This window comes from Vibrio sp. Isolate24 (genome assembly GCF_022398215.1).
Lineage (GTDB): Bacteria > Pseudomonadota > Gammaproteobacteria > Enterobacterales > Vibrionaceae > Vibrio > Vibrio coralliilyticus_A.
This window is the reverse complement of sequence record NZ_JAKEUU010000009.1, coordinates 1-57,671: the sequence shown is the minus strand read 5'-3', so window position 1 is coordinate 57,671 and position 57,671 is coordinate 1. Positions and strand designations below refer to the sequence as shown.

47 protein-coding genes and 7 tRNA genes (1 of these 54 running past the window's edge) are annotated in these 57,671 nt (G+C 46.0%); 36 read left to right on the top strand and 18 right to left on the bottom strand.

What is annotated here, in order from left to right:
* Positions 1 to 605: the 3' portion of an alanine--glyoxylate aminotransferase family protein gene (locus tag L1D23_RS20180; RefSeq protein ID WP_239871046.1), read on the top strand. It extends 517 nt beyond the left edge of the window; 605 of the gene's 1,122 nt are visible here — the last part of the coding sequence; the start codon falls outside the window, past its left edge; the stop codon is at positions 603 to 605.
* A 60-nt stretch (positions 606 to 665) separates the two neighbouring features.
* Here the strand turns inward: L1D23_RS20180 and arcA are convergent, their stop codons facing one another.
* Positions 666 to 1,886, bottom strand: a complete 1,221-nt coding sequence (gene arcA / locus L1D23_RS20175) for an arginine deiminase (protein ID WP_239838873.1) — start codon at positions 1,884 to 1,886, stop codon at positions 666 to 668.
* Positions 1,887 to 2,451: 565 nt separating this feature from the next.
* On the opposite strand from arcA, the gene rraB reads away from it, so the two are divergent.
* Positions 2,452 to 2,865 (top strand): ribonuclease E inhibitor RraB, encoded by a 414-nt coding sequence (rraB, locus tag L1D23_RS20170; RefSeq protein WP_239838874.1) that lies wholly within the window; start codon positions 2,452 to 2,454, stop codon positions 2,863 to 2,865.
* A gap of 133 nt (positions 2,866 to 2,998) precedes the next feature.
* Positions 2,999 to 3,799 carry a hypothetical protein gene (locus L1D23_RS20165; protein ID WP_239871043.1) on the top strand — a complete coding sequence of 267 codons (801 nt, stop codon included), beginning with the start codon at positions 2,999 to 3,001 and terminating at the stop codon, positions 3,797 to 3,799.
* 4 nt (positions 3,800 to 3,803) lie between these two features.
* Here L1D23_RS20165 and L1D23_RS20160 read toward each other — a convergent pair whose 3' ends face one another.
* The 5 genes from L1D23_RS20160 to argR form a co-directional block, all read right to left on the bottom strand.
* The gene (locus L1D23_RS20160) at positions 3,804 to 4,196 is read right to left on the bottom strand and encodes a DUF2061 domain-containing protein (RefSeq protein ID WP_239871040.1); all 393 of its coding nucleotides are present in this window, start codon (positions 4,194 to 4,196) and stop codon (positions 3,804 to 3,806) included.
* A gap of 144 nt (positions 4,197 to 4,340) precedes the next feature.
* A complete protein-coding gene (locus tag L1D23_RS20155; protein WP_239871037.1) occupies positions 4,341 to 4,778 on the bottom strand; it encodes a universal stress protein in 438 nt (145 codons plus the stop codon).
* Positions 4,779 to 4,907: 129 nt separating this feature from the next.
* On the bottom strand, positions 4,908 to 7,487 hold the full coding sequence (locus tag L1D23_RS20150) for a TRAP transporter permease (RefSeq protein WP_239871034.1): 2,580 nt from the start codon (positions 7,485 to 7,487) through the stop codon (positions 4,908 to 4,910).
* A gap of 229 nt (positions 7,488 to 7,716) precedes the next feature.
* Positions 7,717 to 8,685: a TAXI family TRAP transporter solute-binding subunit gene (locus tag L1D23_RS20145; RefSeq protein ID WP_239838879.1), complete on the bottom strand. Its 969-nt coding sequence runs from the start codon at positions 8,683 to 8,685 to the stop codon at positions 7,717 to 7,719.
* 334 nt (positions 8,686 to 9,019) lie between these two features.
* Positions 9,020 to 9,490 (bottom strand): transcriptional regulator ArgR, encoded by a 471-nt coding sequence (argR, locus tag L1D23_RS20140; RefSeq protein ID WP_239838880.1) that lies wholly within the window; start codon positions 9,488 to 9,490, stop codon positions 9,020 to 9,022.
* Positions 9,491 to 9,820: 330 nt separating this feature from the next.
* On the opposite strand from argR, the gene mdh reads away from it, so the two are divergent.
* Together mdh and L1D23_RS20130 are read left to right on the top strand one after the other, a co-directional pair.
* Positions 9,821 to 10,753, top strand: a complete 933-nt coding sequence (gene mdh, locus L1D23_RS20135) for a malate dehydrogenase (RefSeq protein WP_239871031.1) — start codon at positions 9,821 to 9,823, stop codon at positions 10,751 to 10,753.
* 101 nt (positions 10,754 to 10,854) lie between these two features.
* A complete protein-coding gene (locus L1D23_RS20130; protein WP_239838882.1) occupies positions 10,855 to 11,019 on the top strand; it encodes a hypothetical protein in 165 nt (54 codons plus the stop codon).
* An 82-nt stretch (positions 11,020 to 11,101) separates the two neighbouring features.
* Here L1D23_RS20130 and L1D23_RS20125 read toward each other — a convergent pair whose 3' ends face one another.
* The 5 genes from L1D23_RS20125 to L1D23_RS20105 all read right to left on the bottom strand — a co-directional run bounded on the left by L1D23_RS20125 (position 11,102) and on the right by L1D23_RS20105 (position 15,770).
* Positions 11,102 to 11,491: a RidA family protein gene (locus L1D23_RS20125; RefSeq protein WP_004747250.1), complete on the bottom strand. Its 390-nt coding sequence runs from the start codon at positions 11,489 to 11,491 to the stop codon at positions 11,102 to 11,104.
* 127 nt (positions 11,492 to 11,618) lie between these two features.
* Positions 11,619 to 12,080 carry an aspartate carbamoyltransferase regulatory subunit gene (gene pyrI / locus L1D23_RS20120; protein WP_239838883.1) on the bottom strand — a complete coding sequence of 154 codons (462 nt, stop codon included), beginning with the start codon at positions 12,078 to 12,080 and terminating at the stop codon, positions 11,619 to 11,621.
* Positions 12,081 to 12,094: 14 nt separating this feature from the next.
* Positions 12,095 to 13,024, bottom strand: a complete 930-nt coding sequence (gene pyrB, locus L1D23_RS20115) for an aspartate carbamoyltransferase (RefSeq protein ID WP_239871028.1) — start codon at positions 13,022 to 13,024, stop codon at positions 12,095 to 12,097.
* Between the two features lie 246 nt (positions 13,025 to 13,270).
* On the bottom strand, positions 13,271 to 14,275 hold the full coding sequence (locus L1D23_RS20110; protein ID WP_239871025.1) for an ornithine carbamoyltransferase: 1,005 nt from the start codon (positions 14,273 to 14,275) through the stop codon (positions 13,271 to 13,273).
* Between the two features lie 118 nt (positions 14,276 to 14,393).
* Positions 14,394 to 15,770 (bottom strand): PhoH family protein, encoded by a 1,377-nt coding sequence (locus L1D23_RS20105; protein WP_239838886.1) that lies wholly within the window; start codon positions 15,768 to 15,770, stop codon positions 14,394 to 14,396.
* Between the two features lie 472 nt (positions 15,771 to 16,242).
* Here L1D23_RS20105 and rapA point away from each other — a divergent pair, with 472 nt between their 5' ends.
* Positions 16,243 to 19,152, top strand: coding sequence for an RNA polymerase-associated protein RapA (gene rapA / locus L1D23_RS20100; RefSeq protein WP_239871021.1), 2,910 nt, complete (start codon positions 16,243 to 16,245; stop codon positions 19,150 to 19,152).
* A 57-nt stretch (positions 19,153 to 19,209) separates the two neighbouring features.
* Here rapA and L1D23_RS20095 read toward each other — a convergent pair whose 3' ends face one another.
* Entirely contained in the window at positions 19,210 to 20,481 is a 1,272-nt protein-coding gene (locus L1D23_RS20095) for a divalent metal cation transporter (RefSeq protein WP_239871019.1), read from the bottom strand.
* Between the two features lie 182 nt (positions 20,482 to 20,663).
* On the opposite strand from L1D23_RS20095, the gene L1D23_RS20090 reads away from it, so the two are divergent.
* Positions 20,664 to 21,401, top strand: coding sequence for a pseudouridine synthase (locus tag L1D23_RS20090; protein ID WP_239871016.1), 738 nt, complete (start codon positions 20,664 to 20,666; stop codon positions 21,399 to 21,401).
* A 29-nt stretch (positions 21,402 to 21,430) separates the two neighbouring features.
* Entirely contained in the window at positions 21,431 to 22,393 is a 963-nt protein-coding gene (locus L1D23_RS20085; RefSeq protein WP_239871013.1) for a D-2-hydroxyacid dehydrogenase, read from the top strand.
* Here the strand turns inward: L1D23_RS20085 and L1D23_RS20080 are convergent.
* A complete protein-coding gene (locus tag L1D23_RS20080) occupies positions 22,390 to 23,142 on the bottom strand; it encodes a transporter substrate-binding domain-containing protein (RefSeq protein WP_239871010.1) in 753 nt (250 codons plus the stop codon). The genes L1D23_RS20085 and L1D23_RS20080 overlap by 4 nt on opposite strands.
* 278 nt (positions 23,143 to 23,420) lie before the next feature.
* Between L1D23_RS20080 and L1D23_RS20075 the strand changes: the two genes are divergently transcribed.
* Both L1D23_RS20075 and L1D23_RS20070 read left to right on the top strand, forming a co-directional pair.
* The gene (locus L1D23_RS20075) at positions 23,421 to 24,596 is read left to right on the top strand and encodes a YjgN family protein (RefSeq protein WP_239871007.1); all 1,176 of its coding nucleotides are present in this window, start codon (positions 23,421 to 23,423) and stop codon (positions 24,594 to 24,596) included.
* A complete protein-coding gene (locus L1D23_RS20070) occupies positions 24,596 to 25,588 on the top strand; it encodes a M48 family metallopeptidase (RefSeq protein WP_239871004.1) in 993 nt (330 codons plus the stop codon). Before L1D23_RS20075 ends, L1D23_RS20070 begins: the two co-directional genes overlap by 1 nt.
* A gap of 53 nt (positions 25,589 to 25,641) precedes the next feature.
* Here L1D23_RS20070 and L1D23_RS20065 read toward each other — a convergent pair whose 3' ends face one another.
* The 3 genes from L1D23_RS20065 to pepA all read right to left on the bottom strand — a co-directional run bounded on the left by L1D23_RS20065 (position 25,642) and on the right by pepA (position 30,607).
* Positions 25,642 to 28,500 (bottom strand): valine--tRNA ligase, encoded by a 2,859-nt coding sequence (locus L1D23_RS20065; RefSeq protein ID WP_239871001.1) that lies wholly within the window; start codon positions 28,498 to 28,500, stop codon positions 25,642 to 25,644.
* A gap of 96 nt (positions 28,501 to 28,596) precedes the next feature.
* On the bottom strand, positions 28,597 to 29,046 hold the full coding sequence (locus L1D23_RS20060; RefSeq protein WP_239870998.1) for a DNA polymerase III subunit chi: 450 nt from the start codon (positions 29,044 to 29,046) through the stop codon (positions 28,597 to 28,599).
* Positions 29,047 to 29,098: 52 nt separating this feature from the next.
* Positions 29,099 to 30,607 carry a leucyl aminopeptidase gene (pepA, locus tag L1D23_RS20055; protein WP_239870995.1) on the bottom strand — a complete coding sequence of 503 codons (1,509 nt, stop codon included), beginning with the start codon at positions 30,605 to 30,607 and terminating at the stop codon, positions 29,099 to 29,101.
* Positions 30,608 to 30,798: 191 nt separating this feature from the next.
* On the opposite strand from pepA, the gene lptF reads away from it, so the two are divergent.
* Together lptF and lptG are read left to right on the top strand one after the other, a co-directional pair.
* Positions 30,799 to 31,905 carry an LPS export ABC transporter permease LptF gene (lptF, locus tag L1D23_RS20050; RefSeq protein WP_239838897.1) on the top strand — a complete coding sequence of 369 codons (1,107 nt, stop codon included), beginning with the start codon at positions 30,799 to 30,801 and terminating at the stop codon, positions 31,903 to 31,905.
* 3 nt (positions 31,906 to 31,908) lie between these two features.
* Positions 31,909 to 32,979, top strand: a complete 1,071-nt coding sequence (gene lptG / locus L1D23_RS20045; protein ID WP_239870992.1) for an LPS export ABC transporter permease LptG — start codon at positions 31,909 to 31,911, stop codon at positions 32,977 to 32,979.
* Between the two features lie 70 nt (positions 32,980 to 33,049).
* Here the strand turns inward: lptG and mutS are convergent, their stop codons facing one another.
* Entirely contained in the window at positions 33,050 to 35,614 is a 2,565-nt protein-coding gene (gene mutS / locus L1D23_RS20040) for a DNA mismatch repair protein MutS (RefSeq protein WP_239870989.1), read from the bottom strand.
* Between the two features lie 84 nt (positions 35,615 to 35,698).
* On the opposite strand from mutS, the gene pncC reads away from it, so the two are divergent.
* The 21 genes from pncC (at position 35,699) to luxS (ending at position 54,148) form a co-directional block, all read left to right on the top strand.
* The gene (gene pncC, locus L1D23_RS20035; protein ID WP_239870986.1) at positions 35,699 to 36,190 is read left to right on the top strand and encodes a nicotinamide-nucleotide amidase; all 492 of its coding nucleotides are present in this window, start codon (positions 35,699 to 35,701) and stop codon (positions 36,188 to 36,190) included.
* A gap of 192 nt (positions 36,191 to 36,382) precedes the next feature.
* Positions 36,383 to 37,429, top strand: coding sequence for a recombinase RecA (gene recA, locus L1D23_RS20030; RefSeq protein WP_031343405.1), 1,047 nt, complete (start codon positions 36,383 to 36,385; stop codon positions 37,427 to 37,429).
* A gap of 82 nt (positions 37,430 to 37,511) precedes the next feature.
* Positions 37,512 to 37,976: a recombination regulator RecX gene (recX, locus tag L1D23_RS20025; protein ID WP_239870983.1), complete on the top strand. Its 465-nt coding sequence runs from the start codon at positions 37,512 to 37,514 to the stop codon at positions 37,974 to 37,976.
* 141 nt (positions 37,977 to 38,117) lie between these two features.
* A complete protein-coding gene (alaS, locus tag L1D23_RS20020) occupies positions 38,118 to 40,700 on the top strand; it encodes an alanine--tRNA ligase (protein ID WP_239870980.1) in 2,583 nt (860 codons plus the stop codon).
* Positions 40,701 to 40,892: 192 nt separating this feature from the next.
* Complete coding sequence (locus tag L1D23_RS20015; protein ID WP_239870977.1) at positions 40,893 to 42,080, top strand: aspartate kinase; 1,188 nt, start codon at positions 40,893 to 40,895, stop codon at positions 42,078 to 42,080.
* Positions 42,081 to 42,172: 92 nt separating this feature from the next.
* Positions 42,173 to 42,370 carry a carbon storage regulator CsrA gene (gene csrA, locus L1D23_RS20010; protein WP_229631383.1) on the top strand — a complete coding sequence of 66 codons (198 nt, stop codon included), beginning with the start codon at positions 42,173 to 42,175 and terminating at the stop codon, positions 42,368 to 42,370.
* Positions 42,371 to 42,553: 183 nt separating this feature from the next.
* Positions 42,554 to 42,646, top strand: a tRNA-Ser gene (locus tag L1D23_RS20005).
* 43 nt (positions 42,647 to 42,689) lie between these two features.
* Positions 42,690 to 42,766, top strand: a tRNA-Arg gene (locus tag L1D23_RS20000).
* Between the two features lie 23 nt (positions 42,767 to 42,789).
* A tRNA-Ser gene (locus L1D23_RS19995) sits at positions 42,790 to 42,882 on the top strand.
* An 83-nt stretch (positions 42,883 to 42,965) separates the two neighbouring features.
* A tRNA-Arg gene (locus tag L1D23_RS19990) sits at positions 42,966 to 43,042 on the top strand.
* A 41-nt stretch (positions 43,043 to 43,083) separates the two neighbouring features.
* A tRNA-Arg gene (locus tag L1D23_RS19985) sits at positions 43,084 to 43,160 on the top strand.
* A gap of 51 nt (positions 43,161 to 43,211) precedes the next feature.
* Positions 43,212 to 43,288: transfer RNA gene (locus L1D23_RS19980), tRNA-Arg, on the top strand.
* A gap of 442 nt (positions 43,289 to 43,730) precedes the next feature.
* On the top strand, positions 43,731 to 43,988 hold the full coding sequence (locus tag L1D23_RS19975; RefSeq protein ID WP_239838903.1) for an oxaloacetate decarboxylase subunit gamma: 258 nt from the start codon (positions 43,731 to 43,733) through the stop codon (positions 43,986 to 43,988).
* A gap of 31 nt (positions 43,989 to 44,019) precedes the next feature.
* On the top strand, positions 44,020 to 45,804 hold the full coding sequence (gene oadA / locus L1D23_RS19970; RefSeq protein ID WP_239870974.1) for a sodium-extruding oxaloacetate decarboxylase subunit alpha: 1,785 nt from the start codon (positions 44,020 to 44,022) through the stop codon (positions 45,802 to 45,804).
* A 9-nt stretch (positions 45,805 to 45,813) separates the two neighbouring features.
* On the top strand, positions 45,814 to 46,944 hold the full coding sequence (locus L1D23_RS19965) for a sodium ion-translocating decarboxylase subunit beta (protein ID WP_239870971.1): 1,131 nt from the start codon (positions 45,814 to 45,816) through the stop codon (positions 46,942 to 46,944).
* A 112-nt stretch (positions 46,945 to 47,056) separates the two neighbouring features.
* Positions 47,057 to 48,007 (top strand): NADP-dependent oxidoreductase, encoded by a 951-nt coding sequence (locus L1D23_RS19960; RefSeq protein ID WP_239870968.1) that lies wholly within the window; start codon positions 47,057 to 47,059, stop codon positions 48,005 to 48,007.
* Positions 48,001 to 48,462, top strand: coding sequence for a YqaA family protein (locus L1D23_RS19955; RefSeq protein WP_239870965.1), 462 nt, complete (start codon positions 48,001 to 48,003; stop codon positions 48,460 to 48,462). The genes L1D23_RS19960 and L1D23_RS19955 overlap by 7 nt, the downstream gene beginning before the upstream one ends.
* Before the next feature lie 9 nt (positions 48,463 to 48,471).
* The gene (locus L1D23_RS19950) at positions 48,472 to 51,330 is read left to right on the top strand and encodes a pitrilysin family protein (protein WP_239870962.1); all 2,859 of its coding nucleotides are present in this window, start codon (positions 48,472 to 48,474) and stop codon (positions 51,328 to 51,330) included.
* Positions 51,331 to 51,434: 104 nt separating this feature from the next.
* Positions 51,435 to 53,003, top strand: coding sequence for a glutamate--cysteine ligase (gshA, locus tag L1D23_RS19945; RefSeq protein ID WP_239870959.1), 1,569 nt, complete (start codon positions 51,435 to 51,437; stop codon positions 53,001 to 53,003).
* A 7-nt stretch (positions 53,004 to 53,010) separates the two neighbouring features.
* Positions 53,011 to 53,607, top strand: a complete 597-nt coding sequence (locus tag L1D23_RS19940) for a hypothetical protein (RefSeq protein ID WP_275667386.1) — start codon at positions 53,011 to 53,013, stop codon at positions 53,605 to 53,607.
* 22 nt (positions 53,608 to 53,629) lie between these two features.
* Positions 53,630 to 54,148, top strand: a complete 519-nt coding sequence (gene luxS, locus L1D23_RS19935) for an S-ribosylhomocysteine lyase (RefSeq protein ID WP_239838910.1) — start codon at positions 53,630 to 53,632, stop codon at positions 54,146 to 54,148.
* Positions 54,149 to 54,193: 45 nt separating this feature from the next.
* Here luxS and L1D23_RS19930 read toward each other — a convergent pair whose 3' ends face one another.
* Positions 54,194 to 54,670 carry an RDD family protein gene (locus tag L1D23_RS19930; RefSeq protein ID WP_239870956.1) on the bottom strand — a complete coding sequence of 159 codons (477 nt, stop codon included), beginning with the start codon at positions 54,668 to 54,670 and terminating at the stop codon, positions 54,194 to 54,196.
* Between the two features lie 189 nt (positions 54,671 to 54,859).
* Between L1D23_RS19930 and L1D23_RS19925 the strand changes: the two genes are divergently transcribed.
* The 3 genes from L1D23_RS19925 to L1D23_RS19915 all read left to right on the top strand — a co-directional run bounded on the left by L1D23_RS19925 (position 54,860) and on the right by L1D23_RS19915 (position 57,030).
* Positions 54,860 to 54,944: transfer RNA gene (locus L1D23_RS19925), tRNA-Leu, on the top strand.
* Between the two features lie 308 nt (positions 54,945 to 55,252).
* Entirely contained in the window at positions 55,253 to 55,660 is a 408-nt protein-coding gene (locus L1D23_RS19920; RefSeq protein ID WP_239838912.1) for a VOC family protein, read from the top strand.
* Between the two features lie 113 nt (positions 55,661 to 55,773).
* Positions 55,774 to 57,030 (top strand): HD-GYP domain-containing protein, encoded by a 1,257-nt coding sequence (locus tag L1D23_RS19915; protein WP_239870954.1) that lies wholly within the window; start codon positions 55,774 to 55,776, stop codon positions 57,028 to 57,030.
* Positions 57,031 to 57,671: the final 641 nt, after the last annotated feature.

The window sequence follows — 57,671 nt, the reverse complement described above, 5'->3', positions numbered from 1 at the left end:
CCGTGACTTCTTTAGGTGGTGTACCGCTTAAAGTCGATGAATGGCAGCTAGATGCGGTGTATTCAGGCAGCCAGAAATGTCTATCTTGTGTCCCTGGCTTATCACCAGTGACCTTTTCTCCTCTTGCCATTGAAAAGATTCAGGCACGTAAAACGCCTGTCCAGAGTTGGTTCTTAGATCAGAGTTTAGTGCTGGGCTATTGGAGTGGGGAAGGCAAGCGTAGTTACCATCATACAGCGCCAGTAAATAGTCTGTATGCGCTGCATGAGTCTCTATTAATCCTTAAGAATGAAGGATTAGAGAATGCTTGGCAGCGTCATAGTGATATGCATGAAAAGCTGAAGTTGGGTCTCGAAAAGTTAGGTTTTGAGTTCGTTGTAGAAGCAGAATCACGTTTGCCTCAGCTCAATGCGGTCTACATTCCTCAAGGCGTCGATGATGCAGGGGTTCGCAACCATTTACTGGAAAACTACAATCTCGAAATTGGTGCAGGTTTGGGGGCATTAGCGGGTAAGGCATGGCGTATCGGTATTATGGGCTACGCTGCCCGAGCTGAAAATGTTGCACTCTGTTTGAGAGCGCTGGAAGAGTCATTAACGCAGTAACTGCTTAAACAATAAAAGGGTTGATTTTTTGACATCAACCCTTTTTAGTTTCTCTCGGCTCTAAATATCGTCACGCTCAATCGGGCAGCTCATACAACGAGCACCACCGCGACCGCGGCCAAGTTCATTACCCGGAATGGTCAGAACTTCGATACCTGCTTTGTCGTACTTCTCGTTGGTGTAAACGTTACGCTCATAACCGATAACCACGCCAGGCTTAACCGTCAAGACGTTATTCGCATCGTTCCACTGCTCTCGCTCAGCTTCGTAGTTGTCACCGCCAGTTGTGATGATCTTTAGGTAATCAACCCCCAGCGCTTCTTCGATAGCATGCGTATAGCTAGGTACCTGCTCTACCTTCATCTCATTGTCACCTTTCGGCGTCAGACGCCAAGTATCCAAATCTTTACGCATGATCTCTGGATAAACCGAGAAAGTGTCCACATCCATGTGCGTCATGACGGTATCTAAGTGCATGCATGAACGGTGCTTGGGCAGGTCAATGGCAATAACTTCTTTCGCCTGACCGTTTTTGAACAGGTTGGCTGCGAGGTTTTCTACACCTTGCGCTGTAGTACGCTCAGACATTCCCACTAGGACTGCACCTTTACCGATCACCAGTACGTCTCCACCTTCGATATTGGCATTGTCATAGTGTAGATCTTCATCACCAAAGTATTTGATGAAGTCTTGTCCTGCAAAGACTGGGTGCCAGCGATAAATAGCACGTAAGTGGTTGGTTTCACGCTGACGAGCGGGTTTCATCATAGGATTGAGTGACACACCTCCGTAGACCCAACATGAAGTGTCTCGGGTGAAAAGATGATTGGGCAGAGGTTCAATCACAAAGTCTAGCGGTCGATGCATTCTTGGTAGCATCGAAGAGGATTGGATTGGTAATTCCGAATATGCTAAACCGCCGAGTAACACAGTTGCTAGGTGCTCATTATCCATATCAGACAGATAATGGCGAAGATCACGAGCGAATGTCGGACCATAACGGAAATCAGAAATTTGCGTATCAAGCAGCCACTCTTTAGCTTCTTTTACAGCTAAAGTTTCGACTAATAGATCGTGAAGAAGCAGAACTTCGACACCTTGATTTGTCAGTGTTTGTGCAAACTGATCATGTTCTTCACCTGCAGCTTCGACAGCAAGAACATCGTCAAACAGTAGCTCATGGCAGTTTGAAGGGGTAAGGTGGGTTAGTGCTCGTTCTGGTCGAGCTAACAATACACGTCTTAACTGACCTACTTCTGAGCCTACGTACAACTTACTCATTTTGCATCCTTACAATAATATCCAGTGCGTATTTATGACAAGGTTGTTATCAAGATGCAAGTGATAATGTTGGTTTCAATAACTGCTTTTTATTATTTTTGTGGTTTTTAATTTTATTAACTCGTTTATTTTTGTGGTTTTTATCTAAAGGGATGGGGTGGATTAGATAAGCGTACCAATGCGTTACTATGCGCCTTATGACATTGATGAACTTGAGAGAAAAAAACACAATTCAGCATAGCTATTCACAACTACGATATAACTTGGTTTGAAGATATATTTCTATGCAGTTACTGCCATTCTGAAGATATGCAGAGATGAAAAATAAAAACTCAATCTTTCAGGTTGTCGCTAGGCAGTCAGCGCGGCAGATAATTCTGAATCTCTCCGATGATAAAAAAATGTTAACTTTTCCATCTTGTGAACTTGATCATTTGCGATCTTTAATCTGTTTACCACTTAAGGTGAGGATCTTCATGGATTGCGGCTAGTAATTTCACTGGATCCATGCGATATTCCGTTGCGGTAAATTACGATCAATGTTGTCACTATCTGGAGCTGACTTATGTCTCATGAAGACGAATATCTATCTGTTGAAGAATTAATTGAGATTCAAAAGGAAGAGACTCGCGATATCATTCAAGCCTTGCGTGAAGATGGTAGTGATCCAGATGCATTGTATGAAATTGAGCACCACCTGTTTGCTGAAGACTTCGATACACTGGAAAAAGCCGTGGTAGAGGCATTCAAGATGGGCTTTGAAGTATTAGAAGCTGAAGAAACAGAAGATGAAGACGGTAATAAATTGTTGTGCTGCGACGCAACGATGGAATCGGCACTTGATGCTGAGGCGATTGATGCTCAAGTAGAGAAGCTGATTCACCTTGCTGAGAAATACGACATCATCTATGACGGCTGGGGCACTTACTATGAAGGTGAAGATGCCTTATACCCTGAAGAAGACGGAGATGACGAGTAATTTCTCGTCATAAGAAAAAACCAGCGTGAGGCTGGTTTTTTTGTACCTAAATTCGAGAGTACTTAGGTATCTTTCACTATATTGATTCTTTATAATCACCCAAACTTGATCTAGCGCAATTTATAAGGGAAACATGCAGCTATCACTCGCAGGTTTATGGCAAATTTCGCCGTTAACGAATTTCTCGATTCCTCAGGATGACATCACTTTTCCCGCTCCATTAAGCGCTAAACTCCCAGACCTTCTTTCGGAAGCTGCCATTGCAGAGCAGGAGTGGCACTTGATGCATGATATTGAGGTTGATGAAGCCATGATGGCTTTCCCCGCTGTGGATTTGGTGTTGGGAGGAGTGGATTATCATGCGGAAGTTCGACTCAATGGCGTCGCGCTGTTTGATTGTGATGGCTCGCAAGCCGAATATAAGAAAGATATTCGACCTTATATGCAGCTTGGTCGGAATCGGTTTGAGATATTATTTCTCGAAGAGGAAGAGGGACTGTTATTTGAGGAAGACAGTTTAGAACTTTGCCCTTTAGGGGCACAAACCTACCAGAAGTTTGATGCTCGAATGGGGATTTGGAAAGAGCCTTATTTACAGTTTATTCGCCACGTACGGCTCGAGCATGTTGTGACTGAGCAGATATGGCACCATGGGGGAGGCTGTGAATTTATGGTAGATCTGCACTACAAAACTTATGCGTCTGGGTTGGTTTCTGCATCCGTGAAATTTAATGGTATGACGTATCATATCCCCATTGATGTGAGAAATGATCATGTCAGCGCCTTATTTCAGGTAGAAGCTCCGATTTATTTCAACGCAAGCCAACCTGATCCCGAAGAGCTTTATCAATTGGAAGTTATGCTCGATGGCCAATGCCAAAAATTTAATATTGGCCTGAGTGAAGACCTCTGCGTGACGCATTTTCCAATTTAGTCTTTCAAGCGCGGGTTATGTGCTGTGAAAACAGAGAAGTTTGTCTGTGCTGCCAGACTCGCTCATGGAAGTAATAGGCAAGCGTGTTAATACTTGGTTCTATCGTTGCCATGACTCCTCCGACTAACCAGCTCCCTGTTAAAAGATAAGCCACACTGAAGGCAACGCTGAAGTGTACAACAGCAAAGCTGGTGGTCTTCAGTGTGGTAGCACTCTGATGTTTTTTTAAGCGAGGTGAGGTGTGCCAGACTTGTTCATGAAAATAAAACGCAACAGTATTCACCAAAGGCTCGATCATGGCAATTAAACTGCCGATCAAGATATTCCCCGTCAATAGATACGCGACAGTGAACGCGATAGTGAAATGAAGAGTGGCAAAAGTGAGTGTCTTTTTCATGATGTGATCCAGTCTTTGGTGTTGATAGGATCATTATTAATAATTATTTTCATTAAATGAACTCGATTGAAACTATAATATCAATCGTTAATAACTATTAAAAAAGGCGCTCAATTGAGCGCCTTTTGTCTTTATTCAGTTAACTTAGCCGTGCGGTTTGACCACTAAAACATTGATGGGGGAGTTCTGAACCACTTTACTGGCGACGGAACCTAATACTACCTTATCCAGTTTAGAACGCTTATGGCTTGGCATCACAATCAGGTCTGCACCGAGCTTTTCCGCGTAGTCGAGAATCGTGGCGTACGCTTTGCCTTCAGCTACATGTGTTTTATAAACGACTTCTTCTGGAATATGCTGGACTGCGAACTGTTTCAGCTGGTTTTCAACGTCATTTTTCATTTTTGTTGCGGCATCCTTTGGAAAATAGGTCGCAACCATAGACATGTGAATACCTGGTAATACGTTCAGAAGATGAACTTGAGCCTTGGAGTACTTGGCATGCCAGACAGCCAGTTCAAGTGCTTTATCAGAAAAACCTTTGTCGTTCAGATCGACAGGAACAAGAATTTGCTTATACATCGATAGCTCTCTTTTTAAGCTTAGCCTCCAACGAGGCCAAGTCATTGCATCCTTAGTAGATACCAAATCCACTAATGTGTTTGGTATAAGTGTAGCCCCACTTCCCTCAGTGGAGTGAGGCTGACTAAGTTACGCGCTCAATTGTTCCTTTCGAGCTCGTCTCTGCTGGTTCATGCCCAGGCCAATAAGGAGTAGCAGTGCTGGTACGAAAACCCACTCTTTCATTGGTCGATCGGCGTCAACGACAACAGAGCGAATTTCCCAGTCGAAATCAACACCAGCAGCTTCTGCAGGGCTGCCAAATTCGACCATGTCGACTAACATACGGCCGTTGGCGTTATTGAGCATTAGCCCCATCGACGCAATACGATCCTCCGCTGATTTCGCACTGTCATCGAATGGCAGACGAACTGTTTTCGAGATGAAATCACCTTCAAGATTTTCACCGGCAACGAGAAGCTCAATGTCCTGACCAACAGGCAGCTGTTCAGTGATTTGCGCGATCTCTGTACCTGGGTGAAGTACTTTGGCTGGATAAATTTGATCCCACCAGAAGCCTGGGCGGAAGAAAGTAAAGGTCAGAGCTAAGAGTAGGACGGTTTCCCACCACTTGTTCTTAGTAAACCACCAGCCTTGCGTCGCAGCAGAGAATATCAGCATTGCGATGACGGAAGATATGATCGTGAGCAACAAATGCCACCAACTATCAATACCCATCAAAAGAAGTTGAGTGTTGAAGATGAACATAAATGGCAAGATTGCAGTACGAATATCGTAGGTGAAGCCTTGAATACCCGTGCGAATGGGATCTGATTTCGCGATGGCCGCCGCTGCGAAGGCAGCCAAACCAACTGGAGGTGTATCATCCGCAAGGATGCCGAAATAGAACACAAACAAGTGAACGGCAATCAGTGGGATGATCAAACCGCTTTGTGCACCAAGGGTAACGATAACTGGTGCCATCAAGGTCGATACCACGATGTAGTTTGCGGTCGTCGGCAGGCCCATACCGAGGATCAGACTGATCACTGCGGTAAACAGAAGCATCAGGATAATGTTACCGCCGGAAATGAACTCAACGAAATCCGTCATCACGAGACCGATACCTGTGAGTGTGACAACACCAACAACTGTGCCCGCTGCAGCGGTAGCAACACCGATACCAATCATGTTACGAGCACCAGACACTAAACTCTCAAGCAAGTCGATAAAGCCTTCTTTGGTCTGTTCGGCAATAGCACCTTGCTTAGACAGTACGGCCATGAGAGGACGTTGAGTAATCAGGATAAAGATCATGAATACCGTTGCCCAAAAGGCTGATAGACCTGGAGAGAAACGTTCAACTGTCAGACACCACACCAGTACCACGATTGGAAGTAGGTAGTGCAAGCCAGATTTTATCGTTGGACCCGGATCTGGTACTTCAGTGAGCTCAGCATCAATCTCAATGGCGCCTTCTTTGGCGTATCTAGCCGAGACGCTGACCAGACCGATGTAAGAGAGCAGCAATGCCACGGTGACGATAGGGGTGGCGGCATCACCGAACACGTCTTTCGTCCAGCCAACACCGTAATAAACGGCAGCGCTAATTACACATAGGCCAAGAATCGTGCCTGTGAAAGATAGCAAGCTAGCCAGCAATGTTGGGTTGTGGCGGCGAGGAAGACCAGTCATGCCTGCTTTACATGCTTCTAGGTGAACGATGTAAATCAGTGCGATGTAAGAAATCAGAGCAGGAAGGATCGCCGCTTTGATGACTTCGACGTAAGAGATTCCAACGTACTCGACCATAAGGAATGCCGCAGCACCCATGATTGGTGGTGTTAGCTGACCATTGGTTGAAGCGGCGACTTCTACCGCACCGGCTTTCGTTCCTGGGAAGCCAACACGCTTCATCAATGGGATAGTAAAAGTCCCCGTCGTTACGACGTTGGCAATAGAAGAGCCAGAAACTAAGCCTGAAAGGCCTGAAGCGACAACCGCTGCTTTTGCTGGGCCGCCTTTCATGTGACCGAGTAAAGAGAAAGCGACTTTAATGAAATAAGCGCCAGCGCCTGCACGTTCTAGCATTGCGCCGAAGAGTACAAACAGGAAAACGAATGAGGTTGAAACTCCCAGAGCAACACCAAACACACCTTCGGTCGTTAACCACAGGTGAGACATCGCTTTGTTCAGGCTGGCCCCTTTGTGAGCAATCACGTCTGGCATGTATGGGCCGCCAAACGTATACAGTAAGAATACGGCTGCTACGACCATCAATGGTGGACCTAGTGCACGACGAGTTGCTTCGAGGAGTAATACCATACCAGTCACAGCAACAACAATATCTAATGTTGTGGGAGCGCCGGAACGACCAGCCAGCTCAGTGTAGAAGATATAGATATACGCAGCGGAGAAGCTACCTGCTAAGGCTAATAACCAGTCCAAAGCGGGAATTTTATCACGAGGAGAGCTCTTGAGAGCGGGGTAGGCTGTAAACGCCAAGAACACGGCAAACATCAAATGTATTGAGCGTGCTTCCGTATCGTTGAGTACGCCAAAGTCAAAAATGAACGGCAGAGGGGATGCGTACCAAAGTTGGAACAGTGACCAACATAGTGGCACAAACCATAAGATACGTCCTGGGATCCCCAGTGGAGCACGGGCACCGGTATCGGCTTGAGCTACCATTTCTTGCACATCTTGAGACGGAGATGTTGTCTTCGACATGTACTTAATCCTTATTATAAATGGCCTTGTCTTTTATGATTGTCAGAACCTGACTTTGCATCTTTCAGTTTAGTGAAAAGATGAAATATTGCTCAGTTGTAAGTTTTTGATATATAGAAACAAAGAGGAGTTTCAAAAATGTGAAACTCCAAAATAATTATGATTTGGCTCAATACCTTAGAGCTTAATGTACCAAGGAGGGAGAGCCTCCTTGGTGAATAAAGAGAGGTTACTTAAGTAGACCTATTTCTTTGTAGTATTTCTCTGCACCTGGATGTAGAGGGATAGAAAGACCGGCTTTCACCATGTCTTCTTTCTTAAGGTTTGCAAAAGCAGGATGCAGACGCTTGAAGGTATCGAAGTTTTCAAATACAGATTTCGCCACATTGTAAGCAACTTCATCAGAAACGTTTGTTGTGGTTACCATAGTAGCAGCAACACCGAAGCTATTTACGTCTTTATCTGTACCGCGGTACATACCAGCAGGTACTGTGCTGAATGCGTAGTAAGGGTTGTCACCAACAATCTTGTCAATCTTAGGACCTGTCGCTGAAACTAACTTCGCATCACAAGATGTTGTGGCTTCTTTGATTGAACCGTTTGGATGGCCTACCACATAGACGAACGCATCGATTTTGTTGTCACATAGAGCTTGAGAACGCTCAGAACCTTTCAGTTCAGAAGCCAGTTTAAAGCTGTCGTTAGTCCAGCCCATTGCTTCCATGACAACACCCATAGTTGCACGGTCACCTGAACCCGGGTTACCGATGTTAACGCGCTTACCTTTTAGGTCAGAGACATTTTCGATACCAGAGTCAGCTCGAGCGATGATGTTGAATGGTTCAGTGTGTAGAGAGAACATTGCTCGCAGTTCTTTGTACGGGCCTTGTTCAGCAAACTTACTTGTACCATTGTAGCCGTGGTACTGCCAGTCAGACTGAACGATGCCGAAATCCAGTTCGCCAGCACGGATAGTGTTGACGTTGTAGATTGAACCACCAGTCGACTCTACTGAACAACGAATGTTGTGGTCTTTACGGCCTTTGTTAACTAGCTTACAAATTGCACCACCAGTTGGGTAGTAAACACCTGTTACAGACCCGGTACCAATCGTGATGAACTCTTGAGCGTTAACCGCACCAGCACCCATTACAGCAGCTGCAATAGCACCAACTTTAATCAGTTTGTTCAATGCCATGAATTTCCCTTCCTTTATTCATTATTAACCCCATAGCAAGTGTAGTCGCTATGGGAGTTTCCTCTTATGGAAACGGCATCTTTTTCAATCCATATGTTGAAAAAGTGGCTGAATAATACCAAAAAATTGGCACATAATTACACGATTGTTAAAGAATGTAGCGGATTTGGCTGGTTTTTGAGCGAAAATTTAACCTAAGTTAGCAGGTTAAACCATTTGCTAATCAAGGATTTAGCTTAGTGTGTGTTTAGGTAAGGAGATTTATTCAAGATGTGATTTGAGTCACAGGAAAAATACTCTCGAGTGACTCATAAAATAGGCTTATATCTGAAACTTATCCAGTATATTCAAACAGTTCGCAAACCGAATTGAACAGCTGTTCTGTGGTCATACTGAGAGTTGGAGTGATAAAGATAGTGTCATCTCCTGCTACGACACCTAATATGCCTTCTGATTTTCCTAGGGAGTCCAGTAAGCGCGCGATCAATTGTGCAGCCCCCGGCCCAGTATGAATAACCACTAAGGCATTATTATGATCGATATCCAGCACCAGTTCTCGCAGTGAGCTTGATACAGTGGGCACCCCTAACTCTGCCGGTAAACAGTAAACCATTTCCATTTTGGCGTTACGGGTACGTACTGCGCCAAACTTGGTCAGCATGCGGGAAACTTTGGACTGGTTGATGTTTTCGAAGCCTTCATTTTTCAGAGCCTCAACAATATCCCCTTGGGAGCCAAAACGTTCCTCTTTGAGTAGCGCTTTAAAAGCACGGACGAGGTTATCTTGTTTTTCTGAATGACGCATGGTTCTCTTTCAACCGTTGTTTTTATAAAAATCAAGTGAATATTCTCGCATAGCTATGCACATAGTGCCAATGCTATGCCAAATTCTGTCTATCGTGTCACTGTAAATGGATGTGTAAGGTGGCATTTTAAAGTTACTTAACTCTTTGTCATTAAAGGTAAATGTAAGGATAATAAACACTTGTGTGTAGCACGTTGTTACTGAGTTGCGCAAGGTCGCAAAGCTGACGTTAATTGATTGTAATCAGTATGTGATTGCTATAGCTTTGGACAGCGTTGATTTCAAATCACCCCAAGACTTATAAAGAGATTCATCTCAAGGAGAACTACGATGAAAGTAGCCGTTATTGGTGCCGCTGGAGGCATCGGTCAAGCCCTAGCCCTTTTACTAAAAAACCGTCTTCCTGCTGGTTCAGATTTAGCACTTTACGACATCGCTCCGGTTACTCCGGGTGTTGCTGCTGATCTAAGCCACATCCCAACGCCTGTATCAATCAAAGGTTATGCGGGCGAAGATCCAACGCCAGCACTTGAAGGTGCGGATGTTGTTCTTATTTCTGCGGGTGTTGCACGTAAGCCTGGTATGGATCGTGCGGACCTATTTAACGTCAACGCTGGTATCGTTAAGTCTCTTGCTGAGAAAATCGCTCACGTTTGCCCTAAAGCGATGATTGGTATTATCACTAACCCAGTCAACACAACCGTGCCAATTGCGGCAGAAGTTCTTAAGAAAGCGGGTGTTTACGATAAGCGTCGTCTATTTGGTGTTACCACTTTGGATGTGATTCGTTCTGAAACGTTCGTTGCAGATCTAAAAGACAAAGATCCAGGCGAAGTGCGTGTACCGGTTATCGGTGGTCACTCTGGTGTGACGATTCTTCCTCTTCTTTCTCAAGTGGAAGGTGTTGAGTTTACGTCTGAAGAAGTCGAAGCTCTGACCAAGCGTATCCAGAATGCGGGTACCGAAGTGGTAGAAGCAAAAGCGGGTGGTGGTAGTGCGACTCTATCTATGGGCCAAGCTGCATGTCGATTTGGCCTTGCTCTAGTGAAAGCACTTCAAGGTGAAGATGTGGTGGAATACGCTTATGTCGAAGGTGATGGCGAGCATGCACCGTTCTTCGCGCAGCCAGTGAAACTAGGCAAAGATGGCGTTGAAGAAATCTTAAGCTACGGTGAGCTAAGCGCATTCGAAAAGTCAGCGCTTGATGGCATGTTAGAAACACTGAACGGTGACATTCAAACGGGTGTTGATTTCGTTAAGTAAATCCTAGATGAGTAGTGTACATAAAGCCGACGTTGAGTCGGCTTTTTTGATCCTTTTTCCCTTAGATAGGGTAAACCTATGATGAGGTTAAGGAGACGATTATGGACATTACTGAAATCGAAAAAGGTATGTTGGTGGAGTGTAAGCAAGGTGTTGGGGTAATCTTGGTTATTGATGCCAAGACCAATGCCGTGCTTATCGAAGAGCGTGAATCCCATCAACAGTTTGCGGCTGATATTAGTGAACTAACGGGTAATCCACAATGATACATCGGTTGTCATAAAGGCCACTTATTTACCATGTTCAAAAAAGCGAGCTATGTGCTCGCTTCCTTTTGTCACTGGTCGATTATTTACGGACAGCAATCGCTTCAATCTCGATACCCACATCTTTAGGTAGACGAGCCACTTCCACACATGAACGTGCTGGGTAGTTTGCTACGTTATGCTCATCAAAGAATTTACCGTAAACCTCGTTGACTGTGCCGAAGTCATTGAGGTCTTTTACGAAAACCGTCATTTTAACGATGTCAGTCACAGACAGACCTGATGCTTCAACCACCGCTTTGACGTTATCTAGAGATTGACGAGCTTGCTCTGCGATATCTGCCGACACTTCACCTGTTGCAGGGTTTACTGGGATCTGACCTGAAGTCAGTACCATGTTACCTAGGTCTACACCTTGTACATATGGGCCAATAGCAGCAGGAGCGGATTCTGTATGAAGTACTTTAGTCATTATTATGTTCCATCTGTTGAGGGTTAACGTAATTAAGGGAAGTCAGTGTGCCGTGAAAGCAGAGCGGCGTAAAGAAAAATCCCTGCTATCAGAGAGCAGGGATTGATAATTTATGATTAAGCGACGATTAACGTTCAGTAACGATTTCTCGTGAGAAGACCTTCTCACAATACTTACATTTTAATCGCACGTTATCTTTTTTCTCGAACACTTTAAAGCTGGTTTCTACAGGTTCATCGTGGGTAATGCAGTTACTGTTTGGGCATTCAAACACGTTGTTGATCTGTTCTGGTAAATCCAGTGCCAGTTTCTTCACAACCTCGTAGTTTTCAATTTGGTTAACCGTGGCATGCGGTGCGTATAAGGCCAGCTTGCTTGCCTGCTCCTCACTAATAAAAATATTTTCAATCTTAAGCAGGTCTTTGTGGCCGAGTGCTGAAGACGGCAAATTGAGGCCAACAGTCACGCGCTGCTCTGACTTATCCATTGAAAAGAGCTTGAGAACTTTAATACCAATCTGAGCTGGGATGTGGTCAATAACGGTGCCGTTTTTGATTGCTTCAACCTGCAATTGAGTTTCTTTAGCCATGATGATTCTCCCGATTACAGTGATTGGTTTAAAACAAGGGCAAGTAAGGCTTCACGCGCATAGACGCCATTTTCAGCCTGTTCAAAGTAATAGGCGTGTGGCGTTTTATCGACATCAACAGTGATTTCATCCACGCGAGGCAGCGGGTGTAGCACTTTTAGGTTGTCGCGTGCACCTTCCAGCAGCGCTGCAGTAAGGATGTAGGCGGATTTGATGTGCGCGTATTCCGACTCATCAAAGCGCTCTTTCTGAACTCGAGTCATATACAGCACGTCCAGCTCAGGGATGACGGTTTCCATATCTGTGTGCATGCTGTATTCAATGCCAGCTTCATCCAGTTCTTCGCAAATGTAATCTGGCATCGCGAGTGCCTCTGGAGCGATGAAGTAGAAGCGAACATTGTGAAACTTCGCCAGAGCCTGCGTTAGAGAGTGAACGGTACGGCCGTATTTCAGATCACCAACAAAGGCAACGTTGAGGTTATCAAGACGGCCTTGTGTTTCAGCAATTGAGAACAGGTCGAGCAGAGTTTGGGTTGGGTGTTGGTTGGCTCCGTCACCCGCGTTGATGACAGGTACACCATTGGAGAATTCAGAAGCTAATCGTGCAGCGCCTTCCTGTGGATGACGCATAACAAATGCATCGACATAAGAAGAGATAACCTGAACCGAGTCCGATAAGGTTTCTCCTTTCTTGGCTAGCGAAGTGTTACCGCCATTATCAAAACCAATCACGCTGCCACCGACACGCTGGATAGCGGTTTCAAAAGACAGACGAGTACGGGTAGAAGGCTCAAAGAAGCAGCTGGCGATCACCTTGTTCTTGATCAGCTCAGGATTAGGCTCTGCTTTGAGTTGACCTGCGGTTTTGACAATCAGTTCCAGCTCTTCACGAGAAAGCTCAGGAATTGAGATAATGTGCTTGTTATAAAGCGTGTTCGTCATAATCATCGTCCCATCTGCGATTTAGGCAATAAAAAAGCCTCCCAATAGGGAGGCTTTAAAAATCGGTGGAAATAGTAAAAAGACCAGCCAGTAAGCGTTTTGGCTTACCTAATGTAAATCGTTTTGTAGAACACGTTTTACGTGGCATTTGGTCACTACCTCCAGACAAATTGCGAGCATTATACGCTGAAGATTTGTTAACGCAAGCGATTACATCGAAGCTTTATGGTGCAATTTTTGTTGGTGTTATGAACCGAGTGTTGCGACCATCACAGCTTTAATCGTGTGCATGCGGTTCTCTGCTTCGTCAAACACAATTGAGTGGTCAGACTCGAACACTTCTTCAGTAACTTCCAGCCCATTCATTCCGTATTTGTCGGCTACTTCTTTGCCTATGGTGGTTTCATCATTATGAAATGCCGGTAAGCAATGCATGAACTTGACTTGCGGGTTACCGGTTTTATCTAGGGTGTCCATATTGACTTGATAAGGCTTCATTTGAGCAACTCGCTCATCCCAAGCCTCTGGAGCTTCACCCATCGAAACCCACACGTCAGTATAAAGGAAGTCGCAATCTTTAACGCCTTCATCAACGCTTTCAGTCAGCGTGATTTTTGCCCCTGTTTGTAGAGCAATCAGTTGGCAGTTTGCCACCAGTTCCTCTTCTGGCCAGAAAGCTTTAGGGGCGACGAGGCGAATATCCATGCCCATTTTGGCGGCTCCCACCAATAGAGAGTTACCCATGTTGTTGCGTGCATCGCCTAAGTAAGCAAACTTGATTTCATGGAGCAGCTTACCGCGACCGTGTTCAAGCATGGTGAGAAAATCGGCTAGTATTTGAGTGGGGTGAAATTCGTCGGTCAAACCGTTCCAAACAGGTACACCAGCGTATTGCCCCAGTTCTTCTACGATTTCTTGGCCGAACCCTCGATATTCAATGCCGTCATACATTCTGCCTAATACACGCGCGGTGTCCTTCATCGACTCTTTATGACCAATCTGTGAACCAGATGGGCCGATGTAAGAAACCTGTGCGCCTTGATCGAAAGCGGCTACTTCAAATGCGCACCGGGTGCGAGTAGAGGCTTTTTCAAAGATCAGGGCGATGTTTTTACCAACGAGCTTTTTCTGTTCTGTGCCCGCGTATTTTGCCTTCTTAAGATCCGCAGATAGATTGAGTAAAAACTGGATCTCTTTTGGGGTGAAATCGAGAAGCTTGAGGAAATTTCGGTTACGTAGATTGAAAGCCATGCTTCAGTCCTTCATTGCTCATTATTTTAATAGGACTAGTTAAACATAGTTATGTGATGTTTGTGAATAATTATTTTTTAAATATGGCGGGATATAAATAATATCCCGCTTTTTGTGATTATAAATTCTCTTCTGCAAACTCGGCCAGACGGCTGCGCACGACGCCATTTAGGTGGACATTAGCGCTGCCTTCGAAGTTCTTGAAGCGTTCAACCATGTAGGTTAACCCTGAGGTAACAGGGGTGAGGTAGTGGGAGTCAATCTGCGCCAGGTTACCCGAGCAGACTATCTTAGTACCTTCACCACAGCGAGTAATGATGGTTTTGATTTGCGAAGCAGTCAGGTTCTGACACTCATCCAGCAACACAAACGCGTTTTGGATTGATCGGCCACGCATAAAGTTTATCGACTTAAACTGTATATTGGCTTTGTCGCAGATGTACTTCAATGAGCCTTCGGTACAGTGGTCGTGCTTATGTAGCGCTTCCAGTGTGTCCGTTACCGCCGCTAACCAAGGCAGCATTTTTTCCTCCTCACTGCCAGGCAAGAAGCCAATCGATTCGCCGATATCTGGTGTATTACGAGTGACGATGATCTTGTCGAACATGCCGTGTTCAATGGTTTGCTCCAAAGCGGACGCCATAGCAAGTAGCGTTTTACCACTGCCCGCAGCCCCGGTGAGAATCACCAAATCAATATCAGGATCGAGTAAGGCATCTAACGCCATGCCCTGATAAATGTTCTTTGGTGTGATGTCCCACGCTCGGCGATGCATCATACGCTCGCGGCTGAGATCTTTGAGTGTCACTTTTTCCGGGGTTATTTCTTCCACTCGCCCTGCAAAGTCACTTTCTTCATCAATGACATACTGATTGATGTAGGTCGGCTCAAAAGGTTCTCGGTCTAGAGTGTGGAAGGTGTGACCGCCAAGGTTCTTACTCTCGACTTCTTCGATATTACTCCAGAAGTCGCCTTCGATTTGTTGGAAGCCTTTAGTTAGGTACTGAACATCATCAATCAATTGGTCTGTTCGGTAGTCTTCAACGAAGCGAACGCCAGCGCCCTTGGCACGCAAGCGCATATTAATATCTTTGGTGATCAGAACCACTTCACGTGGTGCGCGTTTGTTTTGCAGATAAAGCACCGCATTAAGAATGCGATTATCGCCAGCCTTGTCTGCAAAAGCCTTAATGGTTTCTTGCAGCTCAAAATCGGCGAGAATAGAGATATGTCCGGTGTTTTCTTTATCGCGGTTAATCGGAATGCCTTCAGAGATTTCATCTGGTGTGGCGTCTTTGAACATGGCTTCCATTGCGCGGATGGCCACTCGGGCATCGCGGGCAACGTCGCGCTTACTGTCTTTGATTCGGTCGAGCTCTTCGAGGACGGTCATTGGAATGACCACGTCGTGTTCTTGAAAGGAATAGATGGCTAAAGGTTCATGAAGAAGGATGTTGGTGTCTAGGACAAAAAGTTTCCGATCCGTGTCACCCATAAGCGTCTCCTTGCCGTGATGCGGCTTGTTTGCCATTCACAATCGCTTGTGATTATGGCCTACCTGCGGTTGCTTGTAGCCTATCGCTAAGTCGCTCAGAGATCGCTGTCGGTTAGCTGATACGCTACAAACCCGTGTTGATCGTCATCCGAATAATGCATCTCTCGTGCCAGTCGAAAAATTGACGCGATAGCCTGCATTCTCATCTGTGAGTATAAGTCAGATTCCCAACTCTCTTTTTTAGATGTGCCACTCTTTTCTTACACTTTGATGTCATGCAAAAGATGAAGAAAAATTTGTTGTTTTTTGAGGCGTTTGTGCGTGACCAATATCACAGCTTCGAGTAATATGAGCGACCTTTTTGACGTGACGGCTGGCCATTCGTTTCCCCGTCAGCTGCCTTTCAAGTCACGTAAGAACAACTAAGATAAATAGACCCATTTTTGAATTAAACAGGTGAGGTAGTCGATTCATGACATTTGCTTTGGGCCAGCGTTGGATCAGCGATACGGAAAGCGATTTAGGTTTAGGGACGGTTGTAGCATTGGATGCTCGCACTGTGACGCTGATGTTTGCAGCGTCGGAAGAGAACCGAGTGTACGCTTGCAATGATGCACCGGTTACCCGAGTCACCTTTAATGCTGGCGATGTTGTTGACAGTCAGCAAGGCTGGTCACTTAAAATTGAGCAAGTGGTCGAGGACCAAGGTCTGTTTGCCTACATAGGCACTCGCGAAGACAGCGGAGAGCAAGAGGTGATGCTGCGCGAAATCATGCTCAGTAACCAAATTCGCTTTAACAAGCCGCAAGATAAACTGTTCGCCGGTCAGATTGATCGCATGGACAACTTTGTGCTCCGTTACCGTGCACTAATCAACCAATACGAGCAGCACAAAAGCCCGATGCGTGGCTTGTGTGGTATGCGTGCTGGTTTGATTCCTCACCAGCTATACATTGCTCATGAAGTTGGTCGTCGCCATGCGCCTCGCGTTTTGTTAGCCGATGAAGTTGGTCTAGGCAAAACCATTGAAGCTGGGATGATCATTCATCAGCAGGTGTTGGCGGGCCGAGCGGAACGTATCTTGATTGTGGTACCGGAAACGTTGCAGCATCAATGGTTGGTCGAGATGATGCGACGCTTCAATCTGCATTTCTCTATTTTTGATGAAGAGCGCTGTATTGAGGCGTTTGCTGATTCAGATAACCCGTTTGATACCCAGCAATATGTACTGTGTTCACTGGACTTCCTACGCAAGAGCCGTAAGCGTTTTGAGCAAGCACTTGAAGGCGAGTGGGATTTGCTGGTTGTCGATGAGGCGCACCACCTAGAATGGAGCCCAGAGCAGCCAAGTCGTGAATATCAGGTGATTGAAGGGTTAGCTGAGCGCACACCTGGGGTACTTCTTCTGACCGCAACCCCAGAGCAATTAGGACGTGAGAGTCACTTTGCCCGCTTACGTTTGCTCGATTCAGACCGCTTCTATGACTACCAAGCATTTGTTGAAGAAGAAGAGCAATACGCGCCAGTAGCGGATTCAGTGAGCGCGTTGTTCTCTGGTCAACAGCTTGAGAATGACGCCAAAAATCAGATTACCGAATTGTTGTCCGAGCAGGATGTTGAGCCTCTGTTCCGCATTATTGAAAGCGATAGCGAAGAAGAAGCCAAAGCTGCAGCTCGTCAGGAACTGATCGACAACCTGATGGACCGTCATGGTACTGGTCGTGTGTTGTTCCGTAACACCCGAGCAGCGATCAAAGGCTTCCCGGTACGTAACGTTAATCTGCTACCAATGCCGATCCCTCAGCAGTACACGACGTCTATGCGTGTATCGGGCATGATTGGTGGCAAAATTAGCCCTGAAGCACGTGCGCTGAAAAATCTTTACCCAGAAGAAATCTTCCAAGAGTTTGAAGGCGATGATGCCAGCTGGTGGCAATTTGACTCACGTGTCAATTGGCTGATTGAGAAGATCAAACAAAAGCGCAGTGACAAGATTTTGGTTATTGCTTCTCGTGCCAGCACTGCGTTGCAGCTAGAGCAGGCACTGCGTGAACGTGAAGGTATCCGTGCCACCGTGTTCCACGAAGGTATGTCGATTCTGGAACGCGATAAAGCGGCCGCTTACTTTGCGCAGGAAGAGGGTGGTGCTCAGGTCCTTATCTGTAGTGAAATTGGCTCAGAAGGTCGTAACTTCCAGTTTGCAAACCAACTGGTGATGTTCGATTTGCCGTTCAACCCCGACTTACTTGAGCAGCGTATTGGTCGCCTTGACCGTATTGGTCAGAGTCGTGATATTGATATTCACGTTCCTTATCTGGAGCAAACGTCACAGGCAATTCTGGCGCGTTGGTTCGATGAAGGTCTAAATGCGTTTGCTGAAACTTGCCCGACAGGTCGCGCGGTGTATGACAAGTTCTCTGATCGTTTGATTGAAATGCTGGCTTCGGGTGACGTGACCGAACTCGATGATGTGATTAGCGAATCGGCTGCGATGAATAAAGAGCTCAAATCTCAACTTGAGCAAGGGCGAGACCGCTTACTGGAAATGCATTCCAATGGTGGCGAAAAAGCTCAGCAGATCGTCGATAAGATTGCGGCCACCGATGGTGATACCAATTTAGTGACGTTTGCGTTGAGTCTGTTTGATACCATTGGTCTTAATCAGGACGACAAAGGGGAAAATGCCTTGGTGGTGACGCCATCTGAACACATGATGGTACCAAGTTATCCTGGTCTGCCTTATGAAGGTGCGACGATCACCTTTGATCGTGAAACAGCCTTGTCTCGTGAAGACATGAACTTCATCAGTTGGGAGCACCCGATGATTCAGGGTGGTATCGACCTATTGATGAGTGAAGGCGTTGGTGCAACGGCAGTCTCTTTGCTGAAGAACAAAGCGTTGCCAGTAGGCACCATGCTGCTTGAGTTGGTATATAAAGTCGATGCGCAGGCGCCAAAGCGTAGTGGTATCAGTCGTTTCCTACCTGCAACGCCGATTCGCCTTATGATAGACGGCAAAGGTAATGACTTATCTCAGCAAGTAGAATTTGAAAGCTTTAACCGCCAACTTAGCCCGGTAGGTCGTCATATGGCGACCAAACTGGTGTCATCAGTTCAGGCTCAGGTCCATCAAATGATCACCGCAGGTGAAGCGTTGATCGTCGAAAAAGTCGAAGCCGTACGTGCAGAGGCGCAGCAGGAAATGCAGGCGAGCTTGAATGCGGAGTTGGAACGACTACAAGCTTTGAAAGCGGTAAACCCAAACATTCGTGATGAGGAGCTGGCCGCGATTGAAGAGCAAATTAAAGAGCTCAATGGCTACATTGCTCAAGCTCAGTACCAGCTAGATTCACTACGTATGATTGTTGTGTCCCATAATTGATTTTACGCAACTTGCAGTAAAAGGCCTTCATTTGAAGGCCTTTTTTATAGCGGCGGGTTACATAAGCCACTTCCACCACACAAATACTGCCAAGAAACCAAACAGGTAGACAAGGCCAGTGATAGAAAGCCACTTTAACTTATTGCCCAACGCTAGAGGTTCAGGTAACGGCGATTTTGAAACCAAAATATAGTTCAGCAGAGCAAAGAATGGCGTTGTCATAAAGGCTAGAATCATCGCAAAGTCGAGCATAGGCAGTAGTGCTGCTGCCCAGAAAACGATGATCGACAGTGCCGCTGCGGAAATCAGTAGCATCCACCCTTGCGTCACTTTAGGTCTCATCTCTTTTTGCTTACGCAGTAGGCGTTGAGATTCTGAAATCACTCGAGCGTAGCCATCAATGACGGTAATAGTACTGCCAAAAATACAGAAGAACGCGACGGCTGCAATTAGGTAACGTGACCATTCGCCAATGGTTGATGCATATAGACCGACCAATTGGTGTGAGAAACCGACTCCTGATTGAGAAAGCTCGATATTGCTGCCGTGTAAGACCAAAGTACCCAGCGCAAGGAAAACAATCGCCAGAATCGCCGTACCTATGTAGCCCACATTAAAATCAAACAAGGCGGAACGAGCCGTTACCTTTTGGTGGCGTTGCTGACTTTTAAGCCACATTGATGTCAGGCTGGAAATTTCAATCGGAGCTGGCATCCACCCCATGGTGACGACGATAAACCCGATAGCAGCAATGGACCAAGGTGAGGGCGCTTCAAAAGCAGGAGCCGCTTCGACAGGGTTACCTGCGGCGATAGCGACCGCAGTCAGGGTTGCAATGGTCAGTACCGCCATAATGATTTTCGATAAGGAGTCGAGAGCTTTGTAGTGGCCAGCAAACAGAATCGTCAAGCAGGTCGCTAGAACAATCAAACATAAGGTTGTGGTGGAGAGTTCCACGGGGATAAAGTACCCAAGTAAGCTAGCACTGAATAGCAATAAAGCAGCGGTATTGACGATACCGGAAATGACACTTAACGTAACAAATAACCACAGATACGGACGACCAAGTTTTGAGTAGCCTTCGACTAGACTTTCCCCTGTCCCCATTGTGTACTGAATACTGGCGCGGAAAAATGGGTATTTAAAAAAGTTGACCAGCAGAATTAATACCGCCAGTTGCCAACCGTAAATAGCTCCGGCTTTGGTCGAAGCAACTAAATGTGACCCTCCGACGGCAGCGGCAGCCATCATTATCCCTGGGCCTAGCGAACGGACAAGTTGTGCCAGAGAGTATTTAGCGTGACTCTCTGAAGTGGAGATCGTTTCCATTTGTATTCCTTGATGTCGTGTTTTAGTGTTTTTCTTGTCAATGGTAAAACCAATATCATACGTAATCAGAGTGTTAAATATTATTTACATAAAAAGCGCTAAAATAGACTTGGATGTGGAAACTCCGTCACAACCCTGAGTCTGATATACTGGGTGAGTTATAAGTAGTATTGAGATATTTTATGGCCATGCAGGACTATTACCCGCCCACCGAACCTTGGATTGAGCGAGTATTTGAGGATCAAGGTATCCTTGTGGTGAATAAGCCGTCTGGCCTTTTATCTGTTCCTGGACGCGCGGCTGAGCACTATGACAGCATGTGGAGTCGATTGAAGGCACTCTACCCTGACATTCAACCGGTCCACCGTCTTGATATGTCAACATCAGGGCTGATGTTATTTGCCAAGGACAAACCCACAGAATCAGCACTAAAAAAGCAGTTTCAGTTCCGCCTTACACACAAGGTCTACTATGCTCGTGTGTGGGGACATGTAGAGCAGGATACGGGGGAAGTGGATCTTCCACTGATTTGTGATTGGCCAAATCGGCCGAAGCAGAAAGTTTGTTTTGAGCAGGGTAAGCCATCAAAGACCTTATTTGAGGTGGCAAAGCGCGAAGATCAGACCACCATTGTCAGGTTACTGCCTATTACAGGGCGTTCACATCAGCTGCGTGTGCATATGCAAGCGTTAGGGCATCCGATTGTTGGAGATGAGTTCTATTCACAGGGAGAAGCCTTCAAATTCTCCAATCGTCTTGAACTGCATGCGGCTGAATTGAGTTTTTACCATCCTCAAGATGAACGTCTACGCAGTATTTTTGTTCCTTGTGATTTCTATCCTGAAGCGGAGGCATTGATCTTTAACTATTTCGATCCTGTGCGAGAATTGCCGGACTATAAAACGCTGCCACGTCCATGATTTCACTATAGGCAGCGGAAGGAGAAACCATGTCGCTGCCTAATGTTGTTTTTTTGGATCGCGCCACGATCCCCACTCATATCGAATTACCTCACCTTCCTTTTGACCACCAATGGATTGAATATGATTTCACCAGCTCTGAGCTGGTGGTGGAGCGCCTGCAAGGCGCCCAAATTGTGATTACCAATAAGGTGGTGCTAGACCAGCAAGTTTTGTCTCAATTGCCCGAACTTCAATTGATTGCCATATCGGCGACTGGGTTTAACAATGTTGATATCGATTATTGTCGAGCACAGGGGATTGCGGTGACGAATGTCCAAGGTTATGCCACACAGTCGGTGCCGGAGCATGTTATCGGCATGATCTTCGCTCTCAGACGCAATTTGCATGGCTACCATAACGATATCGCCAAAGGAGAGTGGCAACGAAATCAGCAGTTTTGCTTTTTCACTCACCCAATTGGTGATGTTGCAGGATCTACGCTGGGAGTGATTGGTTCAGGGGCACTTGGTCTGGCGACAGCGGCGTTGGCTAAAGCGGTCGGGATGCAAGTTATTTATGCCGAACACAAAGGGGCTGATGCTTGTCGGGAAGGCTATTTACCCTTTGAACAGGTATTAATGATGGCTGATGTGATCACACTGCATTGTCCGTTGAGTGAAGCCACACGTAACTTGATTGGAGAAAATGAGTTGGCGCAAATGAAACCCGGAAGCCTATTGATCAATACTGGCCGCGGGGGATTAGTCGACGAAGGGGCTCTGGTTGCGGCATTAAAGCATGGCACGATTGCTGGGGCGGGTGTGGATGTCTTCACGCAGGAGCCTGCTGACAAAAGCAACCCGTTACTAGCGAATATGGATCTGCCGAATTTATTGCTGACACCTCATGTAGCGTGGGGAAGTGACTCATCGATTCAGAACCTGTCGAATATATTGATGGATAACATTACCGCCTTTATAGAAGGGAGAAAACAAAATCGAGTGGTTTAGTGCTCATTTTGCTGCTGGCGCCATTTGAGTAAGCCTTGATTAAATATCGCTAGCAGCTCCTTTCCTCTTGGGCTCTGTTTGGAAAACATTACGAAGCCATCGTTATTGAGAAAGGGCTTGGGGTGATAGGTAATATTGTTCTGAACATCTTTGGTTTGCTGACTGAGGTTGTACAAGCCTATCTGTCGCTCTTCTGGATAAACTTCAATTCGGTGGTGGTTGAGTCGTAGCAGATTCTGACTGGGGCTGTTAACTCGGCTCATAGTAACGCCCTTTGACTCTATAAGTGCGTCCAGTTCAGGACCATAGCTGTAACCCAGCCCTCCGCCTAGTTTGTAGCCTTTTAAATCTTCGATCTCTGACCATTCAAAGTCTAAGTCCTTGTGGTGGAAGAAGACAAACTGCTCTTGTGAGACCGGTTTGCTGTAGTAAAAATGCTGTGTTCGCTCGTCATCGAACATCCAGACGGCGGTGGCGTCGAACTCTCCGCTTTGTGCCTTTTCATACGCTCTGGCCCAAGGATAAAAAGTATAAGTCACTTTATAACCTTGAAGCGCAAATGCTTGAGTGATGGTTTGAGCGACAACACCATACCCTTCAAGGTTTTGGCCGATAAATGGTGGCCACTCTCCAGCTGTGATTCTAACCGTTTTATCTATGTTCTCAGCATACGCCTGCACACAGATAAAATATGATAGTAGTGGAATACCGAGCAAGAACTTCTTCAACTTCTCTATACCTTTTTTCATGGCACCATAATTCATTTTAGATGAGTCAATTTGAAAAGAGCATTAAACGACAAAATATTTATAAGTAAGGTGTAAAGTTCGATATAAACGCTTGAAACTCAAACATCAAATGTTCTTATTGTTCGATATATGTAAAATTATTGTATCGAGGTGCGGTGTTGTTTGTGATGTACATCAACTGGTTGCACTTTCTTGTTATTAAGACATAGACGCTAGGAATGAAATGTAAGAAATTATTCGGCTTGTGTTTTAGTCAATAACGTCAGGAAAATAAAAAAATGGAACATAAACATATCACAAACCCCGTTGAGTTTAGGGGTAAGGGAGGCGAGTTCTTTGGCATATGGATAGTCAATGTTTTGCTTAGCATTATTACTTTTGGCATCTATTCCGCTTGGGCCAAAGTCAGAACAAAGCGCTATTTCTACGGCAATACCTATGTAGATAGTGATAACTTTGAATATCACGCTCAGCCGATGCAAATTCTCAAGGGGCGTCTAGTGGCTGTTGCGGTTCTTGGTATTTGGGCTATTGCCAACGCATTCTTTCCTGAGGTGAGTTTTGTGTTGCTGTTGGTTTTTTATGTAGCTTTACCTTGGCTACTATGGAGCAACGCTCGATTTGATGCTGCAATGACGAGTTACCGCAATGTTCACTTTTCTTTTGACTCGTCATTGAAAGATGCTTACCTATCACTGATGGGGCGTGGCTTGGGAGCGCTAGTCGCCATTGCTATCTATATTGCCGCAATTGTCGCAATCTCAGGGGTGTCAGGTGTCGCAGCTACAGTATTAGGAATCGCATTCTTTGTCTTCTTGTCTGTGCTATACGCATGGGTTGTGGTTGGCGCACATAAGTATTTCACCAATGGTTATCGGTATGGTGACTGGAAGTTCAGTGCAGAATTGGAAACGGGCTTCTTTGTTAAGACCTACCTGAAAGCCATGGGGCTGGGTATTGCTGCGTCCATCATCCTTATGATTGCGATGTCTCTGACGATTTTTAGTGGCTTTGACCTTACGGCTATCCAGAATGGTGATTACAGTTCGTTAATGGGCGCATCTCAGTTTACGGTCTTCATTGTTGCTTATCTAGCAATCATCGTTCTGACCATTGGCTTGACCGCGTATACAACGACTCGAGTTCGTAACTACATCTTCGAACAACTGCAAGCTAAACTTGAACAAGAATCAGACAATCGCTATACCTTTAACTCGACCTTTACTGCCAGAGGTTACACTTGGTTGGTTATCTCTAACTTCTTGCTTCAGGTCGTTACATTGAGTATTGCCCGACCTTGGGTCATGGTAAGAACCTCGCGCTATGTTGCCGATAATACCGCAGTATTTGGTGATATGAGCCTGCTGAAAGCGACAGATAAAGACTCGAACGTTCAATCTGCGATATCGGATGAAGTGGCTCAAGCCTTCGATTTAGGTATCGGAATTAGCTAATGATGTTTGATGGGGTGGCGTTTCCGCCACGAAGCTCGGAGCGCCATCCTGCCAAATTGGATGTGACACAAGCTAATGCGTTAAGTTTGCGCGTTGAAGGTCAAATCATCAGTTGTGACCAGCAATACGCTGAGATCAGTGTCCCTGTTGGTAACCTACCTGTGCGATTCAAGTTTCCCGATGGCTGGGTTTTTGTGGTTGAAAGAACGACAGAAGTGAGCCACTGGCTGGAACGAAATCGCAGAAGCAGCGCCATTGATAAAATGGAAGCTAACTGGTTCGCGTGGTTGTTGTCAGCGGTAGTGTGTATCGGAGTTGTATTGGGCAGTTACTTTTATGTATTGCCATGGACCAGTGACAAGGTCGCCAATGCTATCCCTGATTACGTTGCAGTGGCATTGGGCGATAAAGTTCTCGAAAGCTTTGATAATAGCTGGCAAGAGAGCGAGTTGAGTCAGCAAGAGCAGCAAGCGATCCGCCAACGTGTGGCTCAGCATGTCACACAGCTTGAAGCATTACCTTATCCCATTGAAGTGGTGTTTCGCTCCTCAGAGCTTGGCGCCAATGCATTTGCATTGCCGGGTGGGAAAATCGTGTTACTCGACGACTTGGTTACTCTGGCTGAGAATGAACAACAACTCGATAGCATTATCCTTCACGAGCTAGGCCACGTTCATCATCGTCATATGATGAAGCGATTGGTTCACTCGAGCTTACTTTCGGTGGGCATTGCACTCTTAACTGGCGAAAGTTCAGGAGTGGTAGATAATCTGGCTGGAGTGGGGGTGTTCTTCCTCTCCAATGGTCACTCTCGAGAAGCGGAAATTGAAGCGGATGTGTATGCCATACAGGCTATGCAAGCCATCTATGGAAGTAGTGCGCCAATGGCTGAAATGTTTGAATTGTTTAGGCAACAAGGTGAGTTGGAAATACCCGAGTGGATGAGTACTCATCCTGACTTCAAACATCGGATTGATGCTGCTCGTCAATAGCAGATACAAAAAAGGCAGCGATTTCGCTGCCTTTTAGTTAACACTGTACCGGTTTATAGCGCAGCAATTGTGGTCTTTTGCTCTTCAAGCTTCACTAGCGTTTCTTTATAACCTTCTAGCTTCTCTCGCTCTTTCGCGACAACCGCTTCCGGTGCTTTAGCCACAAAGCCTTCGTTACCTAGCTTGCCTTCGATACGCTTGATTTCGTCGTGAGTCTTCTTGATTTCGCCATCGAGACGAGCAAGCTCAGCGTCTTTGTCGATAAGTCCAGCCATTGGGATCATTAGCTCAGACTTCGCCACAAGAGCGGTTGCGCATGCAGGCGTTTCTTCACCCGCTTCTAGCACACGTACAGACTCAAGCTTCGCGAGAGAAACAAGCACTTGGTTGTTCGCTTCTAGACGCGCTGCATCTTCTGCGCTCGCAGCTTTCAGCATCACTTCGAGCGGCTTACCTGGGTTGATGTCGTACTCAGCACGTAGGTTACGGATACTCGTGATGAATGACTTAACCCACTCGATGTCATCCAGTGCGGCTTGGTTGAAGTTCGCTTCGTCGTATTGAGGAAGAGCCTGCAGCATGATGGTGTCACCTTCTACGCCTTCAACAAGTGGTTTAACGCTCTGCCAGATTGTTTCAGTGATGTATGGGATCACTGGGTGAGCCAGACGCAGTGTCTTCTCAAGAACCGTGATTAGCGTACGGCGAGTACCACGTTGTTGAGCTTCGCTACCTTTCCAAAGTACTGGTTTAGTAAGCTCTAAGTACCAGTCACAGAATTGGTTCCAGATGAACTCGTAAATTGTATTCGCGGCCATATCCAAGCGATAGTTATCAATGTGGCCATTGAAATCGGCAGCGGCTAGCTCAAATTGAGACTCGATCCACTTGTCCGCAAGTGAGTACTCGATCTCGCCTTCACCAAAGCCACAGTCTTGCTCTTCTGTATTCATCAGAACGTAGCGGCTTGCGTTCCATAGCTTGTTACAGAAGTTACGGTAACCTTCTAGACGCTTCATATCCCAGTTGATGTCGCGGCCCGTTGAGGCCATTGCAGCAAGAGTAAAGCGCAGTGCGTCAGTACCGTAAGGTTCGATACCATTTTCAAATGTTTTACGAGTGTTTTTCTCGATCTTCTTCGCTAGCTGAGGCTGCATCATGTTACCGGTGCGCTTCTCAACGAGAGACTCTAGGTCAATACCATCAATCATATCGATTGGATCAAGTACGTTACCTTTAGACTTAGACATCTTGTCGCCGTTTTCATCACGGATTAGCCCCGTCATGTAAACTGTCTTAAATGGAACCTGTGGCTTGCCATTTTCATCTTTAACGAAGTGTAGTGTCATCATGATCATGCGCGCTACCCAGAAGAAGATGATGTCAAAACCAGATACCAGTACATCAGAAGGGTGGAATTGCTTCAGCGCTTCTGTATCTTCTGGCCAACCTTGTGTACCGAAAGTCCATAGTGCAGAAGAGAACCAGGTATCAAGTACATCGTCGTCTTGGCGCAGGACTACCACTGGTGCTAAGTTGTTTTGTTGACGAACTTCTTCTTCGGTGCGACCGACATAAACGTTACCGTCGTTGTCGTACCATGCCGGAATACGATGTCCCCACCAAAGCTGACGAGAGATACACCAATCTTGAACGTCACGCATCCAAGCGAAGTACATGTTTTCGTACTGTTTAGGCACGAACTGAATGTCACCATTCTCTACCGCCTCAACTGCTGGTTTTGCAAGCGGCGCAGTGCGAACGTACCACTGGTCTGTAAGAAGCGGTTCGATGACCACACCACCACGGTCACCGTATGGTACCGTTAGGTCGTGATCTTTGATTTCATCTAGAAGGCCTAACTCTTCAAACTCAGCCACGATGGCTTTACGTGCAGCAAAACGTTCCATGCCGTGGTATTTCGCTGGTAGCTCAGTTGAGTACGCATCGTTTGCTTCGCCGTTGGTGTTGAACACTTCAGCCGCATCACGGATGTTTGCATCGAAGGTGAGGATGTTGATCATAGGTAGCTGGTGGCGCTTACCGACTTCGTAGTCGTTGAAGTCATGCGCAGGTGTGATTTTTACACAGCCAGTTCCTTTTTCCATGTCTGCGTGCTCGTCACCCACGATTGGGATACGACGATCCACGATAGGAAGCAGAATTTCTTTACCGATCAGATCTTTATAACGTGGATCTTCTGGGTTAACTGCGACACCTGTATCACCCAACATGGTTTCCGGACGAGTTGTCGCAACAACAATGTAGTCTTTGCCGTCCGCTGTCTTAACTCCATCTGCTAGTGGGTAGCGGAAGTGCCACATGTGACCTTTTTTGTCTTTGTTTTCAACTTCAAGATCAGAAATTGCAGTGTGCAGTTTTGGATCCCAGTTCACCAGACGTTTACCACGGTAGATGAGATCTTCTTCGTAGAGACGGACAAAGACTTCTTTTACGGCATTAGATAGGCCGTCATCCATGGTGAAGCGCTCACGCTCCCAGTCTACCGATGCACCTAAACGACGCAGCTGTTTAGTGATCGTGCCGCCAGACTCGCCTTTCCATTCCCAAATTTTGTCGATGAAGGCATCACGGCCGTAATCGTGTTTGGTTTTGCCTTCTTCTGCTGCGATCTTACGCTCAACAACCATCTGAGTTGCGATTCCAGCGTGGTCAGTACCAACTTGCCAAAGCGTATTTTTGCCTTTCATACGCTCCGCACGGATAAGGGTATCCATAATGGTATCTTGGAACGCGTGGCCCATGTGTAGACTACCAGTGACGTTCGGTGGCGGGATCATGATGCTGTATGATTCTTTCGTCGTGTCACCGTGTGGCTTAAAGTAGCCTTTCTCTTCCCAAGCTTGGTACAAAGCTTGTTCGATTGAAGTTGGGTTGTATGTCTTTTCCATAGCGATAGATATTCTGCAGATAGGTCTGGTTTAATTCTAAGTCAATCTTTATAAGTGAACTCTCTTGAAGGAGAGCTTAACTATAAGGATTGACCACTAATTGTGTGCGATGTCGATCGTTTGTAGCTGATAACCCGCTTGGCGATAGATTTTATATCGCTGTCGCGCCAGTTGCTTGGCTTTTTCTTCGCAAGGGACGAAGTCTACCACCTCAGCAAACTTGTTCGCAAAGGTTGTCTCATTTTCCGCCAAATTTATTACTAATTGACGATTCCACGAGGGTTTTACACCTTGATATCCGATTTCAATGCCCGTGGCATACTTTGGGCCCTCACCAACCAGGTTATGGGCGAGGTATTGCTCGGCTTCTACTTGCCAGAACCGCTCCGCTAATTGCTCAGCGTGCTGTTTATCATGGCAGTGTAGGTAGACCTTAGCGCCTTGTTTCGCAAAGTGCCCAGCAAGAAACACTACATATTGCTCAAAGCCTTGTGGCTTGGCCTGTGGAGAGCCCGATTGTATGATGTAAAACGTCGCGTTTGGCATAGTGATATCGAATAAAAAAGGGCCTTGCGGCCCTTTGAAATTTGTTCAGAAATTATTCTTCTGTCTCTTGGCCGCTGCGGTTCAGTAAGAACTGGACAAGCATCGAGACCGGACGACCTGTTGAGCCCTTCGCCGCGCCTGACTTCCACGCCGTTCCTGCTATGTCAATGTGGGCCCAGTTGTACTTTTTGGCAAATTTTGACAGGAAGCAGCCAGCCGTGATGGTGCCGCCAGGTCGACCACCAATATTTGCCATATCAGCAAATGGGCTCTTCAACTGTTCATGGTACTCATCCGCCATTGGAAGACGCCATGCGCGATCGCTTGCTTGCTCAGACGCATTAACCAACTCGTGAGAAAGAGGGTTGTGGTTAGAAACCACACCACTGATGTGGTGACCCAGTGCAATCACACACGCGCCTGTCAGCGTGGCAACATCCACGACACAATCTGGCTCGAAGCGTTCAACGTACGTCAGTGCATCACAAAGAACCAAACGGCCTTCCGCATCGGTGTTGAGCACTTCAACCGTTTGACCTGACATTGTGGTTAGGATATCGCCAGGGCGGTAAGCATTGCTGCCCGGCATGTTTTCACAGCCAGCAAGAACACCAATGACATTGATTGGTAGGTTCAGTTTCGCCAGAGATTTCATGGTACCGAAAACAGATGCCGCACCACACATGTCGTACTTCATCTCATCCATGCCTCCACCTGGCTTAAGTGAGATACCGCCTGAATCAAAAGTCAGACCTTTACCAACCAACACGATTGGTTTCGCTTCGGGATCTGGGTTGCCCTTGTACTCCATGATAGACATCATAGATTCGTTCTTTGAGCCACGACCGACCGCTAGGTAGGAAGTCATGCCCAGCTTTTCCATCTCTTGCTCACCGATGATTTTGGTGGTGATGGTCTCATAATCATCAGCCAGACGACGTGCCTGAGAAGCAAGGTAGGCAGGGTTGGCGATGTTTGGCGGCATGTTGCCAAGATCCTTCGATGCTTTGACACCTGAAGCGATGGCAAGGCCATGGGTGATCGCTTTTTCACCTAGGTTTAACTCACGACGTGTAGGTACGTTGAATACTAGCTTACGTAGCGGGCGACGAGTTTCCGGTTTCACACTCTTGAATTGATCAAAGGTGTACAAGCCATCCTTTGTGGCTTCGACTGCTTGACGTACTTTCCAGTAAGTATCGCGGCCTTTGACATGCAGCTCAGTTAGGAAGCAGACCGCTTCCATTGAACCTGTCTCGTTCAAGGTGTTGATGGTTTTCTGAATAATTTCTTTGTACTGACGCTCGCCCAATTCACGTTCCTTGCCACAACCGACAAGTAAAACACGTTCAGACAAAACACCCGGTACTTGATGCAGAAGTAGCATCTGTCCTGGTTTTCCTTCCAGATCACCACGGCGAAGTAGTGAACTGATATAGCCGTCGCTGATTTTATCGAGCTGTTCAGCAACTGGAGAAAGGCGACGTGGTTCGAATACACCTACAACGATACAAGCGCTGCGTTGCTTTTCCGGGCTACCACTCTTTACACTGAACTCCATGCGTACTCCTACATCCTGAAGACAAATAGAACTAAATGTTAGATAATGGCGTCTTACTTGTTGATTCCTTAATCGGAACTACTTTTAAATAAGCGCGTTAACAGTTAGCCAAAAAATTTAAAAATAAAAGGTTCAACGGGAAATTATAGTGATTCAATTAAAAAAACAAGTTTTGTATAGGTAATTTCAGCGTGATTATTGTTAGATATTTGATCCGCGAGACACTCAAGAGCCAGTTAGCGATATTTTTTATCCTGTTTTTAGTGTTTTTAAGCCAAAAATTGATCAAAGTTTTAGCGGATGCTTCGGATGGGGATATTCCTGCGGGTCTGGTAATGCACTACGTAGGTTTGAGCATGCCGTCAATGGGGCTATTGATGCTGCCATTGAGCCTATTCCTCGGTATTTTGCTTACTTTCGGCCGCCTGTACGCGGAAAGTGAAATAACCGTTATGAATGCAACCGGAATAGGAAATAAATTCCTTATTCGTGCAGCCTTGTATTTGGCCGTTATCACGGGTGTGATTGCCGCAGCTAATGCCTTTGTGTTTTCGCCAATGAGTCAGGAGAAGCTAATTCAGCTACAGGAAGAAGTGGAAGCCGAGAACAGTGTGGACCTTTTACAGAAAGGGCAGTTCCAAGGGACGCCGGATGGCTCTTCTGTGGTCTTTATTGATGATATTGAAGGCAAGCAACTTAAGCATGTATTTGTAGCACAGATGCGCCCACGTGATTCGATTTTGCCGAGCGTTTCCTTTTCGCAGTCCGGTGAAGTGAAAGAGCTGAGTGATGGGCGCCAGGTCATTCGCATGTACGACGGTACGCGTTATGAAGGTGTACCAACGCGCGTTGATTATATGGTAACCGACTTCGACCAATACGAAGGTTTGATTGGTCAGCGTGACGTGAAACCCAAAGGGCGTGACTGGGAAGCGATTCCAACCATGCAGCTTGTTTCTAACCCAGATCCGCGCGCTCAAGCTGAATTGCAATGGCGAATTTCGTTGGTGGTGTGTATCCCACTTCTAACCATGCTGGTTGTACCGCTGTCGGCAGTGAATCCACGTCAAGGACGATTTGCTAAAATGGGTCCAGCGATTCTTATCTACTTGGCGTATTTCCTTTCAATCAGTGCGACTAAATCTGCGTTGGAAGATGGCTCAATCCCTTCCTTTATTGGTATGTGGCCGATCAACGCGGCTTTGTTGTTGACCGCAGTCGGTATTAACTCCATGGACAGCATTCCAATGCGACGCTTTAAAGACAAACTAAGACAAAGAAAAAAGAAGGCAGCATAAGTCGTGTTTAAAATTCTCGATCTTTATATTGGCAGAACCATCATTGCAACCACATCGCTGGTGCTCGCGACCTTTGTTGGCTTGTCTGCGATCATTAAGTATGTGGAGCAGTTACGCAAAGTGGGTCAGGGTAGCTACGACTTACTTCAAGCTTTGTTCTACGTACTGCTGAGTATTCCTCGTGATATTGAAATGTTTTTCCCCATGGCGGCTTTGCTTGGTGCTTTGATTGGCTTGGGGATGCTTGCTTCGAGTTCTGAACTGGTGGTCATGCAGGCTGCGGGCTACTCGAAATTGGATATCGGATTGTCGGTATTGAAGACAGCTGTGCCTTTGATGGTGTTAGTGACGTTACTTGGCCAGTGGGGTGCGCCCCAAGCTCAGAAGATGGCGCGTGACCTGCGTGCTTTTACCACGTCTGGCGGAGCGATCATGTCGGTGAGAACCGGTGTCTGGGCACGTGATGCTAACGATTTTATTTTTCTTGGTAAAGTTGAGGACGATAAACTTTATGGCTTGAATATGTGGCGTTTCAACAATGATAAACAGTTGGAAAGTGTCGTGCATGCAGCGGAAGTGGATTATTTGTCCGATAACACTTGGGTAATGAAAGACGTTCAGTTAACGGAGATGTTGGATGAAGTGGAAATCTCCAAAACCAATTTGCCTGAGTATCGTTGGACGACCTCTTTAGCGCCTGACAAATTGGCGGTAGTGACGGTCAAGCCCGAAGAGCTATCACTGAGCGGTTTATATGATTATGTTACTTACCTCAAGGCTTCTGAGCAGGACGCCTCTCGTTATGAGTTGGCCTTGTGGCGCAAAGTCACTCAGCCATTCTCTATTGCGGTAATGATGTTGATGGCGCTGTCGTTCATCTTTGGCCCACTGCGCAGTGTAACAATGGGGGCACGTATTCTATCTGGTGTGGTAGCCGGTTTTACTTTCTATATTTCCAGTGAATTCTTTGGCCCACTCAGTTTGGTTTATAGCATTCCACCAGTCTTTGGTGCTGTGATGCCAAGCATCGTCTTTTTATCAGTGGCATTGATGCTACTGCGCAGAAAGCTCTAAACAGAAATTTATGCGCTGAGAAACCAAACGGCAGCTCCGCTATAAGTGAAGAGCTGCCGTTTTGTTTTTACTACATTAATTTTTTCAGCCGATAAAGAGCTTCCAATGCCTGTCTAGGAGTGAGGTCGTCAGGGTCGATGCCTGATAGCGCCTCTTCCACTTCGCTTGGCTCTGGAATCAGGCTCAGTTGATTAGCAATGTCTACTGCGCTGCTGGTGGTATTGCTATTGTCGCCACGACTAAGCTGTTCAAGCTGAGTCAGTTTCGCTCGGGCATTTTTGATCACGCTTTTTGGCACGCCAGCGAGCCCAGCAACGGCGAGACCATAAGACTTACTGGCAGCCCCTTCCTGAACAGCGTGCATAAAGGCAATGGTATCGCCATGCTCAACCGCGTCTAGATGGACGTTAGCCAGATTCGGTATTTGGTTCGGTAGCTCGGTCAACTCAAAATAGTGGGTGGCAAATAAGGTCATGGAGCCGAGTTCTTTTGCCAACCACTCTGCACTTGCCCAAGCCAGTGATAAACCATCATAAGTACTGGTTCCACGACCAATTTCATCCATTAAAACTAAGCTGTTTGCTGTGGCGTTGTGAAGAATATTCGCGGTTTCGGTCATCTCAACCATGAACGTTGAGCGTCCTGATGCAAGATCATCTGAGGCGCCGATGCGAGTAAAAATGCGATCAATAGAACCAATATGGGCTGATTCTGCCGGTACGTAGGAGCCAATATGAGCCATCAGTGCAATCAGCGCGGTTTGACGCATGTAGGTCGATTTACCCCCCATGTTTGGGCCCGTAATGATAAGCATCTTACGTTGTGGATTAAGCTCAATAGGGTTAGCAATGAACGGTTCTTCAAGGACTTGTTCAACCACGGGATGTCGGCCTGCTTGAATGTGGATACCAGCTTGCTGACTGAGTACAGGGCGACAGTAATCTAGGCTATCGGCACGTTCGGCTAAGTTTTGCAGCACGTCAATTTGGGCAATCGCTGAAGCCAAATTCTGCAGCTTTTCTAGATGGGGCATTAAAAGGTCAAACAGTTCTTCCCACAACTGTTTCTCAAGCGCCAATGCCTTCGATTTGGAATTAAGCACCTTATCTTCATGTTCTTTCAGCTCAGGAATGATGTAACGCTCTGCATTTTTCAGCGTTTGACGGCGAACATAATGTGGTGGCACCAAGTGGCTTTGTCCGCGGCTGACTTGGATGAAGAAGCCATGTACGTTGTTATAACCAACTTTGAGCGTATCTATGCCATGACGTTCACGCTCTTCCTGTTCCATTTTTTCCAGATACTCAGTCGCACCATCGGCCAATTTTCGCCATTCGTCGAGCTCAGCATTATACCCTTCAGCGATGACACCGCCATCTCGGATCACCACGGGAGGGTTTTCTTTGATAGCACGTTCGAGAAGTTCACAGACTTCCTCTTGTGGAGCGGCATACTGGCCGAGTTTAACCAGATATGGATGTGCTAGCGTTGCCATAGACTCAGATAATTCAGGCAGTTGTTGCATTGCATGACGTAAACGTGCCATATCACGCGGGCGGGCACTGCGCAAAGCGAGACGCGCCAAGATACGTTCGATGTCTCCGATCTGTTTGAGTACGGGGTGTAAGTCAGCAAACAGAGTCAACTCTTTCAACTCACTGATCGCGTCTAGGCGGTGATTGAGGGTGTTGATGTCGCGCATTGGCTGGTGAAGCCAACGTTTCAACATACGGCTACCCATTGGTGTGGCAGTGTGGTCAAGCACTTCAGCAAGTGTGTTATCCGTTCCGCCTGCGAGGTTCTGAGTAATTTCGAGATTACGACGAGTCGCGGCATCAAGAATGACAGAATGATCCTGACGATCGTAAGTGAGAGAGCGAATATGTGGCAAAGCGGTACGTTGCGTGTCTTTAACATACTGAATCAAACAGCCCGCAGCGCAGAGCCCGAGCTTCGCTTGTTCTACGCCGAAACCGACAAGATCACGAGTACCAAACTGTTGATTTAACTGCTGCTTAGCGGTATCCAACTCAAACTCCCAAACGGGACGACGGCGATTACCGTTGCGAGCGGCCATCAGTGCGACGGGTTCGAAATCTTCTGGAAATAATAGCTCTCTCGGTGAGGTCCGCTGGAGCTCTGCGGCCATCGCTTCCTCAGTCTCGGGTTCCATAAGCTGAAAGCGCCCTGACGTGACATCCAGTGTGGCGTACCCGAATTTACCATCGTGGTGGTAGATAGCGGCAATAAGATTGTCGATACGTTCCGAGAGAAGGGCTTCATCGGTGACGGTTCCCGGTGTCACTATACGAACAACTTTGCGTTCTACTGGGCCTTTGCTGGTCGCGGGGTCACCAATTTGTTCGCAGATCGCAACTGATTCACCTAGCTGAACAAGCTTAGCCAAATATCCTTCCACGGCATGAAACGGGACACCGGCCATTGGTATCGGCTCACCAGCAGAAGCGCCGCGTTTTGTTAATGAGATATCCAGCAACTGGGATGCGCGTTTAGCATCGTCATAAAAAAGCTCATAGAAATCCCCCATTCGGTAGAACAGCAATATATCTGGGTTCTCAGCCTTAAGCTTGAGGTATTGCTGCATCATGGGCGTATGTTTTTGTTCAGCTTTCACGGTTCAGATCTTTTGTTTATTTCTATTGCGGCTTAGGATACGTGAATCACGGATTGGCGAAAAGTCACAATGAGAGTTTTAGATATGGCGGAGTTGCACAAACTGTCTCAAAAATTAGGCGAATGCCTGAAACAGCATAATTTAATTCTGACCACTGCAGAGTCTTGCACTGGCGGTGGTGTCTCTGCCGCAATTACCGATATTGCTGGCAGCTCTGCTTGGTTTGACCGTGCATTTATTACGTACAGTAATGAAGCGAAAATGGAAATGCTCGGTGTTAAAGATTCGACACTGGTTTTTCATGGTGCGGTGAGTGAAGAAACTGTTATTGAAATGGTGCAAGGTGCGATCAAGCATTCAAAGGCTAATATTGGCGTATCCATCAGCGGTATTGCAGGACCGGATGGTGGAAGTGTCGAAAAACCTGTAGGTACAGTGTGTTTTGCTTGGGCTGATGAAAGTGGATGGCTGAAAGCGGCGACATACTGCTTTGATGGCAACCGGAGTGAAGTTCGCAGGCAAGCGGTCGAAGTTGCGCAAAAGGTACTGTATGAGGAAGTTAGTCAGCGTGAGTAATCGGAGAGATTTAAAATAAAAACTTTTAGAAATTAAATAGATATAATCTATATCTAAAAAAATTGTCTGCAGCTATGGACACTGTATGAATCAACAGTATAATGATTTTCATTGATTGCTCAGGATGGTTCCAGAGCAGAACAGAAGAATTCAAAGATCATCAATGCATTGATGAACAAATCGGAGAAAGTGATGGACGATAACAAACAGAAAGCGCTCGCCGCTGCGCTCGGTCAGATTGAAAAGCAATTCGGTAAAGGCTCTATTATGCGCCTTGGTGACAACCGCGCTATGGATGTCGAAACCATCTCTACAGGCTCACTTTCTCTCGACATCGCACTTGGTGCTGGTGGCCTGCCAATGGGGCGTATCGTTGAAGTATATGGCCCTGAATCTTCAGGTAAAACAACGTTAACCCTTGAGTTGATTGCAGCAGCACAACGTGAGGGCAAAACTTGTGCCTTTATCGATGCTGAGCACGCTTTGGATCCTGTCTACGCTAAGAAACTGGGTGTAGATATTGATGCTCTACTGGTTTCTCAGCCAGATACGGGTGAACAAGCGCTTGAGATCTGTGATGCATTAGCTCGATCTGGCGCTATCGATGTTATGGTGGTTGACTCGGTTGCGGCTCTAACACCTAAAGCTGAAATTGAAGGGGAAATGGGCGACAGCCACATGGGTCTTCAAGCTCGTATGCTTTCCCAAGCTATGCGTAAGTTAACGGGTAACCTGAAACAGTCAAACTGTATGTGTATTTTCATCAACCAAATCCGTATGAAGATTGGTGTGATGTTTGGTAACCCTGAAACCACAACGGGTGGTAATGCGCTAAAATTCTACGCTTCTGTTCGTCTTGATATTCGCCGCACAGGCTCTATCAAGGAAGGCGACGAAGTGGTGGGTAACGAAACTCGTATTAAAGTGGTTAAGAACAAGATCGCGGCGCCGTTCAAACAAGCAGAAACTCAGATTATGTACGGCGCAGGCTTTAACCGTGAAGGTGAGTTGATTGACTTAGGTGTGAAGAATAAGCTAGTTGAAAAAGCTGGTGCTTGGTATAGCTACAATGGTGATAAAATTGGCCAAGGTAAAGCCAATGCATGTAAGTACTTACGTGAAAACCCAGCTGCCGCTCAACAAATTGACACCAAATTACGCGAGCTCTTACTGACTCCAGCAGAAATCCAACCAGATGACGCTGAGTTAGGTGAAATGCCAGAGCAAGAAGAGCTATAAAGTTATCTGGTTACTAAATTTAAAGCCCTGCAACAGCAGGGCTTTGTTGTATTTGGTGTGATGGAATAATCAATTACTTATTATGTTTCAACGTAAGCCTCCCACTTTATCCAGTAAAGAAATGGCGATTTACCTTCTTAGTCGGCGTGATCACGGAGAATATGAGCTGTATCAGAAGCTCGCAATGAAGGGGTACGATGACGATGCGATTCAAGAAGCTGTCAATTTTTGTTTAGATCATAACTATCTTGATGATCTGCGTTTCGCAAAAAGCCAGATAAGGCAACATGTCTATAAAGGGTATGGAGAGCGTCGAATTTGCCAAGAACTGAAACAAAAACGAGTGCCTGATTCAGTTATTGATCAAGCAATGGAAGAAGAGCCACAAGATTGGTTCGAGTTAGCAAAAAATGCAGCGGAGAAGAAATTCAAAGGAATCCACGCTAAGGACCAAAAAGAGTACGCCAAACAGGTGCGTTTTCTTCAATACCGGGGGTATAGTTTTGAACAAATTAGCTATGCTCTAAGCTCTGATAAAGAGGACTGATATTAAGTAACCGCACGATTTATAGATTTACGTTGCATTCACACATCATTCCGTTCTTTTCTGCGAGAAAACTAGTCGAAGCGTTAACCATGATCTACAATAGCGCAAAATTCTAACTCGACTATTTTCAGGAAGAGCTGCATGTACATGAGCACTGATGAGGTTCGTAACGCGTTCCTCAAGTTTTTTGAGAGCAAAGGACACCAAATCGTAGACAGTTCATCGTTGGTTCCACATAACGATCCAACCCTGCTATTCACAAACGCAGGTATGAACCAATTCAAAGATTGCTTCTTAGGCGCTGAAAAGCGTGCCTACACACGAGCAACGACAGCTCAGCGTTGTGTACGTGCAGGTGGTAAACACAATGATCTTGAAAATGTTGGTTTTACAGCCCGCCATCATACGTTTTTCGAAATGTTGGGTAATTTTAGCTTCGGTGATTATTTCAAAGAAGATGCAATTGCCTTTGCATGGGAATTCCTAACCGAAACACTTCAGCTGCCGAAAGATCGTTTACTGGTTACCGTTTACGAAACTGATGACGAGGCATTTGACATCTGGAACAAGAAGGTTGGTGTGCCAGCTGATCGTATCGTCCGTATCGGTGATAAAGAAGGCGGTAAACAGTACGAGTCAGATAACTTCTGGACTATGGGTGACACAGGTCCTTGTGGTCCATGTACGGAGATCTTCTACGATCACGGTGAACATATTTGGGGTGGACGCCCAGGTACACCTGAAGAAGACGGTGACCGTTTCATCGAAATCTGGAACAACGTTTTCATGCAGTTTAACCGTCATGCAGATGGTACGATGGAGCCGCTACCTAAGCCTGCTGTTGATACAGGTATGGGTATTGAGCGTATTTCTGCAATCATGCAAGGCGTTCACTCAAACTACGAAATCGACGTATTCCAACAGCTAATCAAAGCGGCAGCAGAAACGATCGGCTACGAAGATCTATCTAATCAATCACTACGCGTTATTGCAGACCACATACGTTCATGTTCATTCTTGATCGTTGATGGTGTGATGCCTTCAAACGAAGGTCGTGGTTACGTGCTACGTCGTATCATTCGTCGTGCTGTTCGCCATGGTAACAAGCTGGGGGCGAAGGGAGTATTCTTCCACAAACTGGTTGGTGTTCTTGCTGAAGTCATGGGTACTGCGGGCGAAGAGCTTAAAAAGCAACAAGCGGTTGTTGAAAAAGTGCTACGCATCGAAGAAGAGAACTTTGGCCGCACTCTAGAGCGTGGTATGGCGATTCTAAATGAAGCGCTTGACAGCCTAGACGGTAAAATCCTTGATGGTGAAACCGTATTTAAGCTTTACGATACCTACGGATTCCCTGCTGACTTGACTAACGATGTTGCGCGCGAGCGTGATTTTGCGATCGATGAAGAAGGTTTCGAGAAAGCGATGGAAGCGCAGCGCCAACGTGCTCGTGAAGCTGGTCAATTTGGTACTGATTACAACGCAACGATCAAAACGGAAGAGCAAACCGAGTTCTGCGGCTACACAGGTACGGAAGGTAAGAGCAATGTTGCTGAAATCTTTGTTGAAGGTGAAGCGACGAGCTCTTTATCAGCTGGCGATAAAGCGATCATCATCCTTGGTGAAACACCATTCTACGCAGAATCAGGTGGCCAGTGTGGTGACGCTGGTATTCTAAAAACTGAATCTGGCCTGTTCCAAGTAGAAGATACTCAGAAGCTAGGTAATGCCATTGCACACCACGGTGTTCTAGCGGAAGGTGTGCTAGCGAAAGGTGATGAAGTTGAAGCCATTGTTGATGCTGAGCGTCGCGCTGCTATCTCTTTGAACCATTCAGCAACGCACTTGCTGCATTCCGCTCTGCGCAAAGTTCTAGGCGAGCATGTTACGCAGAAGGGCTCTCTAGTTAAGCCTGAAAACTTACGTTTTGACTTCTCTCATCTAGAAGCGGTAACCCCTGCAGAGCTAAAAGAAGTCGAGCGTCTGGTCAACGCGCAAATTCGTCGTAACCACAACATCGAAACCAATATCATGGACATTGAGTCTGCTAAGCAGAAGGGCGCAATGGCTCTATTCGGTGAGAAGTACGACGACGAAGTGCGTGTCTTGTCTATGGGAGATTTCTCTACTGAGCTTTGTGGTGGCATCCACGCAGAAAGCACCGGCGACATCGGTCTATTCAAAATTACTTCTGAAGGTGGTATTGCTGCAGGTATCCGTCGTATCGAAGCTGTCACTGGTGAAGCGGCTCTAGATGCTATCGAAGAGCAACAAGCGAAGTACGAAGAGAAACTGGCTGAATCTGCAACTAAAGCTAAAGCGTTAGAAAAAGAGATCCAGAAGCTGAAAGATAAGATGGCTGCGGCAGAAAGCGCAAACATCATGGGGAAAGCTCAGGAAATCAACGGTGTTAAGGTACTTATCGCGGCGATGGAAGGGGCTGATCCAAAGAACCTTCGTACTATGGTTGACGACATCAAGAACCAGATGGGGAGTGGTGTTGTTATGCTGGCGAACGTCAATAGTGAGAAGATCGGTCTTATCGCGGGCGTGACTAAGGATCTCATCGGTAAAGTAAAAGCTGGTGATCTTGTTAAGATGGTTGCTGAGCAAGTTGGTGGTAAAGGTGGTGGTCGTCCTGATATGGCTCAGGCGGGGGGGACCGATGTTGCCGCGCTTCCTGATGCAATTAAGTCAGTCCAGCCATGGCTTGAAGAACGCCTTTAAAAGCTAATTTAATATTTTTACGCTCAATCAATAGTTTGATTGGGCGTAATTTTTTTCTATTGACCAAGTGGTTTAATGGCGCAGTTGTTGTGTGCTATTCAGCGACTTGGTTTTTGTTATTACTGCTGCAGACAATATTCAACTAATTGAAAGCAGCCTAATGAGACTTTGGTCTTGGGAAGGTGAAGACTGGTGAAAAAGCCCCTTATCGTGCAAAAGTTTGGTGGAACCTCTGTAGGTTCAATTGAAAGAATCCACAGAGCCGCCAAGCACATCATTAAGGCGAAAAATGATGGTAATCAAGTTGTTGTAGTCGTGTCAGCAATGTCTGGAGAGACAAACCGACTTATGGATTTGGCAAAGCAAGTAGACAGCGTGCCAACAGCCCGAGAACTTGATGTTTTGCTTTCTGCTGGTGAGCAGGTGTCGATGGCACTGCTGGCAATGACTCTGAATAAATTAGGTTATGCCGCACGCTCACTTACCGGAGCACAGGCGAATATTGTGACGGACAATCAACACAATGACGCGACGATTAAAGAAATTAATACATCAACAATTGAACAGCTCCTAGCACAAGACAGCATAGTGATAATTGCAGGGTTTCAAGGTATTAATGAGAATGGGGACATCACGACTTTAGGCCGAGGTGGCTCGGATACCAGCGCTGTCACACTGGCAGGCGCTTTACTGGCCGAAGAGTGCCAGATCTACACTGATGTTGATGGGATATACACTTGTGATCCTCACACAGTGGCCAATGCTAAAAAGCTGGATGTGATTGATTTTCCTTCGATGGAGGAAATGGCACGCAAAGGCGCAAAAGTACTCCACCTACCGTCGGTTCAGTATGCTTGGCAACACAATGTTCCGCTTCGCGTGCTTTCCACCTTTGATAATAACCAAGGCAGTCTTGTGAAAGGTCATGAATGCCAGAAGGCTATCTGTGGTGTGGCTATCCAGCGTGAGATGCTAATGATCAAGGTCGACCGAGATACATTTTGTAGCTTTGAGAAGCAATGTCAGATGTTAGGAGTGACGATTTGGAATGTGATCGACCATGCAGAATGGGTAGGTGTGGTGATAAAACACGATGCTTATGCAAAACTGGATCTGGTTTTCGGTGACAAAATCCGTAATAGTGAAGACGTTAGCCTACTAACTGTCGTGGGCGTTCAGGTCGAAGGATTGGTTGAACCGTCTTATGCCTTGCTGTCAGAGCAGGGGATGGGTGTGTTGCACTATGCAGTGAATCCGCGGTCGTTGGTGCTGGTATTGAAACCGGAATACGTCGACAAAGCTGCGAACATACTGCATGATGCTTACATCACTTCTGCAGAGGCTCTCGGTAGCCAGCAAAAACATGCCTTTTTAGGTTAATTTGGTTCGAGAATAGAGTTTACGAAAATATAACTTTTGTTGGATAATGGCCTCGTAGCAAGAAAAATCAGAGATTACTCAAGGAGCACAGAATGCTAATTTTAACTCGCCGCGTTGGCGAAACTCTAATGATCGGTGACGAAGTCACAGTCACAGTACTGGGTGTTAAAGGCAACCAGGTACGTATTGGTGTTAATGCACCAAAAGAGGTGTCTGTTCACCGCGAAGAAATCTACATGCGCATTCAAGCAGAAAAAGGTAATGGTAACCCTGCATCAGGCAACTACTAATTACACGAAAAGGCTGACATTATGTCAGCCTTTTTTGTATTATCACTCGGCACATTTATAGTAAAAAGAGCGAATTAGTATCGCTTTGATTAAATAGCCAACGGTTGGTTAACTTTTTGCTGATTTTGCCAAGAAAATGTTTGACATATTTTCGGTAAATCGTAATATGTGCCTCCGCAAGACGGTGAGGTGGCCGAGAGGCTGAAGGCGCTCCCCTGCTAAGGGAGTATGCGGTTTGTAGCCGCATCGAGGGTTCGAATCCCTCCCTCACCGCCATTCTTGCACTGCTCTTCGGAGCTTGCTTTAAAACAAGCATTGCGCGCTCGTAGCTCAGCTGGATAGAGTACCTGGCTACGAACCAGGCGGTCGAAGGTTCGAATCCTTCCGAGCGCGCCATATTCCTTACCAGGGAATAAAACGGTGAGGTGGCCGAGAGGCTGAAGGCGCTCCCCTGCTAAGGGAGTATGCGGTTTGTAGCCGCATCGAGGGTTCGAATCCCTCCCTCACCGCCATTAATTGGCCTATGGTCAATTTTTTTGTTTTAAAGAAAAGTTAGTGTGATATACTTCACAACTCTCTTTTGAGAGAACATTGCGCGCTCGTAGCTCAGCTGGATAGAGTACCTGGCTACGAACCAGGCGGTCGAAGGTTCGAATCCTTCCGAGCGCGCCACTATTTCGTTTARTAAGCTGCAAGCTTGTTGAACATTCCGTGCGTCCTTAGCTCAGCTGGATAGAGTACCTGGCTACGAACCAGGCGGTCGGAGGTTCGAATCCTCCAGGACGCGCCACTCTTTAAGGTCATAAGACCTGATATTGACTTTAACGATATCAAACATTGCGCGCTCGTAGCTCAGCTGGATAGAGTACCTGGCTACGAACCAGGCGGTCGAAGGTTCGAATCCTTCCGAGCGCGCCATTTATTAGAGCCCTGCTAGAAATAGCGGGGCTTTTTTATTAACATTTTATTATCAATTTATTAACTTTATTTTTAAAAGTTGATGTTTTCTAAGAGCTTTTTTGAGAAACATTATCCCTATCGCAGTAATCGTCCGATTTATCTAATAACTTCATAAAATCGGCAGTTATTTATCCTTATATCGTCTCATATTGCAGATTTATGTGATTTGTATGACGCAATCATCCCTAGAAATGTGCAATATCATCAAGACTGCTTTAAACAAAATTGACAAAGTTTAACCAATCGAGATAATCCTAGACCTCTTATCGGGATATTTGACTACTTTTCCTGAAAGAAAACGTCAGCACAGAACTGACGTCAAAAAGGGCATTTAGGACACGAAGTCCCAATAATTAAATGGCCAATATCTTGTCAGGATGACAAAGAAAGGATGCTTAAAATGGAAAATGTTGGAAGCCTGCTAGTAGATGCTGCGACCCTGATGCTTACAGGGATGGCCGTAGTATTTATATTCCTAACTATTCTCGTCTATCTCGTTCGGTTAATGTCTAAGCTGGTGCCAGAAGAAGTGCCAGAGCCGATCGCTACACCGAAACAAAATAATAAAATTCAACCAACCTCTTCTGCTATTAGCCCCAAGGTCGTTGCTGCGATTGCCGCAGCTGTGCATCAACATCGCACGTCAACCGCTAAGTAGCACTTAAATGGATTAAAAGGAGTTAATGAGCATGTCTAAACCACTAGCTTTAACCGACGTGGTGCTTCGTGACGCCCATCAGTCGCTGTTTGCAACGCGTATGCGTCTTGAAGATATGTTACCTATCGCAGCGGAGCTCGATAAAGTGGGGTACTGGTCTTTAGAAACCTGGGGCGGTGCTACTTTTGATGCATGCATCCGTTTTCTAGGAGAAGACCCATGGGAGCGCTTGCGTGAGCTTAAAAAAGCGATGCCCAATACACCAATGCAAATGCTGCTTCGTGGCCAAAACCTGCTAGGTTACCGCCACTACGCAGATGATGTGGTTGAAAAATTTGTTGAGCGTGCACACGCCAATGGTATGGATGTGTTCCGCATCTTTGATGCAATGAACGATGTGCGCAATTTCCAGAAAGCTGTCAAGGCAGCAGTCGATGTTGGTGCTCACGCACAAGGTACGCTTTCTTATACTACTAGCCCGGTTCACAATACCGACACTTGGGTTGATCTGGCGAAGCGTCTTGAAGATCTTGGTTGCCACTCTTTATGCATTAAAGATATGTCAGGTTTGCTTAAGCCATATGAAGCCGAAGAGCTGATCACACGAATTAAGTCTTCTACCGATATTCCTTTAGCACTTCACTGTCACGCAACGACTGGCTTATCTACTGCGACAGCAGTCAAAGCAGTCGAAGCTGGAGTCGATATTCTTGATACTGCTATTTCCTCAATGAGTTGCACTTACGGTCACACTCCGACGGAGACTGTGGTGGCTATGTTGCAAGGTACAGAGCGTGATACCAACCTTAAGTTAGACCAGATCGAACCAATAGCGGCATACTTCCGTGAAGTGCGTAAGAAGTACGCCAAATTTGAAGGTCAATTGAAAGGAGTTGATTCACGTATTCTGATTGCTCAAGTGCCGGGAGGTATGCTGACCAATATGGAAGGTCAGCTGAAAGAGCAGGGTGCAGCGGATCGTATTGATGAAGTATTGCAAGAGATCCCTCGTGTCCGCAAAGATCTGGGCTACATCCCACTTGTAACGCCCACATCGCAGATTGTTGGTACACAAGCCGTGATTAATGTACTTACGGGTGAGCGCTATAAGAGCATCACCAAAGAAACGGCTGGTGTTCTTAAAGGGGAATACGGTGAAGCTCCGGCTGCAGTGAACGCGGAACTACAGACAAAAGTGCTGGATGGTGATGAAGCGATTACCTGCCGTCCTGCGGATCTTCTTGAAGCGGAAATGGATACTCTGACTGACGATTTACTCGCAAAAGCAAAACAGGAAGGGATTTCTCTCGCTGAAGACACCGTGGATGATGTACTGACTTACGCATTATTCCCCCAGGTTGGTCTTAAGTTCCTTAAGAACCGCAGAAACCCTGATGCATTCGAGCCTGCTCCATGGTTAGAAGAGTCCCCTGTTTCTGCGCCTGTCGCGCAACCAGCTCAAGGTAGTATTGAGACATACAGTGTTAAAGTGGATGGTCAGGTTTATGATGTCGAAGTTGGTCCGCAAGGTCAGCTAACATCTGTAGCGCCTACTAGTTCGGCTGCTCAGCCAATAGCAGCTCCGGTTGCGTCCTCGGGGAGTTCAGAAACTGTTCCTGCTCCTTTGGCTGGGAACATTTTTAAAGTGAATGTTCAAACTGGTGCTCAGGTTGAAGAAGGTGAAGTTCTTCTGATCCTCGAAGCGATGAAAATGGAAACGGAAGTCCGTGCTGCCCGAAGTGGCACTGTGCAAGATCTTCACGTCAAAGAAGGTGATGCAGTGACGGTCGGTGCACCACTGCTGAGTCTGGCATAAGGGAGTATCATGGACGGATTAATGACCTTATGGTCAGAAACAGGGATAGCTAACTTTGAATTTGGCCAGATCTGCATGATTCTAGTTGGCTGTATTTTGTTGTTTTTGGCTATACGTAAAGGCTTTGAGCCCTTGCTGCTTTTGCCGATTGGTTTTGGTGCCATCTTGGCCAATATTCCAAATGCTGGTTTTACCGACGAAGGTGGTCTACTGTACTACGTCTACTATGTGGGGATTGAATCGGGTATCTTCCCGTTGCTTATCTTCATGGGCGTTGGGGCGATGACCGACTTTGGCGCATTGATTGCTAACCCGAAAACCTTGTGGTTAGGTGCTGCAGCACAATTTGGTATCTTTGCTACCTTGTTTGGCGCAATTTTGCTTAATTACGTACCGGGTATGGAATTCAGCATGTCTGATGCTGCTTCGATTGCCATTATTGGGGGCGCTGATGGACCAACCGCGATTTTCCTTGCCAGTCAACTGTCCCCTGATTTGTTGGGGGCCATAGCGGTAGCAGCATACAGCTATATGGCATTGGTACCCATCATTCAGCCACCAATCATGAAAGCGCTGACAACACCCGAGGAACGTAAGGTTAAGATGGCTCAGCTACGCCATGTCGGCAAAGCTGAAAAAATTCTCTTCCCACTTGCCGTGTTGTTGATGACGATCTTGTTCCTACCTTCCGCAACCCCGCTGGTTGGTATGTTCTGTCTCGGTAACTTGATGCGCGAAGCTGGGGTGGTGGATAGATTGTCGAAAACAGCGCAGAACGAGTTGATCAATATTGTCACCATCTTCCTTGGTTTAGGCGTTGGCTCCAAGCTTCAGGCTGATGAGTTCCTCAATGTTGAGACCTTGGGCATTCTTGCCTTAGGTGCCGTTGCCTTCAGTATTGGTACAGCGGGCGGTGTCTTAATGGCTAAACTGCTGAACAAGTTCTCCAAAGAAGATATTAACCCACTGATCGGTGCAGCTGGAGTATCTGCGGTACCGATGGCGGCGCGTGTGGTGAACAAGGTTGGCTTGGAGGCTAACCCACAAAACTTTCTCCTGATGCATGCCATGGGGCCGAACGTGGCAGGCGTTTTAGGCTCCGCAGTGGCGGCAGGTATTCTCCTTGCGTTGGTGAATTAACGTAAGTTATGAGTCAAATTGAGAATAGGCAGTTAACTTACCAGCAATAAATGGTATATATTCAAAGGGATGCTTTCGCATCCCTTTTTCGTATCGATAGGGAAATGATGAAATGGAAAATAAACAAATCGCGATAACCCAATTTGGTGATCCTGAAGTCTTAACCATTCAAACCAACGCTGTGCCTGAACCCCAACAAGGTGAGGTGTTGATTAAGGTCGCTTTTGCTGGCGTTAACCCTATCGATGTTAAAACTCGTGCTGGCCTTGGTTGGGCGGCTTCGCAGAACAAAGATAATCTACCTTGGGTGCCGGGGTACGATATTTCTGGTGAAGTGGTGACATGTGGAGAGCAAGCAAAGCGATTTGTTGCGGGTGACAAAGTGGCTGGCTTTATTGGCTTCCCACTCCAAGGCGGCGGTTACAGTCAGTACGTATGTGTGCCGGAAGCCGAACTTAGCTTAGTGCCTGAGTCGATCACTCTAGAAGCCGCGGCGGTGCTCCCTTTAGCTGGGCAGACTGCGGTTCAGGCTTTAGATAAAGCGAGTGTTCAGGAAGGGCAAAGAGTGCTGATTCTTGCTGGTGCAGGTGGTGTTGGTCATATTGCTATTCAGGTGGCGGTTGCCGCGAAAGCTGAAGTCTTTACCACTTGTAGCGAAGCCAACCTTGATTATATGGCGACGTTAGGCGCTCATGCGGTGAACTATCAGTTCTCCCCAGTCTCAGAGCGAGTCGAAGAAGCTGATGTGCTGATTGATCTTGTTGGCGGAGACGCCGCTTTAGATGCACTCAAATGCCTAAAAGACGGTGCCAAGGTGGTGACAGTGCCAACCATTACGGCGGAACTAATTTGTGAAAAAGCAAAGCTACTTGGTTTTGAAGCTACAGGGATGCTGGTTGACCCTAACCCTGAGCAGCTTGATGCGTTAATTTACATGGTCAGTGTTGGATTACTCAAAACAGAGATCCAGCATATCTACCCAATGGATCAGGTGATGGACGCGCATAAACAGATTGAAACAGGGCATACGCGAGGCAAGATCTTGCTTGATATGCAATGCTAGAGGCGTTTAACGCCGCGTTTGAAAGTATCGCTCTGTGGTTTTCTGATTCTGCACTCTGGGTTTTGTTTCTTTCTGGTTTCCTGAGTGCAACGCTACTACCTGGGGGCTCAGAAGCTGGACTGATCGCTACTCTGAGCCTCAATCAATTTTCTACTCTTTCTATCATCGCTGTGGCTACTGTGGGTAATACTCTCGGTGGTTTAACTAACTACTGGCTGGGTTTATGGCTGCCAAATCGAACTCAAAATGAAAAACATGGTCATAAAGCACTACAGTGGTTGAGCAAATACGGCTATTGGTCCCTTTTGTTTAGTTGGTTGCCTGTAATTGGTGACCCGCTTTGTCTGGCTGCAGGTTGGTTACGTATGCGTTTCTGGCCTTGTTTATGGTTGATCATGATGGGTAAAGCCATACGATATTGCCTGTTAGCCGCTCTTTACTATGGTTTTTTCTGAGGAGATATCATGAGAAAAATCTGGCTAGGTGCCTTTTCTCTCGTTGCTCTTTATGGTTGTGCCAACAATCCATTATCGTCGGGTTCTCATCTGTCTTCACTCCCACAAGGAGTTTCTCTAATTGAAGACGTTCAGGCACAGCCTGGTAAGGCTATGATTCCTTACACTAAATATCAGCTTGCGAACGGCTTGACCGTTATTCTTTCTCCCGATGATTCTGATCCTTTGGTCCATGTTGATGTTACTTACCATGTTGGGTCTGCTCGCGAAGAGATTGGTAAATCGGGTTTTGCCCACTTTTTCGAACATATGATGTTTCAAGGCAGCGAACATGTCGGTGATCAAGAACACTTTAAGATCATTACTGAAGCTGGGGGAACGCTTAACGGTACGACCAACCGCGATCGGACTAACTACTTCGAAACTGTGCCGTCTAATCAGCTAGAGAAAATGCTGTGGTTAGAATCCGATCGTATGGGTTTTTTGCTAGATGCAGTGTCACAGCGTAAGTTTGAGATCCAGCGAGATACAGTTAAAAATGAACGGGCTCAGAATTATGATAATCGCCCATATGGTCTGATGTGGGAAAAAATGGGTGAAGCGCTTTACCCTGAGGGACATCCTTATTCTTGGCAAACGATCGGCTATGTTGAAGACTTAGATCGTGTTGATGTGAATGATCTCAAAGCTTTCTTCTTGCGTTGGTATGGACCGAATAATGCGGTACTCACCATCGGTGGGGATATTAATGTTGAACAGACGCTGCACTGGGTTAATAAGTATTTCGGTTCTATTCCTGAAGGGCCAGAAGTCAAGCAGGCACCAAAGCAACCTGCTGTTCTCAATGAAGATAAATACATTACGTTGGAAGACCGTATCCAACAACCTATGGTTTTGGTGGGTTGGCCGACGACATATCGTGGAGAAAAGACAGAAGCTTCACTGAATGCATTGGCTAATGTATTAGGTAAAGGGGCAAATAGTCTGCTTTATCAAGACCTCGTTAAAACGCAAAAAGCGGTGGACGCCGGTGCATTCCAAGATTGCTCTGAATTGGCGTGTAATTTCTACGTTTATGCCATGGCTCCATCAGGTGAGAAAGGCAAACTGAAACCGCTGTATGATGAGTTGATGCAGACATTAGAGAAGTTTGAAGAGCGAGGTGTAGATCAAACTCGCTTGGATCAGATCACCGGTATGGCCGAAGCCAATGCGGTATTTGCGTTACAGAGTGTGAAAGGAAAAGTGACTCAACTCGCATCAAACCAGACTTTCTTCGGCCAGCCGGATCGTTTGCAAACTCAGCTCAAGCAGATTCGTGCGGTCTCACCAGAGTCGGTTATGAAGGCTTATCAGGATTATGTGAACGGTCACCATAAAGTTACGTTGAGTGTCGTTCCGAAAGGCAAGCTAGATTATGTGGTTACACCCGCTACATTCATCACTCCAGAACGTACCTTGCCAGAATACACCAAGATCAAGGAGCAAGATCTCGCCTATCGTCGTCCAGTGGATGACTTTGACCGTTCAGTAATGCCAGAAGTTGCTGAAGCAGTGAAAGCCCAGATGCCTAAGTTGTACAAGCTGTATTTTGATAATGGCGCAGAGCTGCTAGGTACGGAAAGCAGGGAAACCCCAACGGTTCAACTGGAAATTCGTTTCCCAGCCGGTGAGCGGTATGTTCAGCCGGGTAAGGAAGGCTTAGCGAATTTGACTGCTGCTATGATGGAAGAGGGGACGTTAGATTCCACGGTTGAACAGCTGCAAGCGAGGCTGGATAAACTGGGCAGTACGGTTTCCATTAATGCTGCAAACTACACGACCAGTATCTCCGTTTCCAGCCTAGAGAAAAATCTAGCTCAAACACTGGCCATTGTGGAAGAAGTGTTATTTAAACCGGCGTTTAATGAATCTGACTTTGAGCGTAATAAACAACAGATGCTTGAGGGTATTGTTTATCAGCATCAGAAGCCGAGCTGGTTGGCTTCTCAGGCAACCAGACAAGTACTGTTCTCTGGTTCTATCTACCAGCGTCCTAATGATGGAACGAAAGATTCGGTGGCTGCGTTGACTTTGGATGATGTTAAAGCATTTTATCGTCAGCATTACACTCCACATGGCGCGCAAATTGTTGTGGTTGGCGATATTTCCAAACGTCAGGTTAAAAAACAACTCGCCTTCTTGGAAAATTGGCAAGGTGAAGAAGCACCTTTACTTCGCCCACAGTTGGTTGAGCAAACCAATGCACAAAAAATTTACCTAGTAGATAAGCCAGGGGCACCACAAAGTATTGTTCGCTTTGTCCGCCAGGGGCTGCCTTTTGATGCAACAGGTGAAGTTTATCTAACTCAGCTTGCTAACTTTAATTTGGCTGGAAACTTCAATAGCCGAATCAATCAGAACCTACGTGAAGATAAAGGCTATACCTATGGTGCAAGTGGTTACTTTGCTGCTAACAGAGAAGTGGGAGCAATTGTCTTCTCGGCTCAGGTTCGGGCTGACTCTACTCTCGAGTCAATTAAAGAGTTTGAAAAAGAGTTGGAGCAATACAGCAAACAGGGTATGACTGACGAAGAAATGAAATTTTTACGTTTAGCAGTTGGTCAACAAGATGCTCTGAAGTATGAAACACCTTCACAGAAAGCACAGTTGTTAAGTAGTATTCTGGCTTATAGCTTGGACGAAGATTATCTCAAGCAACGTAATGAGATTGTGGATACGGTCAGTAAAGACACTTTGAACCGAATGGCAGCTAAGTGGTTTACTCCTGATGCCTATCAGATCATTGTTGTTGGTGACGCAAAATTGCTGAAGCCTCAGCTAGAAAGTTTGCAAATCCCGCTAGAAGAGCTTGAAATCGTTCGTTAGAGTACACATAAATTAGAGCATGAGAGAGGGATGGGAGCAGTCTCACCCTCTGATAATTCAAACGGCCCAGAAGTATTTGGGTCAGGACATAAGCGAACCTCATTTTGACTGATTTTGCTGCGCGACTGGAGCGAGTTGCACAAAACCCGAAAATATTTCAATCCTTTGGCCGTGGTGTAGAGAGAGAAACACTGCGTTATCAAAAGGATGGTAGGTTAGCGACAACGCCTCACCCCCAAGCGCTGGGCTCGGCATACGCGAATGATTGGATCACGACTGATTTTTCTGAGTCTTTGTTGGAGTTCATTACTCCAGTATCCAGTGACATAAAAACATTGACTGCGCAGCTTGAGGATATTCATCACTTTACCCAGACGAAGCTGGGCGAAGAGAAAATGTGGCCTCTGTCTATGCCATGTTATGTCAGTCAGGAAGACGACATCAATCTTGCCCAATACGGAAGCTCCAACTCTGGCAAGATGAAAACGCTATACCGTGAAGGGCTAAAGCGTCGCTATGGAAGCCTGATGCAAATTATTTCCGGCGTGCATTTCAACTTCTCATTTCCTGAATCTTTCTGGGATGCGTTGTATGGAGAGCAGCCTGAAGCCGAACGCCAGCAAACAAAATCTGACGCTTATTTTGGGCTGATTCGTAATTACTACCGTTTTGGCTGGCTGATTCCTTACTTTTTTGGAGCGTCACCAGCACTATGCTCTTCCTTTGTTAAGGGGCGAGAAACAACTCTGCCTTTTGAGAACATCGGAGAAACGCTATTTCTACCACATGCAACTTCCCTACGCATGAGTGACTTAGGTTATACCAACAGTGCGCAAAGTGTATTGAGGATTGGTTTCAATAGCCTAGATGAGTATTTAGACGGGCTCAACGCGGCAATTCGAACACCATCTGCTGAGTTTGCTGAGATTGGCGTTAAAGTAGAAGGTGAATATCGACAGCTAAACAGTAATGTGCTTCAGATTGAAAATGAACTGTATGCACCGATTCGCCCTAAGCGTGTTGCTAAAGGTGGTGAGAAGCCTTCGGAAGCCTTATCGCGTGGTGGTGTTGAATATATTGAAGTGCGTTCACTTGATGTGAACCCTTACAGTGCCATTGGTATTGATGAGGAGCAGATTCGTTTCTTAGATTTGTTTCTTACTTGGGCGGCGATAACGGAATCCGAACCGATGGATTTTTGTGAACAAGCATGCTGGCGTGAAAACTGGAATAAAGTCATTGAAGCGGGGCGTAAACCTGGCTTAGAACTGCAAATCGGTTGTAAAGGTGAAGTATTGTCATTACAGGATTGGGCTCTACGAGTATTTGACGAGATTCTCCTCATTGCAGAAAAAATGGATGCTGCAGTAGGAGGAGAAGCCTATCAGTCGGTATGCCATAAACTGTTGACTTGGATACACAATCCAGAATTGACCATTTCTGGTCAACTGTTGGCGGATACCAAACGTCTGGGAGGGTTAGGCAAAGTCGGTTGTGATTTTGGTCAGCAATACCGTGAGCAACATTTGAGTCATGTATTCCAAGTGTACAGTGCTCAAGTGATGGAGCAGGAAGTAGAACGTTCACGTATAGCCCAAGTAAACGCGGAACAAGCGGATACGCTAAGTTTTGATGACTTTTTAGATGATTACTTCACCTATTTGAAGGTATAGCAAAACATTGAAAAGGGCTTTTCTGCTATCGAGTATTGTGATGTTAGGTGGCTGCGCGACGGCTCCACCTAAAAGTCAAAGCAATGCATGTGATATCTTCCGTGAATATCAGGATTGGTATGATGCCGCTGTTGAGATGGAAGAAGAATGGGGAACTCCTATTCAAATTGCGATGGCATTTGTCAAGCAGGAAAGCAGCTTTCGACACGACGCTAGGCCCCCGAAAGATTACCTACTTGGTATTATACCTTGGGGAAGAGTCAGCACTGCTTATGGCTATGCTCAGGCACAAGATCCAGCTTGGGAAGATTTTCAAAAAGCGACAGGTCATGGTGGTTCTAGGACGAACTTTGATGATTCAATGATGTTCATCGGCTGGTATACCAGTGAAACCCAGAAGCAATTAGGGATCTCTAAGTGGGATCCTTATAATCAGTATTTGGCCTATCATGAAGGGCGTAGTGGTTATAAGCGAAAATCTTATCAATCAAAACCTGCATTGGTAAAAGTTGCTCGCAAAGTCGAGAAGCAGGCAAAGGATTATGGTTGGCAACTCAAACAGTGCCGACAAGAATTGGAAAGTAACCGGAGTTGGTTTTTCTAACCCGGGGCGAAGGAGAAGGACAATGCCATTATTAGATAGCTTTACTGTGGATCACACTCGTATGAATGCACCAGCGGTGCGTGTAGCGAAGACGATGACCACTCCGAAAGGGGATACCATAACAGTGTTTGATTTGCGCTTTACCGCGCCTAACAAAGACATACTTTCGGAGAAAGGTATTCATACGCTTGAGCATTTATATGCGGGCTTTATGCGTAGCCACCTGAATGGTAATAATGTTGAGATTATCGATATTTCCCCTATGGGTTGCCGTACAGGGTTTTATATGAGTCTGATTGGTACACCCTCAGAAGATCAGGTAGCTCAGTCATGGTTATCCGCTATGCAAGACGTGCTCAAGGTCGAAAGTCAGAACAAAATCCCCGAGCTGAACGAATACCAATGTGGTACAGCAGCGATGCACTCTCTAGAGGAAGCAAAGCAAATTGCACAGACAATTATCGATGCGGGAATTAAAGTTAATAAGAACGATGAGTTGGCACTACCAGAGTCGATGCTAAAAGAGTTGAAAGTAGACTAGTCGTTACATTGGAATAGAAGAGGAAGGCGGCTGCCTTCCTCTTCTTTATTGAACTTTAGGTAAAACAACAACCTGTGTCTTAGCCCAAATGTCATGAAAACCACGTTTTTGCGGATCGATGGGGACAGTCAAATTGGCTAAACCAAATCCTGAAGTAGCAATGCGAATAAGAGCCTGCGTGACAGAAATGGCGCTGCCATCGGCGTTACGAACTTGTATTTTCCAAGCTCTCATCCCAAGAGTTTGTCCTGCCCGAGTCCAGAAGAAAACAAAGAAATAAATCCAGACAACCGCTAGGTAGAGAGTATAAGTCGGTCCCCATATCGGATGATTAGTAAGAAAGTCGCTTACATCTGTATAAGGAGCGACATGAAAGGCGCCCATAGCGACTAAGGCGTGTAAAACGGCAATAACAATGCCTGCTGCCATCATTTCAATCGCAATGACGATTAAACTATCGTAAAACAATGCGCCAAGGCGACGCATTAGACCTGCTGGTGGCAGGGTGTCTGTTGTCGACATATTAACTTACCCAAATTTAATAAGGCGTCAGAATATAGCTTCCCCGTGAGTCTGAAAAGAGACTTTGCGCACAGCTTAATAATTTGTGGTGATTTTATCAGCAAACGGCAATCAATTCAGTCTTTTGCACTTGCACGAATACTTTGCTTACGTATAATGCCAACCATCAAAGGGCAACAGCCCAAAGATGCCGGTGTGGTGAAATTGGTATACACGACGGATTCAAAATCCGTTGCCTTCGGGCGTGGCGGTTCAAGTCCGCCCACCGGTACCATATTTAAACAACAAAGCCTCGACGAAAGTCGGGGCTTTGTTGTACTTGTCTGTTATAAATATAAAACTAGGTCGAAGTTCTAGAACGAAATGTCTCCTGACTGTAGGCAGGCTATCAATTCTAAGCATAGCTAATAGCTGGGAAGCTGTTTTTATCTTGTTTGAATTATGCCCTGCCTGCAAAACCTCTCTCGTCGTTATACTTCTTTCGTCCTTACTAGCGATAATAAAAATCTTCAAATTTTTCTATTAGTTAAGTAAATATTGTCTATCTTTTAGAGAGAAGAAATTTCTGAAAGGATTCAATCAATGTATCAACTCACCCCTTACTTGTTTTTCGCTGGACGCTGTGATGAAGCGCTAGACTTCTACTGCCAAGCGTTTGGTGGGGTTGTGGTCACCAAGCAATACTTTAAGGACTCACCTCAACAAATAGAGGGCGCTGATCCCGATTGGATCATGCATGCAGAGTGCGAAGCATTCGGTATGAAGTTAATGCTTTCAGATGGCTTAGTCGCGAAGGAACGTTCTGGTAATCATATTGCACTGTCTCTGGTGTTTGATGACATCAATGATCAGGCCAGAGTCTTTGATAAATTATCCCACGGTGGGAATATTATGATGCCACTTGCCGACACGTTTTGGGGGGCTCGTTTTGGTAAAATTGAAGATAAATTTGGGGTTCGTTGGATGTTACATTGTGAGTTGGTTAAGTAACTTCGCAAACTGACGCAGCCTCTTTACTTGCTAAGGGTTGTTAGTGGTGAATTCTGCGTGTGAGTTGCCTAAAATGATAAATCAATTAATGAAGATTAAGTTGTATATAAATCGTGGCTAGCATAAAAATAACTGTAGACAGACTTCAGCCAGGGTTGCATATCCGACTTCCAGTCAAATGGAATGAGCACCCCTTTTTGTTTAATAGCTTTAAGATTAAAGACGAAGAACAGATCCGTCTGATCCGTCACTTAGGCATTAAACATGTGTTTATGAACCCTAGCCAGAGTGATACTCAACCTCTCCCTCCACCGACAGAGCCACAGGATAAAGATGAAACTCCGGCAGAACAAATCGATCTTGAAGCACAGAAGCTTTGGAAAGAGAAGCAAGACCGAATTGAAAAACTTAGTGCGTATCGGCGCAGGGTGATTAACTGTGAGAAAGAATTTGAACGTTCACTATCTCGGATGAGAGCGGTGATGAATAAAATTCGTAACCGCCCGGAACAGGCGGTTGATGAAGCTGCCCTATTAGTCGATGACATTGTCGATAAACTGTTGAGTGACGATCATGTGACTTTGCATTTGATGAATGGCAAAAGTGAGTTTGAAGATATTTACTTTCATTGCCTTAATGTCTCAGTTATTGCCATGATGATCGCTCAAGCGAAAAAGCTTGAAGCACAACAGATAAAGGAAGTTGCTTTTGCGGCTTTGTTTCACGATATGGGGAAAGTGAAGGTACCGACTGCTATCGTTCGTAAGCAGACCCCTTTAAGTGAGCCGGAAAAAAACTACCTTAAGCTTCATACTAAATACGGGCTTGATATCGCCAGTAATATGGGGAGTTTTCCAGAAAGCGCCAGAAAGGTTATCGCTCAGCATCATGAATTAAACGATGGCTCAGGTTATCCAGAAGGATTGAAAGAAGATCAAATTGATGAGCTGACGCAAATTATTTCAGTTGCCAATGCTTACGATAACCTATGCCACAGCAACATCCCCTCCGAACAAAAAATTCCATATGTGGCACTGTCTCATCTATATAAAAACTGTAAACATCTATATAACAATGAAAACCTCAACATTCTGATTAAGTTTATGGGGATCTATCCGCCAGGCACTGTTGTTCAGCTGTCTAACGATATGGTTGGTTTGGTTATCTCAGTCAATGCACGTAACATTCTTTTCCCTAATGTGCTTATCTATGATCCTTCGGTCCCAAGAACGCAAGCTCCGATCATTGATTTGGCCGAGAAAGAGATAAAAATCGTGAATGCCATTTTGCCTAACAAATTACCTGATAAAGTACGTGAGTATTTAAACCCTCGCTCTAGGATCTCTTATTTCTTTGATAGTGATGATTAGTTATCCACAGTAATTTGTGGGTAGTTTGATGATAAGTTGAAGATAAAATGGTACTAAATAGGCGCTTGAATGATTAATGGTCATTTAAGCGTTTTTTTATCGAAAAAGGCAAATTTATGCTTGCCATCCTTTTGGAGCTCCCTATAATGCGCATCCACTGACACGGCAGACGCCACAAGGCTTCAGCAGTGTTAGAGAGGTGAAAAGCTTCTGAGAAAATAAGTTTGAAAAAGTGTTTGACTCTTCAAATTATCTCGCTAGAATGCACCTCCGCTTTGAGAGAGAGTTTCTTGAAAAGCACAGCTCTTTAACAATATAAACCTATCAATCTGTGTGGGCACTCGTTGATGATAATCCAAATAGTTTCTTAGGAAACAATTTAGGTTTCAATGATACGAAGTGACCATTCGAATTGGGAAGCAGCCTTGAGCTGTTTTGTTTTAYTTTTTCAAAAGTGAAAACCAATAAGAGCACAGTCAATTCAAACATTACTTATGTAATGTTCAGTATTCATTGAGCCGACAAAATCTTAAATTGAAGAGTTTGATCATGGCTCAGATTGAACGCTGGCGGCAGGCCTAACACATGCAAGTCGAGCGGAAACGAGTTGTCTGAACCTTCGGGGAACGATAACGGCGTCG

Coding starts and splice junctions, on each gene's coding strand:
- L1D23_RS20085 (WP_239871013.1), top strand. CDS start 21,431: ATGTCGCTGCCTAATGTTGTTTTTTTGGATCGCGCCACGATCCCCACT.
- L1D23_RS20130 (WP_239838882.1), top strand. CDS start 10,855: ATGGACATTACTGAAATCGAAAAAGGTATGTTGGTGGAGTGTAAGCAA.
- argR (WP_239838880.1), bottom strand. CDS start 9,490: ATGCGTCATTCAGAAAAACAAGATAACCTCGTCCGTGCTTTTAAAGCG.
- L1D23_RS20090 (WP_239871016.1), top strand. CDS start 20,664: ATGGCCATGCAGGACTATTACCCGCCCACCGAACCTTGGATTGAGCGA.
- L1D23_RS20095 (WP_239871019.1), bottom strand. CDS start 20,481: ATGGAAACGATCTCCACTTCAGAGAGTCACGCTAAATACTCTCTGGCA.
- rapA (WP_239871021.1), top strand. CDS start 16,243: ATGACATTTGCTTTGGGCCAGCGTTGGATCAGCGATACGGAAAGCGAT.
- L1D23_RS20080 (WP_239871010.1), bottom strand. CDS start 23,142: ATGAAAAAAGGTATAGAGAAGTTGAAGAAGTTCTTGCTCGGTATTCCA.
- L1D23_RS19950 (WP_239870962.1), top strand. CDS start 48,472: ATGAGAAAAATCTGGCTAGGTGCCTTTTCTCTCGTTGCTCTTTATGGT.
- L1D23_RS19965 (WP_239870971.1), top strand. CDS start 45,814: ATGGACGGATTAATGACCTTATGGTCAGAAACAGGGATAGCTAACTTT.
- L1D23_RS20070 (WP_239871004.1), top strand. CDS start 24,596: ATGATGTTTGATGGGGTGGCGTTTCCGCCACGAAGCTCGGAGCGCCAT.
- csrA (WP_229631383.1), top strand. CDS start 42,173: ATGCTAATTTTAACTCGCCGCGTTGGCGAAACTCTAATGATCGGTGAC.
- L1D23_RS19975 (WP_239838903.1), top strand. CDS start 43,731: ATGGAAAATGTTGGAAGCCTGCTAGTAGATGCTGCGACCCTGATGCTT.
- L1D23_RS19955 (WP_239870965.1), top strand. CDS start 48,001: ATGCTAGAGGCGTTTAACGCCGCGTTTGAAAGTATCGCTCTGTGGTTT.
- L1D23_RS19960 (WP_239870968.1), top strand. CDS start 47,057: ATGGAAAATAAACAAATCGCGATAACCCAATTTGGTGATCCTGAAGTC.
- L1D23_RS19930 (WP_239870956.1), bottom strand. CDS start 54,670: ATGTCGACAACAGACACCCTGCCACCAGCAGGTCTAATGCGTCGCCTT.
- pyrB (WP_239871028.1), bottom strand. CDS start 13,024: ATGACGAACACGCTTTATAACAAGCACATTATCTCAATTCCTGAGCTT.
- rraB (WP_239838874.1), top strand. CDS start 2,452: ATGTCTCATGAAGACGAATATCTATCTGTTGAAGAATTAATTGAGATT.
- L1D23_RS20065 (WP_239871001.1), bottom strand. CDS start 28,500: ATGGAAAAGACATACAACCCAACTTCAATCGAACAAGCTTTGTACCAA.
- L1D23_RS19920 (WP_239838912.1), top strand. CDS start 55,253: ATGTATCAACTCACCCCTTACTTGTTTTTCGCTGGACGCTGTGATGAA.
- L1D23_RS20165 (WP_239871043.1), top strand. CDS start 2,999: ATGCAGCTATCACTCGCAGGTTTATGGCAAATTTCGCCGTTAACGAAT.
- L1D23_RS20145 (WP_239838879.1), bottom strand. CDS start 8,685: ATGGCATTGAACAAACTGATTAAAGTTGGTGCTATTGCAGCTGCTGTA.
- pepA (WP_239870995.1), bottom strand. CDS start 30,607: ATGGAGTTCAGTGTAAAGAGTGGTAGCCCGGAAAAGCAACGCAGCGCT.
- L1D23_RS20075 (WP_239871007.1), top strand. CDS start 23,421: ATGGAACATAAACATATCACAAACCCCGTTGAGTTTAGGGGTAAGGGA.
- alaS (WP_239870980.1), top strand. CDS start 38,118: ATGTACATGAGCACTGATGAGGTTCGTAACGCGTTCCTCAAGTTTTTT.
- L1D23_RS20060 (WP_239870998.1), bottom strand. CDS start 29,046: ATGCCAAACGCGACGTTTTACATCATACAATCGGGCTCTCCACAGGCC.
- pncC (WP_239870986.1), top strand. CDS start 35,699: ATGGCGGAGTTGCACAAACTGTCTCAAAAATTAGGCGAATGCCTGAAA.
- luxS (WP_239838910.1), top strand. CDS start 53,630: ATGCCATTATTAGATAGCTTTACTGTGGATCACACTCGTATGAATGCA.
- L1D23_RS20105 (WP_239838886.1), bottom strand. CDS start 15,770: ATGGGTGACACGGATCGGAAACTTTTTGTCCTAGACACCAACATCCTT.
- L1D23_RS20150 (WP_239871034.1), bottom strand. CDS start 7,487: ATGTCGAAGACAACATCTCCGTCTCAAGATGTGCAAGAAATGGTAGCT.
- recX (WP_239870983.1), top strand. CDS start 37,512: ATGTTTCAACGTAAGCCTCCCACTTTATCCAGTAAAGAAATGGCGATT.
- recA (WP_031343405.1), top strand. CDS start 36,383: ATGGACGATAACAAACAGAAAGCGCTCGCCGCTGCGCTCGGTCAGATT.
- L1D23_RS20110 (WP_239871025.1), bottom strand. CDS start 14,275: ATGGCTTTCAATCTACGTAACCGAAATTTCCTCAAGCTTCTCGATTTC.
- arcA (WP_239838873.1), bottom strand. CDS start 1,886: ATGAGTAAGTTGTACGTAGGCTCAGAAGTAGGTCAGTTAAGACGTGTA.
- mdh (WP_239871031.1), top strand. CDS start 9,821: ATGAAAGTAGCCGTTATTGGTGCCGCTGGAGGCATCGGTCAAGCCCTA.
- L1D23_RS20160 (WP_239871040.1), bottom strand. CDS start 4,196: ATGAAAAAGACACTCACTTTTGCCACTCTTCATTTCACTATCGCGTTC.
- L1D23_RS20125 (WP_004747250.1), bottom strand. CDS start 11,491: ATGACTAAAGTACTTCATACAGAATCCGCTCCTGCTGCTATTGGCCCA.
- oadA (WP_239870974.1), top strand. CDS start 44,020: ATGTCTAAACCACTAGCTTTAACCGACGTGGTGCTTCGTGACGCCCAT.
- L1D23_RS20155 (WP_239871037.1), bottom strand. CDS start 4,778: ATGTATAAGCAAATTCTTGTTCCTGTCGATCTGAACGACAAAGGTTTT.
- pyrI (WP_239838883.1), bottom strand. CDS start 12,080: ATGGCTAAAGAAACTCAATTGCAGGTTGAAGCAATCAAAAACGGCACC.